Origin of the sequence: Acidihalobacter yilgarnensis (genome assembly GCF_001753245.1) — a bacterium.
Lineage (GTDB): Bacteria > Pseudomonadota > Gammaproteobacteria > DSM-5130 > Acidihalobacteraceae > Acidihalobacter > Acidihalobacter yilgarnensis.
The window spans coordinates 1,000,511-1,058,181 of record NZ_CP017415.1; the positions used below are offsets into that span (position 1 = coordinate 1,000,511).

Genomic DNA, 57,671 nt, shown 5'->3' on the forward strand with positions numbered 1-57,671 from the left:
GCAGTTGCCGTAGCCGCGCGAGAGGATCAGCGTACGGCCCTCACCTAGTTGCGCCTCCAGATACGCCAGGTCCTCCGGCGTGTGCGGCAGCAGGGTGAAGTTGATCACGTGCGGCTCCATGCCCGGGCGGTACGCGGCCTGGTGGCCGGCCAGTTCGGCCAGCAGCGGACGGGCGTTGATCACACCGGGCGGCGGCATCTCTGCGGGCGCGACGAGCTCGCGGCGTGCTCCGGCGAGACCGTGTTCGAGCACCGCAGTGGGAATGCTGCCGATCTCGATGCGGTCCAGCCCCGATGCGGGGTGGCTCACGCGCCACACGCCCGCGAACACGGATTCCTGAATCAGCCATTCGTCCGCGCCGCGCAGCAGGATGCTGACTTCGCCCTCGCCCAGGATCTGGTTGAGCAGTTCGCGTTCCTCGCCGCCGAGACCGGTGACGTCGACGGACTGCGCGGCGGTGTCGGTGCGCGGACGTTCCAGCAGCGCGAGTACCTGCTGCAGCGGATCCAGGGTGCGCGGGGCGCGTGCCAGGGTTTCGGGCTCGGGCAGCGGCGGCGGCAGATAGGTGTCCATTTCCCGGGGCAGATCGGGATAGGACAGGACCTCCTCGTCCTCGCCGGTCTGCGTGCCCGGGCCCAGGGCGACGATGGGGATGTCGATGGGTTTCATGCGCGTGTCTCCTCTGCATAGGGCTGGCCGACCACCGGAATGCCGATGCCTGGCGGGCGGTGGGTGTCGCCGGCGAGGATTTCCTCGATGGCGGCGACGTAGTCCTGCCAGTTCTGCACGCGTGCGATGGCGCCGAGATACTCGCCCTCGCGCAGGAATACCAGGGCCGGCCATTCGCGCACGCCGTAGCGCTTGTCGATCTCGCGTTCATAGCCGCGGGCGACCACGGCGGGCACCAGCCGGCCGGCGAAGCGGCGCGCGATTTCCGGCAAGATGACCGCGACGTCGTTGCTTTCCGGGAAGCTCGCGGGGTCTTCGGTGAAGAACAGCACGCATTGCGGCGCAGCGGCGACGAAGTCCTCGAAATTGTCGGCGTCGAGCAGGGTGTAGCCAAGTGTCTGGGTGAGCCGGTCGATCAATGGCATGTCCATGGTGGTCAATCCTCGTGGTTATGAGTCGCCGCGGTCGCGGGGCGCAGATGCTCCGGCAGTTCCGGTTCGCGGTCGATGAGATCGCTGAAGAAGTGTTCGAAATCCTCGCCGGCGAGCGCCGCGGCGAGGCCGTCCAGGGCCTGTGCGATGTGTCGCGCATGCGCTTCGTCCAGCACCTCGCGGGCCGCGTCGAGGAATACCAGCAGCCAGGTGCCGACGGGTTGTGGGCCGACCAGGCTGACGTCGATGGCGCGGCGTTCGCCGTCGCGTTCGCACCAGGCGGTGCCGTCGGCGTCGACGGCCACGATGCGCATGGGTATGCCGATGCACATGCTCGCGTCCCTCAGTCGGCGGATTTCAGGAAGCGGGGGTCGCCGTGGCGGAAGGCCTGGGCGGCGTCGGGGCGGCGCGATTCGTAGTCGTCGATGTCGAGTTCCGCTCCGGTCAGCCCGGCGCCGGGCGGCAGCGGGACGGGACGCGGGGCATAGTGCACGCCGAAGGCAGCCAGACAGTCGAGGGCATGACCGATCGCGGGGGCGATCTGCGCCTTCACCGCGCGACGCAGGCTGCCGCCGTAGTCCTCTAGTTCCACCGGCTGCACGCCGATGAGCACCAGATGACGCGGCAGACGATTGGTGAGCTCGGCCACCGCCAGCACCTCCTCGAAGCCGGCCTGATGCAGGCTCATCTTCTTCGCGCCCATGAAGCGCGGCACCTCGGCGTCGCGGATCAGCTTCAGCGTGCCGGGCGGCAGGCCGTAGTCGACGGCGTCGAACACGATCAGGATGTCGGCGTCCTGCACGTGTTCGAGCAGGTAAAGCCCCTGGGTGCCGCCGTCGAGCAGGTGCACGTTGCCGGGGAAATGGTAGTCGCGATGAAGGCCCTCGACGGCGCGTACGCCGAAACCCTCATCGGCCCAGAGCACGTTGCCGATGCCGAGGATCAGCACCTGCGGCGGGGCGGCGGTTTCGGTGGGCATGGCGTTCTCCATGACACTCTCCCGGTCGCGGCGGCTCACTCGGAGCCGCGGTCCTTGAACACCCGCCAGCCGTTGATCATGGTGCTGACCATGGTCTGGCGCGAGACGATGTCCTCGCGCACGGCGATGTACACGTGGGCGATGACGAAGCAGATCAGGAACCACATGCCCAGGTGGTGCCAGGTGTGCACCGTCTGCGGGTTGCCGCCGAACAGTGGCACCACCCAGCCGAACAGCGACTCGGCCCAGCTGTGCGGGCCCAGCTCCTCGGCGTAGAGGGCGAAGCCGGTGCAGATCATGAACAGGCTGCCGAGCACGAACATGCAAAACATGGCGATCTGGGCCAGCGGATTGTGGCCGACGAAGTCATGTGGCTTGCGCTCCAGGAAGAGATACCAGCGCAGCTCGAAGAACAGCCCGCGCCACCATTCGCCGCTGAACACCGGCGGCAGGAACAGCTCGCGCGAGTAGCGGTTGCCGACGAAGGCCCAGTACATGCGACCCAGGAGGCCGATGGTGAAAATGTAGGCCGCGGTGAAATGGATGAAGCGGATGTCGCCCATCAGGTAGTGCTGGCTGGCCTGCCCGGACAGCGAGGGCGGCGGGCTGCCGATCAGATAGCCGGTGATCGCCAGCACGGTGATCGCCCCGGCATTGATCCAGTGCCACAGGCGCACCGGGGCTTCGTACACGTAGACCGGCTTGGTGCTTGCGGTTTCGCTCACGGATGTACCCTCCTGCGCTGCCGGGCGTCCGGTTCTGTGGGCGCCCGGTGATCGGTTGTGGACGCGCTCAGCGCACCTTGACCCGGGTCAGCTCCTCGCCGCTCGGCGACATCACGTGCGTCGAGCAGGCCAGGCAGGGGTCGAAGCTGTGCAGGGTGCGCAGGATCTCGACCGGCTGCTCGGGGTTGGCCATCGGGGTGTTCATCAGCGAGGCCTCGAAGGCGCCGATGTTGCCCTCCGGGTCGCGCGGCGAACCGTTCCAGGTGGTCGGGACCACGGCCTGATAGCTGTCGATCTTGGTGTCGCGGATCTTGATCCAGTGACCCAGCGCGCCGCGCGGCGCCTCCGTGAAGCCGACGCCCTTGGCTTCCTTGGGCCAGCTCGAGGGCTCCCACTTGTCGACGTTGGCGGTGGCGCTGTCGCCGGCCTTGAGGTTGGCCATCAGCTTGTCCTGGAAATAGCGCATCTTGTGCGCCGACCAGGAGGCTTCCAGGGCTCGTGCGGCGGTGCGTCCCAGCGTCGAGAACAGCGCCTCGAAGGGCAGTCCGACGTCGCTCAGGAACTTGTCCACCGGCTCCTTGTAGTCCGGCATGCCCTTGACGTAGCCGATGATGTGACGGGCCAGCGGGCCAACTTCCATGGCGTGCCCCTTCCAGCGCGGCGCCTTGATCCAGGAGTATTTCGCGCTCTCGTCGATCTGCTGGATGTCGGTCTTGCTCCCCTTGGTGTTGGGGCCGAGCACGAAGTCGGGGTCGGTGATGCCCACCCAGGGATGCAGGCCCTCGTTGGGTTGCGGGTATTTGTACCAGGAGTGGTCGACGAACTCCTGCACCTGATGTAGGTCGCGCAGGTCGATGTCGTACACGCGCTTGAGATCGCCGTTGATGATGGCACCGCTGGGCATCAGCAGGTTCGAGGGCGAGTAGTCGTTGGCGTGTTCCGGGATGTCGCCGTAGGCGAGCACGCTCTGGCTGGACAGGCCGCCGCCGTAGAGCCAGTCCTTGTAGAACATGGCCACGGCGCGGATGTCCGGCAGGTAGACCTGATCGATGAAGTCGATGGAGCGGTTGATGATCTCCGAGACCAGGTTGAGGCGCACCATGTTGACCGGCGCGCCGGCGGCCATCGACTCGTCCATGTTGATCGCGCAGGGCACGCCGCCGACCAGCCAGTTCGGATGCGGGTTCTTGCCGCCGTACACGGCGTGGATCTTGACGATCTCGCGCTGGAAGTCGAGCGCCTCCAGGTAGTGCGTCACCGCCATCAGGTTGCCTTCGGGCGGCAGCTTGTACGCCGGGCTGCCCCAGTAGCCGTTCTTGAACAGGCCGAGCTGGCCGCTCTCGACGAAGCGCTTGAGGCGGTTCTGCACGTCGCGGAAATAGCCCGGCGACGAATTCGGCCACGGCGAAAGGCTTTGCGCCAGCGTGGAGGTCGCCTTGGGGTCGGCCTTGAGCGCGCTGACCACGTCCACCCAGTCCAGCGCGTGCAGGTGATAGAAGTGCACCAGGTGGTCGTGCACCTGCAGCATCAGCTGCATGATGTTGCGGATGGTGTTCGCGTTCTCGGGGATCTTGATGTCGAGGGCGTCCTCCACCGCGCGCACGGAGGTCAGCGCGTGCGTGCCGGTGCACACGCCGCAGATCCTTTCGGTGAAGGCCCAGGCGTCGCGTGGGTCGCGGCCCTTGAGGATCACTTCCAGCCCGCGCCACATGGTGCCGGTGGAGACGGCGTTGCGGATCACGTTGTGGTCGTCGACGTTGACCTCGCAGCGCATGTGGCCCTCGATCCGGGTGACCGGATCGACCACGACGCGGCGGCCGCCGTCGTTCAGGGTGAAGCCGTTGGGGGTCTTGATGACGCTCATTCGCTCTTGTCTCCGTGGTGTTCATCCTGCTTCGGCTGATGCGGCTTGTGGCGTGCGCGGATTACCGCGGTGACTGCGGCATGCGCCACCGCCGCTGCGCCCACGCCGCCCGCGGCAATGCCGCCGATCTGGTCGGCGTTGGCATCGATGCCGAAGCCGTTGACGCGGGTCAGGCGGTCGTAGAACGAGCCCTTGTCCCAGAACCCGTCCTCGGAGCAGCCCAGGCAGCCGTGCCCGGACTGGATGGGGAACGAGGTGTCGCCGTTCCAGCGCACGGTGGAGCAGGCGTTGTAGGTGGTCGGTCCCTTGCAGCCCATCTTGTACAGGCAATAGCCCTCGCGCGCGGCGCGATCGTCCCAGGACTCGACGAACTCGCCGGCGTCGAAGTGCGCGCGGCGGTAGCACTTGTCGTGGATGCGCTGGCCGTAGAACATCTTCGGCCGCCCTTGGCGGTCGAGCGCTGGCGGGTGGCCGAAGGTGAGCATGTAGGTGATGACGCCGGTCATCACCTCGGCGATCGGCGGGCAGCCCGGCACCTTGATCACCGGCTTGTCGGTGATCACCTTGTGGATCGGCGTGGCGCGTGTCGGGTTGGGTCGCGCGGCCTGCACGCAGCCCCAGGATGCGCAGGCACCCCAGGCGATCACGTGCTTGGCGTGCGCCGCGGCGTAGCGCAGTTTTTCCACGAAGGGCTTGCCGCCGACGATGCAGTACATGCCGTCCTCGTTGAGCGGCGGATTGCCTTCGACCGCGAGGATGTAGTTGCCCTTGTGCTTTTCGATGGTCTCCTGCAGGCAGGCCTCGGCCTGATGCCCGGCGGAGGCCATCAGGGTGTCGTCGTAATCCAGCGAGATCATCGACAGGATGACGTCCTTGGCCAGCGGATGTCCGGAGCGGATGAACGATTCGGAGCAGCAGGTGCATTCCAGGCCGTGCATCCACAGCACCGGCGTGCGCGGCTTGTTCTCCATCGCCCACGCGATCTTCGGCACGAAGGCCGGGCTGAGGCCCAGCGAGGTGGCGGTCAGGCTGCAGAACTTGAGAAAGCTGCGTCGGCTGATGCCCTGGCGACGCATCACGTCGTAGAAGGTTTCTATCGCCATGTACTCCTCCCTCTGCGCCCACCCCACGGCAGAGCGGGCGCTGGCAGTCGCGGATCGATTCGCGGGTTCTTAGGAGAGGACGCCGAGCTTGATGGTCTCGTGTCGTCGGCGTCCCGCCTTGGGAGGGGTCAAAGCACTAAACGGGCCAGTGGCGGGAATCCCATTGACATCAATCAATTAGCCGATCTAATGAATTTTGAGGTGCAGATTGGGGTGGAAAGTTACTTTCCGATTTGCAAGGGTCTGTCTGGTTAGCGGATTGTCAGCGTCGTCGTCAGTGCGCCGTGCACACCATGCAGGGGTCGAAGGAGCGGACCACATGCTGGACGGCGATCTTCCGCGGATGGCGCGGCGAGTCCACTGGCGTCCCGGTCAGCGCCTGCTCCAGCGCGCCGGGTTGGCCGGCGGCGTCGCGCGGCGAGAAATTCCAGGTGGTGGGCGAGACGATCTGGTAGTTGCGGATGCGTCCGCCCTCGATCCGCAACCAGTGCCCGAGACTGCCGCGCGCCGCCTCGGTCAGGCCGATGCCCTCGGCGTCGGCCAGCGGGGCGGCGGGGTTGTGGAACGGTTCGCCCGGAACCAGTGCATCGGTCCAGCGCTGCATCGCCAGCAGGATGCGCGCGCTTTCCAGCAGGCGCGCGACGACACGGGTGAGCACGTTGCCGCCGGTGGCGGCGACGAGGTCGCAAATCAGCGGATGGCCGTCGACGAGCTGGCGCGCGAGCGCGCCGACCTCGACCGCCTTGCCGTGCAGGCGCGGCGCCTTGCACCAAGTGTAGGCGCCTTCGCGCCCCGGGTCGGGCAGGGTGCGCGCCGTGCGCGGCGGTGCCGTGTCGCCCGCCATCCAGCTGTGGCTGACGTCCTCGGCGATGCCGTCGACGTCGAGTGAGTGCAGGCTGCCGTCGCGCCACACGCCGCGCGCGAAGAGCGGTGCCCCGTCAGCTTCGCGGTAGGCGCCGAAGCTCATGAAGCGGTCGGCGGCGCGGCCCAGGGTGTGCAGTCCGAGGGCCTCGCCGAGGGCGAGGAAGCGGGCGAGATCGCCGGGCTGCCCGGCCTGTGCCGCCTGCCAGTGCTGCAGCGCGTCGCGGCTGTCGAGGGCGACGATCTCGTCCAGGGGTGCGGCGAAGACCCGTTGTTCCAGGAATCGGCGGAAGGCGCCGACGACGTTGCCCAGATGCAGGCGCTCGCGCGCGGATACCGCTCGGGTGCAGCCGCCGGGCTGGATGGCGAGGCTGTGCGGCCACTTGCCGGCCAGCAGGCCCATGAGGTGCATGAACGCGGTGCGCGCCTGCAGGAACTCGGGTGCGGCGCTGCCCTCGACGGCGCGAAAGCGCGCGTGGATGTCGGCGTGCCAGGGCTGGGCGGCGTATTCGGGGCGCGCGAAGTCCGGCATGAAGAACAGGTAGAAGTGAGTCAGGTGGTCGATCAGGTTTTCCGCGGCATGGATCAGGTCGAGCGCGAGGATGCCGTTGGGCGGGGTTTCCGCGCGGTAGGCGTCGCCCAGCGCGAACGCCGCAGCCACCGACTGCGAGACCGAACAGATGCCGCAGACCCGCGGCGCATAGACCAGAGCGTCCCCGGGAATCTTGCCCAGCAGGATCTGCTCGAAGCCGCGGTACAGCGGCGAGTTCACCCAGGCTGCGTCGACCTGGCCGTCGCCGACGTCGAGCTGCACTTCGAGGTCGCCCTCGACTCGGTTGAACGGGCCCACGATCTGCCGCGCCACGGGACCTATTTCCTGTCCGGCTTGCGCCCGGGGCGGGCGACGACGTGATCCGCGCGGGCGTTTTCCTTGATGCGCTGCGGTGTGGCCGCTTTGGCCAGCGAGCTGAGCGCGATGAACCAGGCCTTGGGCATGTCGGTGGGTAGGCCGAGCGGGATGCCGGCCACGGTCGGCGTGCGCAGGAAGGCGTGGCCCGGCTCCTCGAACTCGGGCGCGGTGCAGTTGATGCATGCGTAGCCGCCCCGGGTGCACGAACCCTCGCCGTTCCAGGTGCGCACATTGCAGTCCGCCTGCGCCTGGGTGCCCATGCAGCCCAGGTGCTCCATTAGGCAGCCGAGGTCCGAGGGCTCGATGGCGCTGGCCTTGTATTCGTAGAACTCGTTGCGCGGGCAGCCGTGGTGCGCCAGGAGATCGGTATACATGCGCGGGCGTGCCAGGTCGTCCAGATCGTCCGCGCCGAGTTCGCCGCGCGCGAGCAGGTGCAGCGTGTCCAGCACCCAGTCCGGGTGGGTGGGGCAGCCGGCGACGTTGATCGCTGGCAGGCCGGCGCTGGAACGGTAGTCCTTGCCCAGCAGCCCGCCGGGGTAACGCCCGTCGTACTGCAGGCCGCAGGCGTCCGTGGGATTGGAGCCGCCCGCGGTGACCCCGCCGAAGGCGGCGCAGCTGCCGACGGCCACGCAGTAGCGCGCCACCGCGGCGAGCTCGCGCACCCACTCGATCATCGGCCGCCCGGTGCCGGCGAGCATGTGGAAGCGCCCGGTGCCGTGCGGGCCGCGCAGCAGCGAGCCCTCGACGCACAGTGCGTCCAGCCGCTGGCGGCCGGAGCGGATATCCTCGAGCAGCCGCAGGGCCTCGTCCATTCCCGCCTCGCTGAGCGAAGGATGCCAGAGCAGGTCGATGCCCGAGGTGTCCAGCCGGGTGAGCAGGTCGGGCGTGTCGGCGCAGAGCAGCGACATCGTGCAGCCGCCGCAGCCGCCGGATTGCAGCCATAGCAGGTTCATCCGCGCGCCGCCGCTCATGGCGCTTCCGCCTCGCCGCCGTCGGCGGCCTCGCGCGGCAGTTCGATGCGGAATATCGCCCCGCCCAGGTCGCTCGCCCCGGCGCGCAGCGTGCCGCCGTGCTCAGTGACGATGCCGTAGCTGATCGACAGGCCGAGCCCCGTTCCCTGGCCCACCGGCTTGCGGGTGAAGAAGGGTTCGAAGATGTGCTCCAGGTCAGCGGGCGCGACGCCGGGGCCGTTGTCGTGGATTTCTAGCCAGAGCATGTCCGCGGCGACGCCGCCGCGCACGCGCAGTTGCGGGGCGGGATGTTCGGCCACCGCGTCGACCGCGTTCTGCACCAGATTCATGACCACCTGATGCAGCTGCCCGGCATGCCCCACGGCGAGAAAGGGTTCGGGCAGGTCGATGCGCACGTCGATCTCGCGGCGGGCGCCCTTGAGCACCCAGTGCGCCGCGGTCTTGACCACGTGGGACAGGTCGAAGCTCGCGCTGCGCGATTTCTGCCCGCCGGAAAAGCGGCGCAGATCCTCGACCAGATCGCGCACCCGCTCGGCGCCCTCCAGGGTGCCCTCCATCAGCGGCGCCAGATCGGCGAGGATCTTGTCGATGCGCAGGCGCTTGCGCTGCGCCTCCAGCGCCTCGTCCAGGTCGCCGGCGTGGATCGCAGCGAGGTATTCGTCGAGCTTGTGCACATAGCGCTGGAGCACGTGGACGTTGCCGTAGACAAAGCTGATCGGGTTGTTCAGCTCGTGCGCCACGCCCGCCACGAGGCGGCCCAGCGAGGCCATCTTCTCGGCCTGCACCAGATTCTTCTGCGCCTCCTTGAGCTGGTCGTGCGCCTTGTTGAGCGCCTCGTAGGCGCGGCGCAGCTCGCCGACCGGTCGCCCGATGAGCACGGCGCCGACCGGCCGTCGGCGCGGGTCGAAGCGCGTGCTGCAGTTGAGTGACAGGGGGACCGTCTCCTCGGTGCCGATCATGCTGACCTCGCAGTCGTGCACCGGCTGCTTGAGCAGGCGTTCCTTGAAGCTCTCGGCCAGCGCCTTGGAGGAGGGCGCGAACAGCTCGCTCAACGGCTGTCCGACCCAGTCCGCCGCCGCGCGCCCCGTCAGCGCCTCAAGCGACTTGTTGACCTGCTGAATCCGCCCCTCGACGTCGCACACGATCATCACGTCGGTCATCGACGACTGCACGCTGGCGATGAAGGTCTGCACCTCCTCCAGCTCGGTATTCTTCTGCTCCAGCTCGATCTGGTAGCGGACCAGATTCTCGTACGTCTCGTCCATCTTGTGGATGACGTCCATCCACACGATCTCCGAGGCATCCGTCGAGTCTTCGCTGCGTTCGGGTCGTTTCACGGCAGGGAACCGGGTTGATGACGGACCGCCCGGCCGAGCATGGCCGCGGGCGGGACAGGGCCATACTACCGCGAAAGCCTTGCACGCGGTGGCGGTGCTAGCAGGCAAGCGGAGTGGGCGTATGTGTCGCGCCGGCCAGTCGACATATCGATCCAGGCGAGGAAGGGCTTCGCTGTGCAAGCGATGATTGATTTTCCCGGGCAATTATCCGCATAAAGCCGGTTGAGCGCGTTTATTGAATGAAAAATATCCGAGCCCTGCGCTCGGGAACCCTTTTCGTGGAGCTTTTGTTATGAATCCAAAATTTCGTCTGGCCGGGGTCCTGTTGGGCGGATTTGTGACCGCATCGTATGCCCACGCCTCGCCGCAGATTCCCCCGGCACACCCCGCCAAGCCCGATTCGCGTATCGAGGTGATGTTTCCGCCCATGCTGAAGCGCCAAACCCTGTCCACGATGCGCATGCATCTTCAAGGGGTGGCCGAAATTCAGCAGGAGCTGGCCAACGGCAGATTCGAAAAAGCAGCCGAGATCGCCACCGCAGCCCTGGGTATGTCGTCCATGCACGGCCACCAAATGGCGGAAGAGGCGAAATACATGCCGCATGGCATGATGAAGCTGGGTGCGCTCATGCACCAAAGAGCGGCCGAATTTGCCATCTCGGCCCAGGATGCCGCGGCTACCGGCAACCTCAAGCCTCCGTTACGTGTGCTCTCCAGGATGATCGAAACATGCGTTGCGTGTCATTCGGCTTACAGGCTGCAATGAGGATTCTGAAGAGCAATTGAAAAGGGCTTATGTGTAATGGGTGCTTTCGACTGCGGATTCAACCGATCGACGCAACGAATTGGTTAAAACGTTCAGCCGGTGTTTCATAGTTTAGGGTTTTTCTCGGGCGAGAATTTAATTGTTTGGCCACCGAATTGAGCCTGGCCTGTGAATATTCCGATAGATCGGTCCCTTTGGGAAAATATTGCCTGAGCAGCCCGTTGGTATTTTCGTTCGATCCGCGTTGCCAGGGATTGTGTGGATCGCAGAAATAAACCTGTATATCAGTGGCCAGAGGAAATCGCCGATGCTGGGCCATCTCCTTTCCCCGGTCCCAGGTCAGAGACCGATACAGCGCCTGCGGGAGTTGATGCGCCTGTTTGATCAGTGCATTAATCACCGTTTCACTGTCCTTGCTGGGTACTTTGACCAGCATGACGTAACGGGAATGCCGCTCAACCAGTGTGGCGATTTGGCTGTCACGGTCCCCAAAAAGTAGGTCGCCTTCCCAGTGCCCCGGAACAGCCCGATCTGCTGCTTCGGCCGGTCTCTCCCTGATCGAAACCGCTCCCACGATCCGGCCGTGATCGGGCGTTTTCTGGGTATAGTGTCTTGATCGCCGCATCGCCCGCGTGCGCCGCAGATCCGCCTGAAGCTCCTTCTTCAGTGCCCCGCGCGCCTGGATAAAGAGACTGCGATAGATCGTTTCGTGCGACACCTGGTAGTGCTCGTCGTCCGGGTAGGTGCGTTTGAGCCAGCCGGCAATCTGCTGCGGTGGCCACCAGGCGCGGAGCCCCTGGGCTACAAGGCGGCCAGTTCCCGATGCTTCACCAGTTTACAGGCTTTGGGGTGCAGCGCCCGATCCCAGGCCGCCTGATCGGCCGGTGCCGCCCGGTAGCTCCTGCGGCATCCATTGCGACGGATCTCACGGCTGACGATGGACGGTGAACGTTTGAGGGACGCTGCAATCGACCGGACGGACCGTCCTGACACAATCCCTCGGGAGATCTCCTCGCGTTCGGCTAAAGTCAGGGCCAACCTGGAGCGGTGTCGCCGACGAGGCTCGATCCCGCCTGTCCGGCTCAAAACCCCCTCTACAGAAGAATGGTTGCGACCAAAAAGCTGGGCGATCCGCTGAAGTGACTCGCTCTTGCGCCAACGCTCCCACATCAACGCCTTCTGCTGCTCAGTGTAATAAATCCTCGGCCTTTGCTTCATGGCAACACTCCTGATCCCTACTCAGAATCTAGCGTGTTGCATCCACCGGTTGAATCCGCAATTAGTTAGCCGCCATGAAATTAGATGAATGCGAAGTCCGCTTGTGGCCGTTTCCAGACTATCCCAATCTTCGCTGCGCCATCTTCATCCCTTCTTATCCCTTCTTAATAGATAACGCACGAGCACTACACAGGTGTTGATTTTCCCTTTTCGCCACAGACGCCTACATCGTTCCCGATTCGATCCGGTTCCGGCCGTTGTGTTTGGCCTGGTAAAGCAAGCCGTCCACGAAATCGACGAAGCGCCTGGGTTCGTCCTCGGTGAAGGTGTGGGTGGTGCCCACGCCGATGCTGACGGTGACGAGCGGGCCGATGGGCGAGGCTTCGTGGGGTATTTCCCGCGCTGCGATCAGGCGGATGCAGCGTCCGGCGATGGCCTTTGCCGCGTCGGCGTCCGTTTCCGGCAGTAGGAGGGCAAATTCCTCGCCGCCGAAGCGGGCCAGGACGTCGCGCGGACGGGTCGCGGTCTCTTTGTGGTAATCCGCATTCCGTCAGTCATGTGCATGCATGGCAATGGACTCTGGGCGTTAGGCCGGATTGTGCCGGTCGTCAATCCCGGTTGCCGGCACGCGTGTCGACCGTATGCAGGCGTTGGCACCATGTTAGTGCTGCGGTCCCGGCTGCCAACTATTCTTGATGTGGATCAGATTTGCTGACAGTTGGGTTGATTTCGACCGGGCAGGCGCCTTGAATCCAAGGGTCTGTGACGCGCAGGGTGTACGTGCGTCATATGAACGGTGCTGCAGCTGCGAGGAGACGCATGGCGAGTGAACCGGGTTTCCTGCCGCGGGACGGTCTGGACCGGCTGATTGAGGTGCTGCGCCGCGACGGCCGCGAGGTCATCGGACCGCGGGTTCGCGACGGCGCCATCGTCTACGCGCCGATCGCGACCGCCGCCGATCTGCCCACCGGCGTGCGCGATGCCCAATCCCCCGGCGCCTATGCGCTGAACGCGGCTTCATCCGCTGAGCGCCAGTTCGCCTGGGCCAACGGGCCGCAGGCGCTCAAGCCCTTGGTATTCAGCCCGCGCGAACGTCTCTGGACGAGTTGGCACGCACCTGCCAATGGGCTGCATTTCGGCGCCGCGGCGCATACGACACGTCCCACCGCGGTGATCGGTGTGCGTGCCTGCGATCTGGCTGCGCTAGACCTGCAGGATCGCCATTTTCTGCGCGAACCGTATGCCGATCCGGCCTATCGCGCGCGGCGCGAGTCTTTGTTCTTGGTCGCGGTCCACTGCACGCATCCGGCGGATACCTGTTTCTGCGTGTCGACGGGGGACGGCCCCGAGGCCGCGAAGGGCTTCGACCTGGCCTTGCATGAGATCGATGCAGGCTTCGTCGTGACGTCCGGGAGCAATGCGGGCGCCGAGGTGCTGGCATCGTTGCCGCTCGCTGTCCCCGCCGAGGCGCAAAGGGACGAGGCCCGAGCAGGCGTGGCTGCGGCCGCAGCGGCGCAGACCCGTCGGCTGCCTGCACGCGATCTGCGCCCGGCCTTGTTGGCGCGGATTGAGGATCCGCATTGGCAGGTCGTGGCCGAGCGCTGCCTGTCTTGCGGCAACTGCACGGCGGTCTGCCCGACCTGTTTCTGCAACGCTGAGATCGAGGAGCCGGTCAGCGACGGGAGTGTCAGTGAACATTTCCGCCAGTGGGATTCCTGCTTCACCGCTGGGCACAGTCGTTTGCACGGCATTGTCGTGCGCGCCGACACGCTTGCGCGCTACCGCCAATGGCTGATCCACAAGCTGGCCACCTGGCACGACCAGTACGGGCGGTCCGGCTGCGTGGGGTGTGGCCGCTGCATCGCGTGGTGTCCGGTGGGCATTGACCTGACCGCCGAGGTGGCAGTCCTGTGCGACGATGGCGAAGGTGTTGCGCCATGAGCCTATCCCAGTTGCCAGCGGCTGCGGAGATCGTTGAGCGTGTGCAGGAATCGGCCAGCATCTTTACTCTGCGCCTGCGTTTTGCCGATGAGGATTTGCAGTCGACTTACTGCAGTGCACCGGGGCAGTTCAACATGATCGGGCTGCATGGTGTCGGCGAAGTGCCCATTTCGATCATTTCCGACCCGGAGGAGGGCGCGTTTATCGACCATACGATTCGCGCGGTCGGGCGGGTGACACATGCCTTGTCGGCGCTGCGTGTCGGTGATGTCGTGGGATTGCGCGGCCCTTATGGGCGCGGCTGGCCGCTCGACGCGGCTATGGGTGACGACGTCGTGCTGGTGACCGGGGGTCTGGGCTGCGCCCCGGTCGTGTCGGTAATCGATTACGTCATGCGCCGGCGCGAGCGATTCGGGCGGCTGGTCATCATCCAGGGCGTCAAGCATGCCGAGGACCTGATCTGGCGCCAGCGCTACGAGGCCTGGGCCCGCGCGCCGGACACCCAGGTGTGGCTGGCGGCGGACGTCGGCGGGCCGCACTGGGCCTGGGACGTGGGCCCGGTCACGGTGCTGCTCGATCACGCCGAATTCGATCACGCCAAGGCGCACGCGCTGATGTGCGGGCCCGAGCCGATGATGAAGGCGGTGGCCGAGCGACTGTTGGACGACGGCATGCCGGCCGAGCGGTTGTGGCTGAGCATGGAGCGCAACATGCACTGCGCGGTAGGTCACTGCGGCCACTGCCAGCTCGGGCCGCTGTTCGTCTGCCGCGACGGCCCGGTGTTCCCCTATCCGGTGCTGGCGCCCTGGTTGCAGCATCGGAGTTTGTGACGATGAATGACGACCCTGCAAGAACCGACGAACCCGGCCGCAGGCCGCGTATGGCGGTGCACAAATTCAGCTCCTGCGACGGCTGCCAGCTCGCCCTGCTTAATGCGGGCGACGCTTTGCTGCGGTTGGCCGAACGGGTGGAACTGGTGCATTTTGCGGAGGCCGGTCCCGTCGATCCGGAGGCGGCGGTCGACATCGCGCTGATCGAGGGTAGCGTGTCCACAGCGGAGGACCGCGCGCGCATCGTGCGCATCCGCGCCCATAGTCGCTTTTTGGTCACGCTGGGCGCTTGCGCCACCGCAGGTGGCATCCAGGCGCTGCGCAATTTCACCGACGGCGACGAATGGTTGTCTTCGGTGTATGCGCGACCGGAATATATTTCCAGTCTGGCGAATGTCTCGCCGATCCGCGATCACGTGCACGTCGATCTGGAATTATGGGGCTGTCCGGTCAGCGGGCATCAGGTGCTGACGGCCATCGGCAGTCTGCTCGCGGGGGCGCCACCGGCGGTGCCTGACGAGAGCCTGTGCCTTGAATGCAAGCGCCAGCAGGCCGTATGCGTGATGGTGACGCGCGGCGCGCCCTGCCTGGGGCCGGTCACGCGTACCGGCTGCGGTGCCCTATGCCCGCGCTTCGGGCGGGATTGCTACGGCTGCTACGGCCCGGCCGAGCACCCCAACACACAAGCGCTCGGCCGCCGCTTCGCCGGCCTGGGACTGGTCGACGAAGCGATCGCTCGTCGTTTTCACTTCATCAATAGCCAGGCCCCGGTATTTTTGGAGGCCGGTCAACGCCGGAGAGGCAATCACGATGACTGAGCGGCGCGAGATTCGGATCGAGGTGCCGGTGCTCGCGCGGGTGGAGGGCGAGGGTGCCTTGTCGATCGAGGCGCGCGATGGGCGGATCGAACGTCTGGAACTACGCATCTATGAGCCTCCGCGACTGTTCGAGAAGCTGCTGGAGGGGCGTGGCTACGACGAGGTGCCGGACGCGGTCGCGCGTATCTGCGGCATTTGCCCGGTGGCCTATCAGATGAGTGCGGTTGCGGCCCTGGAGCAGGCCATGGGCATCGAGATCGACGACTGGGTATCGCGCATGCGGCGGGTGTTCTACTGCGGCGAGTGGATACAGAGCCATGCCCTACACATTCATCTGCTCGCCGCGCCCGATTTTCTCGGCTACGGCAACGTGGTCGAACTGGCCCAGGCGTACCCGGAGCTGGTGCGCCGGGGCTTGCGCCTGCAGGCATTGGGCAACGACCTGATCCGGCTTTTCGGCGGCCGTTCGGTGCATCCCGTTGGTGCCCGTGTGGGGGGGTTCCACCGGGCGCCGTCACCGGCGGCGGTGGCCGAACTGCGATTGCGACTTGATGCGGCGTGCGCAGACACTGACGCCCTACTCGATTGGGCGCTGGCGCTGCCAGTGCCAGACGCCGACCAGGACTTCGTCAGCGTGGCCCTGCGCCACCCGCACGGCTATCCGATGGCGGGCGGGCGCATCGTCAGCGACCGCAGGCTGGATATCGGCGCCGAGGCCTTCGAGGCCCATTTCCACGAGCTTCAGGTGCCGCATTCCACCGCGCTGCACGCGCTGCACCACGGGGAGCCCTACATGGTCGGCCCGCTCGCGCGTCTGAATCTGAACCACGACCGCCTGCCCGCGGCGCTGCGCGACCGCTTGCACGCGGCGGGGTTGCGCCTACCCAGCCGCAATCCCTTCCATAGCCTGATTGCCCGCGCGGCGGAGATCACCTTCGCCATCGGCGAAGCCGCGCGCCTGCTTGCCGATTATGTCGAGCCAGCGTCGGCGGGAACTGTGGTCGCGCCGCGTGCCGGGTTGGGCTTCGGAGCCACTGAGGCGCCGCGCGGTCTCCTTTGGCACCGCTACGAGCTGGACGATATGGGACATGTGCGCAGTGCACGCATCGTGCCGCCGACTAGCCAGAACCAGGCGCGCATCGAGGCCGATCTACGCCAGTCGCTGGAACGTCTGGGGCTGGAGCAGCCCGACGAGGTTCTACGCCTGCGCGGCGAGCAGGTCATCCGTAGCTACGATCCCTGTATCTCCTGCGCCACGCACTTCCTGCGCCTGGATATGCGCCGCGCGTGAGGCGTCTCGCGGTCATTGGCATCGGTTCACCCTTCGGCGGCGACCGTATCGCCTGGACGGTGATCGAACGACTCCGCTCTCGACCGCTCGACGCGGGGTATTCCTCCGGTGGGATGATACTTGAAGCCTGCGACCGGCCAGGGCCGAACCTGATTGAACAGCTCCGCGGCCTGGAACACGCGATTCTCATTGATGCGGTGATGGGCGCGACAGTGCCGGCAGCCTGGTATGACGAGGCCTCATTCGTGCGCATGGCCGCGCCTTTGTCCGGCCATGCCATCGGCCTTGCCGAGACGCTTGCACTGGGTCGTGCCCTCGGCGATTTGCCAACGATCGATCTACTGGGTCTGTGTCTGACGAGTGATACGCAGGTTGAGGCACAGATCTGTACATCGGCGCTGCGTTTGTTGCGTCCGCATCTGCGCGCGCTGTCCACAGCTAAGAGGCCGTGCGGATTTCCCGACGTCGTCCCCAGATTGGTTTAAGTCTCACGAACGCCCGAAAAGAGGGCGCGTTGCCCCGATGGGGGTCGCGCAAGACTCGCCGCGGCCAGATGGCCACGACAAATCCGGCCGTTGGTAGGCCGGATTTTGCGATTCCATTGGTATTTCTAATCAAAACAATTGCTTGCGAATCGTTTGGATGCGCGGGTTGCGCGTCCCGGCATGTCGCGTGGCCTATGATCTGGCCGCCAGTGACCCATGAAACGGTATGGGTATTGCAGATGTCTATGCCAGATAGACGGCAATAGGGGGGATGTCGGTCGCCACCGCTCGCGTGGCGACCTGAACCTTTATTGTGGAGGAACGAGATATGGCCGTGACACACGATGCAATACGCGTGAGCGCCAGTGCCGGCAAGCTACGCCGTGAGGCGGGCATGCTGAGTTTGTTGTTCGCCAGTCTGGGCGGCATGATCGGTTCGGGCTGGTTGTTCGGCCCGCTCAACGCGGCCAAGGCTGCCGGTCCTGCAAGCCTGCTGTCCTGGGTGATCGGTGGGTTCGCGATCCTGCTGCTGGCCTTTGTCTACGCCGAGTTGGCGACCGCTTTTCCGCGCGCCGGCGCGGTGGTGGCCTTTCCCAAGCTCAGCCACGGCAATCTCATGGCCATGGTCATGAGTTGGGTGGTGTTTCTGGGCTATGTCTCGGTACCGCCGGTCGAGGTGATGGCGGTGCTCAGTTACGCCAATAACTATCTGCACGGTCTGGTGGCGCCGCACACCGGTGTGCTCACGACCATGGGCTTCTTCGTGGCGGCGGCGATGCTGGGCGGTTTCGTGTTGCTCAATAGCTTCGGCATCCGCTGGCTGCTGCGCATCAATACCACGCTGGTGTGGTGGAAGCTGGCGGTGCCGGCGATCACGATCCTCGCATTGCTGTTGTTTTCCTTCCATACCGGTAACGGCTCGGTGCAGGGTTTCGCGCCCTATGGCTCGCAGGGGGTGCTCTCGGCGGTGGCCACCTCCGGCATCGTGTTCAGCTATCTCGGTTTTCGCCAGGCGGTGGAGCTGGCCGGCGAGTCGCGCGATCCGAAACGGACCATCCCGGTGGCGGTGATCGGCTCCGTAGTGCTCGCACTTGGCCTCTACTTGCTGTTGCAACTGGCGATGATTTACGGCGTCGCGCCCGGCAGCATCAGCCACGGCTGGGCCAATCTGCACTTCGCGGGCATCGCCGGTCCGTTCGCCGGTATGGCGGCACTGGCAGGCCTCGGCTGGCTGGCCCTGCTGCTCTATATCGACGCGGTGATCTCGCCCGGCGGCACTGGCATCATCTACAGCACCACGGCCTCGCGCGTGGTCTATGCCACCGGCAACGAGGGGCTGATGACTTCGCTGTTCAGCCGCGTCACCGCCGGCGGTGTCCCCTGGGTGGGGCTGCTGGTGACCTATGCCTTCGGCGTGTTCTTTTTCTTTCCCTTCCCGTCCTGGCAGAAGCTGGTCGGTTACATCTCTTCGGTGACGGTGTTGTCTTACGGCATCGGTCCGGTGGTGTTGCTCAGCCTGCGCAAGACCCTGCCGGTGGGCGATCATGGCCGACCCTTCCTGCTGCGCTGGCCCTGGCTGGTGGCGCCGGTCGCCTTCATTGTCTCCAACTACATCATTTACTGGAGCGGTGCGGGTACCGATGACTTCCTGTTCGGCATGCTGGCGGTGTTCTTCGCCATCTTCCTGGTCTACGAGCTGGCGATGCGGCGTAGCCTGTCGCATCTGGAGTGGCGCGGCGCCTGGTGGCTGTTGCCGTATTTCGTCGGCATGTGGCTAATCACCTACCTGGGGCCCAAATCGCTGACCGGAGGGCTGGGTGACATCGTCTATCCCTGGGGTATGGTGATCATCGCGATCTTCAGTTTGGCCATCATCTTCCTGGCACGCGCCAGTGCGATGCTCGATCCCGAGGAAGCCCGCGCTACATTACTTGGCAGCGAGCCGGAGCTGATGGATCACAGGGCTGGGTGAGCCGCGCCCGTGAGGTGCAGAAACTGGGCGATGCCGCTCATCAGCATCTGCACGGCGATCACCGTCAGGATCAGCCCCATCAGGCGCTCCAGGGCGGCCAGCCCTCGCGCGCCGAGGTGCCGCGACAGACGGGTGGCGGTCAGCAGAATCAGGCCGCTGGCGGCCCAGGCAATGAGCAGTGCGCCGGTCCACAGCGGCCAGTCGCCGGGCTGGCGGCTGGCGATCAGCATGGTCGCCGAGATAGCCGAGGGGCCGGCGATCAGCGGGACGGCCAGGGGCACCACCAGCGGCTCCCCGTCGATCTGCTCATGCAGGCTGCCGGACTCGGGAAACACCATCTTCAGCGCGATCAGGAACAAGACCACGCCGCCGGCCACGCCCAGAGCCGAGGGCGAGACCTGCAAGAGGTGCATCAGCTGTTGGCCAAAGAACATGAAGGTCAGCAGGATGGCCAGTGCGATCAACATTTCGCGCACGATTACGCGCGGCTGGCGCGCGCGCGGTGTCTGCTTGAGGGCGCTCAGGAACAACGGAATGTTGCCGAACGGGTCCATCACCAGGAAGAACAGCAGCGCGGCGGAGAATAGGGTCATTTGGGGTCCGTGGGTCTAGGGTTCCGTAATGATACGGCCCCGCGGTGCGGGGCCGTAGGTCATTCGCCGCCCGGCGGTACCGCCGGGCCGGGCGTCACTTGTGCACGGGCATCTGAAATTCGCTGCCGGTCGCTTGCGAAGGCCAGCGTGCGGTCACGGTCTTGAGCCGGGTATAGAAGCGTACCCCGTCCGGCCCATGCATATGCAGGTCGCCGAACAGCGATTGTTTCCAGCCGCCGAAGCTGTGAAAGGCCATCGGGACCGGGATCGGCACATTGATACCGACCATGCCGGCCTGTACGGCGTGCGAGAAGCGTCGCGCCGTGCCGCCGTCGCGAGTGAAGATGGCGGTGCCGTTGCCGAAGGCGTGTTCGTTGACCAGGCGAATGCCGGTATCGAAGTCCGGTACACGCACTACTATCAGTACCGGCCCGAATATCTCTTCTTGGTAGATGCGCATCTCGGAGGTGACGTGGTCGAACAGGCAACCGCCGAGGAAGAAGCCGTCCTCGTGACCAGGTACCGAGCAGCTGCGGCCGTCTACTACCAGTGTGGCGCCTTCCTTGATGCCGAGATCGACGTAGGACTTCACGCGTTCGAGGTGTTCGCGGGTGACCAGGGGCCCCATCTCCACGCCCTCGGCATCGCCGGGGCCGATCTTGAGCGCGCGGGCGCGCTCGGTCAGTCGCCCGACCAAGGCATCGGCGATACCGCCCACCGCGACCGCCACCGAAATCGCCATGCAGCGCTCGCCGGCAGAGCCGTAGGCTGATCCGATCAGGGCGTCGACGGTCTGGTCGAGGTCGGCGTCCGGCATTACCAGCATATGATTCTTGGCGCCGCCAAGGGCTTGCACGCGCTTGCCGTGGGCGCTGCCGGTTTCGTAGATATAGCGCGCGATCGGGGTGGAACCGACGAAGCTGACGGCACCGATGCGCGGGTCGGTGAGCAGGGTGTCTACCGCGACCTTGTCGCCGTTGACCACCGAGAAAACGCCGTCGGGTAGACCGGCTTCGGTGAGCAGTTCTGCCAGCCGCAGCGGGCAACTGGGGTCTTTTTCCGAGGGCTTGAGGATGAAGGCATTGCCGGCTGCCAGCGCCACCGGAAACATCCACATTGGCACCATTGCCGGGAAATTGAAGGGCGTGATGCCGGCGACGACGCCGAGCGGTTGGCGCAGCGACCAACTGTCGACGCCGGTGCCCACGTCTTCGCTCATCTCGCCCTTGAGCAGCTGCGGGATGCCGCAGGCGAACTCGACAACCTCGATGCCACGGGTCAGCTCGCCGAGGGCGTCGGGCACGGTCTTGCCATGTTCGCGCGAGATCAGCCGGGCGATTTCGTCGGCATGCTGTTCCAGCAAGGCCTTGAAGCGGAACATCACGCGTGCGCGGCGTAGCGGTGTGGTGGCGGCCCAGCCCGGTGCGGCGTCGGCGGCGCGCGCGATGGCGCGCTCGGTCTCGGCGGCGTCGGCGAGGGCAACGCGGGCCTGCACGTGGCCGGTCGCCGGGTTGCAGACATCGGCGTGTCGCCCGCTGGTGCCGACTGTGCGACGGCCGTCGAGATAATGGCCGAGCAGCGCGACTTCGGCGCTCGTGGCGGGTGTTTCGTTCATGTCAGCCTCTTCGATCGGTGAATGGTCCGGTCTGTGCCGGATCCGTTGTCTGTGTACTAGGCCGCGAGGGCGTCCGACGCGGGGCGGTAAGCATAGCCCAGGTCGCGCGCCACGGCGGGGTGGGTGACAGCGCCTCGATGCACGTTCAGTCCGGCACGCAGGTGCGGGTCGTCGTGCAAGGCCTGGCGGTAGCCCTTGTCGGCGAGCGCCAGCACATAGGGCAGGGTGGCGTTGGTCAGCGCGAAGGTCGCGGTGCGCGCCACGCCGCCAGGCATGTTGGCGACGCAGTAGTGGACCACGCCGTCGACCACGTAGATTGGTTCCTGATGGGTGGTCGGCCGGCTGGTCTCGAAGCAGCCGCCCTGATCGATGGCGACGTCGACCACCACGGCACCGGGGCGCATGCGCGAAAGCATCGCTCGGGTGACCAGCTTGGGTGCGGCAGCGCCGGGAATCAGCACCGCGCCGATGACGAGATCGGCCGCGAACACCGTGGCTTCGAGCGTGTCGGTAGTGGAGTAGAGCGTCTTCAGGTGCGGGCCGTATTGCGCATCCAGGGCCTTGAGGCGGTCGAGGTCGCGGTCGAGCACGGTGACGTCGGCACCGAGGCCGAGGGCCATGCGTGCGGCATTCACGCCGACCACGCCGCCGCCAATGATGGCGACGTTCGCCGGCGTCACGCCGGGCACGCCGCCGAGCAGCACACCGCGCCCGCCTTGAGCCTTCTCCAGGGCATGCGCGCCGGCCTGCACGGCCATGCGCCCGGCCACTTCGCTCATGGGTGCGAGCAGCGGCAGCCCGCCGTGGGCGTCGGTGACGGTTTCGTAGGCGATGGCGATGGCATCCGAGTCCACCAGCAAGCGCGTCTGTTCAGGGTCGGGGGCGAGGTGCAGGTAGGTGAATAGGATTTGTCCTGGGCGCAGCAAGGCGCATTCGTTCGGCTGCGGTTCCTTGACCTTGACCACCATCTCGGCCTTGCCGAACACGGTTTCGGCGCTTTCGACGAGCTGCGCGCCGGCCGCTTCGTAGGCAGTGTCGTCCAGGCCCACACCGGCACCGGCGCCGCGTTCAACGAGTACCCGGTGTCCGCGCGTGGTGAGCTCGCGCACCCCAGTGGGCGTCAGGCCGACGCGGTATTCGTGATTTTTGATCTCTTTGGGCAGTCCGATGATCATTTTGCTTCTCCTCTTGCTGTGCCGCCGTTCAGGCGGTTTCGCGTATGGCTTCGGCAACGATGTCGATCAGTTCCCCGATCTGCGTTGGATTGATGATCAGCGGTGGCGACAGGGCGATGATGTCGCCGGTGTAACGAACCAGGGCGCCTTGTTCGAAGCAGCGGCGGTGTATCTCGAAGCCGCGCTTGCCCGGCTCACCGGGGCGTGGCGCCAGCTCGATGCCGGCCACCAGGCCGATGTTGCGTACATCGATGACGTTGGGTAAATCACGGAGTCCATGCACGGCTTCCTCCAGGTGCGGAGCGAGTGCGGCGCCGCGCGTGAGCAGGCCTTCCTCGGCGTAGATGTCCAGAGTGGCCAGCGCTGCCGCGGCGGCAACGGGGTGTCCCGAGTAAGTGTAGCCGTGGGCCAGCTCGATGAACTGTTCGGGGCCCTGCATGAAGGCTTCGTAGATATGTGGGCGGACGAACACTGCACCCATCGGGATGTTGCCGTTGGTCAGCCCCTTGGCGGTGGTCATGATGTCCGGCAGCACGTCGAAGTAGTCGGCGGCGAAAGGTGTGCCGAGGCGGCCGAAGCCGGTGATGACCTCATCGAAGATCAGCAGGATGCCGTGACGGTCGCAGATCTCGCGTAGACGCTTGAGATACCCCTTGGGCGGCAGCACCACGCCGGCTGAACCGGCGACCGGTTCGACGATGACGGCAGCGATGGTCGAAGCGTCGTGCAGGCCGACCAGGCGCTCCAGTGCTTCGGCAAGCTCCGCACCGCCCTCGGCGGGCAGGCCGCGCGTGAAGGCGTTGGCCGTGATGTTCAGGGTGTGCGGCAGATGATCCACGCCGGGGAGCAAGGTGCCGAACTGTTTGCGGTTGCCGACGATGCCGCCGACCGAGGCGCCGCCGAAGTTGACGCCGTGGTAGCCCTTCTCGCGTCCGATCAAGCGTTGCCGGCTGCCCTCACCGCGCGCGCGGTGGTAACCGATGGCGATCTTGAGCGCGGTATCCACCGATTCGGAACCCGAGTTGGTGAAGAAGGCGTAGTTCAGATCGCCCGGCGTGATCTCGACGAGACGGTTGGCCAGCTCGAAGGGCAGGGGATGTCCCATGTTGAAGGTCGGCGCGAAATCCAGCTCGGAGAGCTGGCGTTGCACGGCCTCGACGATACGGCGGCGGCCGTGACCGGCATTCACGCACCACAGTCCGGCCTGGCCGTCGAGTATCTGGCGGCCGTCGGCAGTGGTGTAATGCACGCCTTCGGCGGCGACCAGGAGGCGTGGGTCGTCCTTGAATTGGCGGTTGGCGGTGAAGGGCATCCAGAACGCCTCGCGCTGCTGACGATCCTGGGCGATGGACTGATGGCGATCAGACGGGCTCATGCCGCAATTCCTCGGGTGGGGTCGGTGTTCGTGAATTCTAAGGCATGTTAAATAAAATAAACAACGCTGCCGCTATTGGCTCAAAAATGCCATTCTCTGTTAGCATTGCGTTTATTATTTTGTTTGTTTGGACGAGGAGTGTCGGCATGGAGGTAGGTGCCCGCCTGCGCGCACTGCGCGAGCTTTACGGCCTTTCCCAACGCGAGCTGGCCAAGCGAGCGGGCGTGACCAACGGCATGATCTCGCAGATCGAGCAGGACCGCGTGAGTCCATCCATCGGCTCCCTCAAGAAGATTCTCGACGGCCTGGCCATCTCGATCGCGGATTTCTTCACCCAGGACTTCGGCGGGCCGGTGCAGGTATTTTTCGAACGCGCCGCGATGCCGGACCTAGGTAATGGACCGGTGAACCTGTTTCTGGTGGCCGCCGCCCGCAAGAACCGACAGATGTCGATGTTGCGCGAGGTCTACGCACCGGGTGCGGATACCGGAGAAGATATGCTCCAGCACGAAGGCGAAGAGGCCGGCGTGGTGGTGCGTGGCCGCATGGAGATCACCGTGGGCAGTGAGACGCGGGTGCTTGAGCCTGGCGACGCCTATTATTTTGAGAGTCGCATTCCGCATCGATTCCGAAATCCCGGCATCGAGGAGGCCGAGATCGTCAGCGCCAATAGCCCGCCGACCTTTTGAACCGGCGCCGACCGCCGTCCGGCGGGGCGTCATTGCGTATCTTCGAAGGAGTACATCATGAGCAGCAAGCACACGCATGCCGAGTGGCGCGCCAAGGCGGCGGCGCTGACAATCGAGGGTAGGGCCTTCGTTGATGGGCGCTACGTTGACGCCGCGTCGGGCAAAACCTTCGACTGCATCGACCCGGCCACCGGCGCGGTGCTTGCGCGTATCGCCGAGTGCGACGCCGAGGACGCAGAGCGTGCGGTTGTCGCCGCACGTCGCGCCTTCGAGTCCGGCGCCTGGTCACGGATGGCGCCGCGCGAGCGCAAGACGGTGCTGATTCGCTTCGCGCAGCTGATCGAGGATCATGCCGAGGAACTGGCGCTGCTCGAATCCCTAGACGCCGGGAAACCCATTGGCGACACCACTGTCATCGACATCCCCGCAGCGGCGCGCTGCGTGCGCTTCAATGGCGAGGCCGTGGACAAGCTTTACGACGAGGTCGCACCGACCCCGGACGACGCCCTCGGCCTGATCACGCGCGAGCCGGTCGGCGTGGTCGCCGCCATTGTGCCCTGGAACTTTCCCATCTTGATGGCCTCATGGAAGTTCGGTCCCGCGCTCGCCGCCGGCAACTCGGTGATCCTCAAGCCCTCGGAGAAGGCGCCGCTGACCGCCATTCGGGTTGCCGTGCTGGCGCAGGAGGCGGGCATCCCGGACGGCGTGTTCAACGTGTTGCCCGGTTTCGGTGGCACGGTGGGCAAGGCGCTCGCCCTGCACATGGACGTGGACTGCGTGGCCTTCACCGGCTCGACTGCCGTCGGCAAGCAGATCATGCAGTACGCCGGCCAGTCGAATCTCAAGCGTGCGTGGATGGAGTGCGGCGGCAAGACCCCGCACATCGTCTTTGCCGACTGCCCGGACATCGATGCCGCCGCGCGCGCCGCCGCCTTCGGTATCTTCTATAACCAGGGCGAGATGTGCACCGCCGGCTCGCGCCTGCTGGTCGAAGCTTCTATTAAGGACGCCTTCCTGGAGAAGGTGATCGCCGCCGGTGAGGCCATGCAGCCAGGCGACCCGCTCGATCCGGCCACGCGCATGGGCGCCATCGTCGACGACATCCAGCTTGACCGCGTGATGGGCTACATCGAGGCTGGGCGTGCGGGTGGCGCGACCCTGCGCCTGGGCGGCGAGCGCGTGCTCACCGAGAGCGGTGGCTATTTCATCGCGCCGACCATCTTCGACAACGTCACCAACGACATGAAGATCGCCCGCGAGGAAATCTTCGGTCCGGTGCTCTCGACCATTACCTTCGAGAACGAGGATGAGGCCCTGCACATCGCCAATGACTCACCCTACGGACTGGCCGCCGCAGTATGGACCTCCAACCTCAGCCGCGGCCACCGCGTGGCCCGCCGTCTGCGTGCCGGCAGCGTGTGGGTCAACTGCTTCGACGAAGGTGACATGACCGTGCCCTTCGGCGGCTACAAACAGTCCGGCAACGGCCGCGACAAGTCGCTGCACGCGATCGACAAATATGTCGAGCTCAAGGCGACCTGGATCGATCTGACCCGCTGAGTTCGCACGCCGCCCCCACCCCTTGGGCGCTGGGGGCGGCTGACGGATAATGCCGTACATCGCACCTCTTTTAAGGAACCGACATGCGAACCGTAACCGTGGCGGCCACTCAGATGGCCTGCAGCGAAGACCGTGAGGCCAACATCGATCGTGCCGAAGGCCTGATCCGCGAGGCCGCAGGCAGGGGCGCGCAGATCGTGCTCATCCAGGAGTTGTTCGAGGGGCCTTATTTCTGTAAGGAGCAGCTGCCAGCGCATTTCTTACTGGCACAGCCGTTCGCGGACAACCCCATGATCGCGCGCATGAGCGCGCTTGCCGCCGAACTGGGCGTGGTGTTGCCGCTGTCCTTCTTCGAACGCGCCGGCAATGCCTTCTTCAACTCGCTGGCCATGGTCGACGCGGATGGAAGCGTGCTCGGCTTCTACCGCAAGTCGCATATCCCTGACGGCCCCGGCTACCAGGAGAAGTTCTATTTTTCGCCGGGAGACACTGGCTTCAAAGTCTGGCAGACGCACCACGGCGCGCTCGGCGTCGGTATCTGCTGGGATCAATGGTTCCCCGAGGCCGCGCGTAGCATGGCCCTGATGGGCGCTGAAATCCTACTCTATCCCACCGCCATCGGTTCGGAACCCGAAGAACCCGAACTCGACTCGCGCGACCATTGGCAGCGCGTGATGCAGGGCCATGCCGGCGCGAACATCCTGCCGCTGGTTGCCTCCAACCGCATCGGCGTCGAGCACGGCCGAAGCTGTGAACTGACTTTCTACGGTTCCTCATTCATCACCGATCACCTCGGCGCGAAGGTCGCCGAGGCCGGTCGCTCCGACCAAACCATTCTTACCGCCAGCTTCGACCTCGACGCCATCGGCGAGGCCCGACGCGCCTGGGGCGTGTTCCGCGATCGGCGGCCGGAGCTGTATGGGGCGCTGAGCGGCTACGACGGGAGCGGAGAGACTCGCTAATCATCCGCAAGGAGGTATCTCCTTTTTGCGCGAGCATGGGGCCCGCGTGTGATCCTGTTTTTCGTGCCGGCAGGTTGTTGTCGAACGCGTGTCGCTTATCGTCTTACAGATGAAATGGGAATCGCGGCGAGCGCCACGGTGGAGTTGATAAATAACGTGTTCCACCTTCGTTATTCATGGTTGCTCGACAGTGGCGGCCGATGTCACACACGGATAGCTCCGCGCATCGTTTGAGAGTGGGGCGGGAAATTAGCAAGGAACATTTTTTTGCATCAGCTCGGAAGATATGAGGCAGAGGGATGTTCCTCACAAGCCAGTTCTGGCGCGCGGAATAATCGATTCGGGAGATCCGGATCAGATTCTCACCTGAAATCGTGGGTAATCTCTGTTATGGCCGTTGCCTGAAGTGAGGTATAGATACCATCTTGGCCTGTCGTTGTAGTTCACTATTCGATTCCGGCGGGTGATGTGTTTTTTCTGTTGCGGATTGCCGAGCTTAATGATGCAGAAAATGGGGCGAGTGGCATCCGCCATGATGTCGTTGAGATGATGAATCGCACGGGGGATGTCCAAAAATCAATGTATGTCTGTCACTCATTGAGATGTTTAGTCGGGATTCTTTACACGAGAATGTCATAAAAGCTCGTATTCGCTCGTCTGTGTTTGATATCGTCATCTGCGGCGCAATATTAAAATTATTGTTATTAGCCAATAAAAATCAATGTGATAAGGTTATCGCAGATGTTGTGGGGCGGTCTGGGTGATGTGTCTAGTCATTTGCTAGCACGATTATTGCTTTCTTGATAAAAAGACTAAAATTTAACGAGAGCGATATGATGTCCAGACAGGCTATGACTTGCGCGATTGACGCTACGAAACTACCTGACTGGCCTTGTGTTGAGGGTGAGCAGGCCGATGATGCGTGCTGTGAGCATGAGGTCTCGCTTTTCTGTGCGCAGTCCGCCCATGTTCGATGTGCATCCTTTTCCGTGAGGTTTTCGAATTTTTTTAAAGGACTCTTCAATTTTCTCGGGCCGCGCCGGCGCAAGCCATTTAATCCACAACCTCGATCCGAACGTAGATTCTCGATGCCTAAATTTTGCACATTTGCGATTTCCGCAAGTGCAATACGTTGGATGTGATAGGGCTACGCTAAAATTCTCACGTCCCGATTCTCGGGATTCTGGTTTTTGAGAGAATTCGGTTGTTAGGAGCAGACGGAGAATTATTTGACGGAAGTGTGTGGGCATGGTTTTTTGCTGGAGTACCAGGCGGGGTACCCGCAGGAGAAAAAACAAGATGTCTGGTTTTATGCCGGGGTGCATTGCCCATGCATTGAGAATGCTGCTGGGCCCCATGATTTCCGGCAAACATCTTTAGAAAACCGTCAAAATAACCTATCGACATGATGGTACGTCACATCACAATTGTATTGTGACCACGTCCACCATCTGTCTATCGATTTATTCTCTCCTTGTTCTCTTCATGACGCCGAGTAAACGCGTGAGCGGCTATGGCTATGGATGATTAGGGCAGCGCATCCCTGATGCGTGCCCAGGTCATGGCTGCGACCAGGGCCGGGGTGCGGAACCATTCTCCGCCGGGGAAGGGCATGTGTGGGATGCGGGTGAAGATGTCGAAGCGTTCCTCGCGGCCGGCGATGGCCTCGGCCATGAGTTTGCCGGCGAGGCCGGTCAGCGCGATGCCGTGGCCGGAAAAGCCTTGCGCGAAATACACGTTGTCGGCCAGTCGCCCAAAGTGCGGCGCGCGGTTGTGGGTGATGGCGACGTAGCCGCCCCAAGCGTAGTCGATGCCAACGTCGGCGAGTTCGGGGAATACCTTGATCATGCGCGCGCGGATGGAGCGGCGGATGCTCAGCGGTTCGATGCGTGAATAGGAGACGCGCCCGCCGAACAGCAGGCGATGGTCGGCTGAGAGACGGAAGTAGTCGAGCACGAAATTCATGTCGGCGACCGCGGCATTGGTGGGCAGCAGTCGGCGGGCGCGTTCTTCGCCGAGCGGTTCAGTGGCGACGATATAGGTGCCCACCGGCATGATGCGCCGCCGCAACACGGGCGCGAGGCCGTCGATATAGGCGTTGGCACCGAGGATTACGTGGCGCGCACGGATGCGGCCGCCGGGCGTGTATACGGTCGCGGTGGTGCCGTGTTCTATGCGCGTGGCGGGAGTGGATTCGAATAGCTGTGCGCCGGCCTCATGCGCGGCCTCGGCGAGGCCCAGGGTGTAATTGAGTGGGTGGATGTGGCCGCTGTGCGGGTCGTATAGGCCGCTGGTGTAGAGCGGGCTGCCGACCTGGGCCTGGAGGGCTTCGCCGCGGAGGATTTCGAGGCCGGTGTAGCCGTACACGCCTTCGAGTTCCTCGTGCCATTGTTCGAGTTCGCGTTCGTGGCGCGGCTTGAGGCCGACGTGCAGGTGCCCGGCTACGGGGTCGCAGGGGATGGCATGACGCTCGACCCGCTCGTCGAGCAGCTGGACGGCTTCGACGGACATGTCCCACAGGCGCCTGGCATCATCGGCGCCGACGATACGCCGTAATTTGCTCATGTCGCAGCCGAAGCCGGCGATCTTCTGGCCGCCGCTGCGCCCGGATGCGCCCCAGCCGACGCGCTGGGCCTCGATCATGGCCACGCGGTAGCCGCGCTCGGCAAGATGCAGGGCGGCCGAACTGCCGGTGATGCCGGCGCCGATTACACAGACGTCGACGTCGATGTCCTCCGCCAGTGCGGGATGGTGAACGTCGTAACGTTGGGTCGCGGCGTAATAGGAATCGGCGTGTGACACCTGACTCATGCGGAACTCCGTAGATGGCGTGCCTAGACGGTGTGCAGATACCAGGCGTGTTCCAGCGAGGAAATGTGGTGGCGGAATTTTGCCCGCTCGGTGTGCTTATTGGCGAGGTAGACCTTGATGAAGTCCGCGCCGAGATAGGTGGGCAGGATACGCGCCTGTTCAAGGGCGCGCAGCGCATCCAACCAGGTGATCGGGAGGCTCGGTTCGAGCTGGGCGTAGGCGTTGCCGGTAATCGGTTCACCCGGCTCGCACTGTTGCGTCAGGCCGTGATGGATGCCGGCAAGGACCAGCGTCGTCAATAAATAGGGGTTGGCGTCGGCACCGGCCACGCGGTGTTCCAGGCGGCGGGCGTGATCGGGGCCCGCGGGAATGCGCAATGCGGTGGTGCGGTTGTTGTAGGCCCAGGCCGGCGTCAGCGGGACGAAGGTTTCCTCGCGGAAGCGGCGATAGGAATTGGCGTTCGGCGCACACAAAGCCATGGATTCTGGCATGGTTTCGATCAATCCACCCAGGGCATGTCGCAGCAGAGGGCTGCCGAGCGTGCCGCCATTGCTGAAGACATTATGGCCATCGGCGTCGAGCAAGCTGACATGGATGTGGGTGCCGCTGCCGGGCAGATCAGCGTAGGGCTTGGCCATGAAGGTGGCGTACATGCCGTGACGCTGAGCGACGCTGCGCACGACGCGCTTGAGCAGTATGGCGTGGTCGCAGGCCGCGAGCGGATCGGACTGGTGCTTGAGATTGATTTCGTACTGTCCGGGGGCATATTCGGCCACGGCGGTATCGGCCGGGATGCCTTGCGCGCGGCAGGTAATGTCCACCTCGTCGAGGAAGGCGCCGTAGTCGTCCAGTTCGGTGATGCCGTAGACCTGGGTCTTGTGTTCGCGCTCGCCGCTGACTGGCGAAATTGGCGGCTGCGGCGCGCCGTCGGCACCCCGTTCACGATCGATCAGGTAGAACTCAAGCTCGACTGCGACCACTGGCGTTAGCCCCAGTTCGTCTCGAAAACGCGCCAGAACAGCTGCCAGTCGGTGACGCGGATCGGCGAAGTAGGGCTGGCCCTGTTCATCGTACATGCCAAGCAACAGCTGGCCCATTGGGCGTCGATGCCAGGGGGCGCGACATAGGCTGCCGACTACCGGGAAACAAATCTGGTCTGCGTCGCCGATCTCGAAACCCAAGCCGGTTTCCTCGGCGGTGTCGCCGGTGATGTCGGCCGCGAACACCGAGCCTGGCAAATTGACGCCGTCGGTGTAGATTTTGTTCAGCGCAGACAGCTCAATGCGCTTGCCCCGTAGAATACCGTTGACGTCTGGAACGATGAGATCGAGCGCTTCGATATCCGGGTGGGCCTGCAGAAACGCAGCGACCTCCGGGTGGGGGTGTTTCGGATCGTTCGCGGACATCGTGGGGAGCCCTGATTGTTTAATATCCTTATAGTCTTGGTCTCCTTATGGCTTGTCAAGCGAGTTGCCTCGCTGTTTGTATGGATTGCTACTGGATCGGCCGAAATCTCGCCTGACAGAACGAATAGTGGTACTGATGAGACGGATTGTGGGTGTCTTGAGAGGTGCTGGATTGTGCGCGCCATGCTTGATTGTGATCGGCTTGTTTCGTTTTGATGGCGATGATATGTTTAAAAAACTTAACAATGGTGGTTCGAATGTCTGATCGTAAACCTCTGATCGCCATCCCCGCCGATGCCCGCCTGTTGGGCCCACATGTGTTTCATGCCGCTGCGGAAAAATACCTGCGCGCCGTGACCGATGTGGTGGGCGGTTTGCCCTTTATTCTGCCGGTGATGGCGGAGCAGCTTAGCTTCGATGACGTGCTGGGACGGGTGGATGGCATTCTGCTGCCGGGTAGTCCATCGAACGTCGAGCCACATCACTATGACGGTCCGCCTAGCGCCCCGGATACGGCGCATGATCCCGCCCGCGATGCATTCACGTTGCCGCTGATTCAGGCCGCACTCGCGCGAGGCGTGCCGATCTTCGCCATTTGCCGCGGTTTGCAGGAAATGAACGTCGCCTTGGGCGGCAGTTTGCATCAACGCGTACAAGAATTGCCCGGCATGCAGGATCATCGCGAGGATACGACGCAGTCGCTGGAGGTGCAGTACGGCCCGTCGCACGAGGTGAGCATCCTCCCCGGTGGCTTGCTGGCGGATTTGCTCGGGCAACCGCGGATACTGGTCAATTCCTTGCATTGGCAGGGCGTGGATCGACTCGCGCCCGGCCTGCGCGCCGAGGCCGTCGCCGACGACGGGCTGGTTGAGGCCTTCACGGTCCCTTCGGCCCCGGGTTTCAACTTGGCGGTGCAGTGGCACCCTGAGTGGCATGCGACCGAAAATCCGGTTTCGATGGCCATGTTCATCGCGTTCGGCGATGCTTGTCGACTTCGCAGGCAGACAGGAGGGTGATGAGCATGGATCAGCAAGACATGGATTACATCAACGGCTGGTTCGCGGAACGGCGTATCACCGAGGTCGAATGTCTGGTGCCGGATATGACCGGCAACGCACGCGGCAAGATTATCCCCGCCGGCAAATTCTGCAAGGAGCTGGGCTTGCGTCTGCCGGAGCAGCTGTTCATCCAGACCGTGACGGGCGATTGGCCGGACGACGAAAACATCGTCGATCCGCGCGAAATCGACATGATCTTGAAGCCCGACACGAATACATTACGCATGGTGCCTTGGGCGGCAGATCCCACTGCGCAGGTGATTCACGACTGCTTCCTGCGCGACGGCACACCGGTCGATATTGCTCCGCGCGAGGTTCTCAAGCGCGTGCTCGCGCAATACGAGAGTCGGGGCTGGCGTCCCGTGGTCGCGCCCGAACTGGAATTCTTCCTGGTCAAGCGCAATATCGATCCCGATTACCCATTGGAGCCGCCGATCGGCCGCTCCGGGCGGCCAGAGCGAGCCCGGCAGTCTTACGGCATCGACGCGGTCAACGAATTCGATCCGCTGTTCGAAGATATTTACGATTATTGCGAGGCGCAGGAACTCGACATCGACACGCTGATTCACGAGTCGGGCGCGGCGCAGATGGAGATCAATTTCCTGCACGGCGAAGCGCTGTCGCTGGCCGATCAGGTGTTCCTGTTCAAGCGTACCGTGCGTGAAGCGGCGATGCGCCACGACATGTACGCGACCTTCATGGCCAAGCCGCTGGAGAACGAACCCGGCAGCGCCATGCACATCCATCAGAGCGTGGTCGACAGCGTCACCGGCAAAAATCTCTTCGCCGATGAAAACGGTGGCATGAGCGAATTTTTCCGCCATTACATCGGTGGCCTGCAGCGCTATTTGCCTGACGCGATGTCGTTTTTTGCCCCCAACGTCAATTCCTACCGCCGTATCGCGCGCCATGAATCCGCGCCGATCAATGCCGACTGGGGCATGGACAACCGTACCGTCGGCCTGCGTGTGCCCTTCGCGCCGGCGCACGCGATGCGTGTGGAGAACCGCGTCGCCGGTGCCGACGCCAACCCCTATTTGGCGCTGGCGGCGACGCTGGCCTGCGGTCTGCTCGGCTGCATTGAGCGCCTGGAACCGCGTGCGGAGCAGAAGGGCAGCGCGTACGAATTGCCCTTCGGTTTGCCGCGCAGCCTGGAGGAGTCGCTGCACAATCTGGATGAATGCGCCCCCTTGCAGGCATTGCTGGGCGAGCGTTTCGTGCGCGTATACGGTGCGATCAAACGCAAGGAATACGAAACCTTCTTCCGGGTGATCAGCTCCTGGGAGCGGGAGTTCCTGCTGCTCGCGGTCTGACCGGCAAGCGGGCAGGTGCGACCGATTCAATATTGACGGAGAGTCTCATGTCACACGACGCAACCGCAGCCGCGGGCACTACCGACAGTTGGCAGCAGCAGGATCGCGCGCACCACTTGCACCCCTTCACCGACTACAAGGCGCTCAACGCCAAGGGCTCGCGCATCATCACCCGTGCCGAGGGCTGCTACATCTGGGATTCGGAGGGCCACAAGCTGCTCGATGGCATGGCCGGGCTTTGGTGCGTGAACATCGGTTATGGCCGCAAGGAGCTGGCCGAGGCCGCTTATGCGCAGATGCAGGAACTGCCTTACTACAACAATTTTTTCCAGTGCTCGACGCCCCCGGCGGTGGAATTGTCCGCATTGCTCGCCGAACTGACGCCGCCGCACCTCAATCATGTTTTCTTTACCGGTTCCGGCTCGGAATCCAACGATACCGTGCTGCGCATGGTGCGTTACTACTGGAAGCTCAAGGGCAAACCCTACAAGAAAATCATCATCGCCCGCGATAATGCCTATCACGGCAGCACGGTTGCCGGTGCCAGTCTGAGCGGCATGAAGGCCATGCACGCGCAGGGCGATCTGCCGATCCCCGGTATCGTGCACATCGAGCAGCCGTATCACTTTGGCGTCGCGCCCGAGATGGACCCGGCCGAGTTCGGCCTGCGCGCGGCGCGAGCCCTGGAACGCAAGATCGACGAATTGGGCGAGTGCAACGTCGCCGCCTTCATCGCCGAGCCGATTCAGGGCGCCGGTGGCGTCATTATCCCGCCAGACAGTTACTGGCCGGAGATCAAGCGCATCTGTGCCGAGCGGGACATTCTGTTCGTGGCCGACGAGGTCATTACCGGCTTCGGTCGATTGGGTACCTGGTTCGGTTCCCAGTATTACGGCATCGAGCCCGATCTGATGTCCATTGCCAAGGGTTTATCCTCGGGCTATCAGCCCATCGGTGGCGTGATGGTGAGCGACAAGGTGGCCGAGGTCGTCATCGATCAGGGGGGCGAGTTCTTCCACGGCTACACTTATTCTGGACACCCGGTCGCCGCTGCAGTGGCCGCCGCCAATCTGCGAATCCTGCGTGACGAACGCATCATCGAGCGCGCTGGTGCGGAGGTGGGACCCTACCTGCAGAAGCGTTGGGCCGAGTTGGCAGATCACCCGCTGGTCGGCGAGACGCGTGGCGTCGGTATGCTTGCCGCGCTGGAGCTGGTGCGCGCCAAGTCGCCACGTCAGGATTTCGCGCCCGCGGGCAAAGTCGGCACTCTGTGTCGTGATATCTGTGTGGATAACGGGCTGGTGATGCGTGCGGTGCGCGATACCATGATCATCTCACCCCCATTGGTCCTGACCCTGGAACAGGTCGACGAATTGATTGAAAAGGCAGCACGTTGTCTTGATCTGACGGCTGCGCGTCTGCATGAAGTTATTTGATGCGCGATGAACGCCCTGTTTTGGTGCGCACGAGCATTTAGGCGCGCCAGTCGGGTGCTGTGTTTAGTATTAAGGACAAAGTGATCGGGGGCTGAGCAGGGGCGCGTGTATCCGTGCCTCGGAGATAAACCTGCGACAGGACGCACTGTCACCGTAACCCTGATTTTAAATAGAGGTCGTTTGGACCCGGTTTATGGGTTATGAGATCCGCTTGATGTTCGTGAACCGTGTATTTAGCTATGGAGTGTGTAATATTTTAATCAATCAATGAGGGCTGATTGGTGCAAGCTGCCATCATCTGGCACGTATCTTGGTTAGCTAAATACGGCGCTCCATCGGTCGCCCGCGTTGCGGACACGGGTGGCGGGGCGTTGATCGGCGAGCAAAGGGAGAGATAAGTGGCCACAGAGGTGAATCGGCAGACGGCCGTGGCAACGCATGTCGGTGCCGCAGCCGGCGTGGGCTTGGAGGTGGTCAGCCTCAGCAAGCGATACGATGGCCATCAGGCGCTGGCGGGCGTGGACCTCAAGATCCATCCGGGGGAATTTTTCACGCTGCTCGGCCCTTCAGGTTGCGGTAAGACCACGCTGCTGCGCTTGATCGCCGGATTGGAACGTCCGGACGGCGGTGACGTACTGATCGACGGTCAGCAGGTGACCGGCCAGGCCGCGCATGCTCGCAAGGTGAACACGGTGTTCCAATCCTATGCCTTGTTTCCGCATCTCAACGTGGCGGATAACGTCGCCTTTGGGCTGCGCATGCAGGGGATGGAAAAGGCCACACGCCAGCGCAAGGTGGCGGAAATGTTGGCCTTCATGCATATCGAGGCGTTGGCGGAACGCCGGCCGGAGCAGCTTTCGGGTGGTCAGCAGCAGCGCGTCGCGCTAGCGAGGGCGTTGGTCAACGAACCTCAGATATTGCTGCTCGATGAACCACTCTCGGCGCTGGATGCCAAGCTGCGTGCCGAGCTGCAGCTCGAACTCAAGCGTACCCAACGCCGTCTCGGCATGACCTTCATACTGGTAACGCACGATCAGGCCGAGGCCTTGACCTTGTCTGATCGCATCGCGGTGATGCGCGAGGGCCGGGTAGAACAGGTCGGCGGCGTGACCGAGCTTTACGAGCGTCCGCGCACGGCCTATGTCGCTGAATTTCTGGGACAAGCCAACAGCCTGCGCGTCAGTGCTGCTTCCGGCCATGAGGTGGATACACCCATCGGTCGCCTGCGCTTGCACGAAGCGGCGCCGGCCGGTTTGAGTCAGGTGATGGTGCGCCCGGAACGCCTGAGTCTGGACGGCATCAGTGACGAGAATTGCAATCGCTTCGAGGCGCGCGTGATCGAGCGGATTTATCTGGGGGCGGGTAGTCGCTATACGCTGGATATCAATGGCACCGCACTGATCGCGATGATTGCTCACCAGTCCTACGCGACCCATTTGCCGGAGGAGGGCGATCGTGTCCAGGTGCAGGTGCACCCGCGCGACGTGATTCCTCTGGCCGAGCGCTGACCCGCATGGCCGAGCTCCGGAGCTGTCATCGATGAATACCTCACTGCGCCGTGGCTTGCACTTGATGCTTAGCGTCGGTCCCGGCGTCACCTGGATCACGTTGTTTCTGTTCCTGCCGAGCCTTCTCATGGGGCTGCTGGCCTTCATGACCAATGGACAGTACGGCCAGCCCACGTTGCCGCTGACCGACAAGGCCTTCGTTCAGGTTGCCGGCTACAGCTTCCTCGGCTGGAGCCCAGGCAACCTGCAGGTGGTTGGGCGTTCGTTGATGCAGGCCGCTTACACCACGGTGGCGACCGTGCTCCTCGCCTATCCGCTGGCCTTTTTCATTGCCCGAGCCCAATCGCGCTACCGGCCAGTGTTGTTGCTCCTGGTGATCGTGCCTTCATGGACCAACCAGGTCGTGCGTACCTATGCCTGGATGCAGATTCTTGCGCCGGGCACCTGGCTGTCGAACCTGGCCACCACGCTGGGCCTGCTACCACAGCACATGGGGCTTTACCCCAGCAGTTTCGCGGTGTCTATGGGCTTGGTCTACAACTACCTGCCTTATATGGTCCTGCCGATCTATGCCTCGGTAGAGAAACTCGACTGGCGCCTGGTGGATGCCGTGCGCGACCTCTACGCAAGCGGCTGGCGTGTGTTTCGCCACGGTATCTTCCCGCAAACCGTGCCCGGTCTGCTCGCCGGCATCATCCTGGTCGCCATCCCCGCCTTCGGTGCCTATATCGTGCCGCAGCTGCTGGGTGGAGATCGCTCGATGCTGCTCGGCAATCTCATCGCGCAGCAGTTCAGTTCTCTGCCCAACTGGCCCTTCGGCGCAGCGCTTACCCTGGTGATGCTGGCCTTTACCTTCGGCGGCTTGTTGGTTTTCCGGCGCATGGCTCGGCGCCTTAACGCCGGCGAGGCGAATCTGTTATGAGCCGCGTCTCGTCCGTGACGCGCCTGACGCAAGGAGTGGCCATCGCGACGCTGGCATTCCTCTGGCTGCCGCTGTTCATTGTGGTGGCATTTTCCTTCGAGCCAGAGGCGGCGGCAGTCAACCTCACGGGCTTCACTCTCGACTGGTACGCGCGCGTCTGGGAGCAGGGCGGTATGCTTCATGCCCTGCTTCGCTCGCTCGCTCGAACTCGGACTCGGCTCCGCCGCGCTGGGCACAGTGTTGGGTGCGCTGCTTGCCGTCGGGCTGCATCGTTATCGCGGGCGTGGGTTCGCCATCCTGGCGCTCATCGTGTACTTGCCCATCGTGATGCCCGACGTTATTTATGGCATCTCGCAGATGGTGTTCTTCAACTACATGCACGAGTTCCTCGGCTGGCCGCAAGCTGGCCTCGTGACCATGGGCATCGCCCACGTTAGCTTCGAAATACCCTATGTTGCGCTGGTGGTCTACGCGCGTCTGGTCGGCCTCGACCGCAATCTGGTCCATGCCGCTTCCGACCTGTACGCCTCGCCCCTCAAAAGCATCTACGCCTTCTGGTTGCCGGTGCTCAAGCCATCCTTGATCGCCGGTTTTCTGCTGGCCTTCACGTTGTCGCTGGACGATTTCGTGATCAGCTTTTTCACCAGCGGCCCTGGCAGCGTCACGCTGCCGATCTATATTTGGGGGAGTATCGCCCGCCATGGCGTCACCCCGGAAACCAATGCCATTGCCAGCCTGATGATCGGTGCCGTACTGCTGATAGCGCTGGCGCAAACCCTTTTCCAAGCCCGTCGACACGGGCATCTGTCGTCCAACCCGTAACCGCCCAGCTGACTGCCTCTGAAGGGGGATATCGAAGATGCAATTCCTGAAAAAAAGCCTGTTGTTCCTGTCGATCGCGGCGCTGCCCGCTCTGGCCTCGGCCGAACAGACGTTGTATCTGTTCAATTGGACCGAGTACATGAACCCGAAGATCATCAAACAATTCGAGGCCAAATATCACGTCAAGGTCGTGCAGACTTATTACTCATCGAATTCGGAGCTGCTGGCCAAACTGACGGCAGGTGGCACCTCACAGTACGACGTAGTCGTGCCCTCCAGCTATATGATCGAGCGCATGGCCGCAGCCGGCCTGCTCAGCAAGCTCGACAAATCCAAATTGCCCAATTTCAAAAACCTGATGCCCGAGTTCCAGAACACCGCCTACGATCCACACGATGCGTATGCGATCCCCTATCAGTGGGGCACCACCGCGCTTGCCTACGACACGCGCAAATTCAAGAACCCGCCGCAGACCTGGGGGATACTGTTCGATCCCAAGGTCAATCCTAGTTATCCCTTCGCACTCATGGGCGGCACAGGCCAGGATACCCTGCACGCCGCCTGCGCCTATCTTGGTTACACCTTCGGCTGTGACACGGTCGACGAGTGGAAGGCCGCGGCAAAACTCGTGATCGAGACCAAAAAGCGTCACAATTTTGTCGGCTTCGTCGACGGCACCCCCGCATTACATCAGTTGGAAAAGGGTGTGATTGCTGCCGGTATTGTCTATAACGGCGATCTTGCCAACGAAAAGGAAAGCAGCCCCAAGGCAACCAAGTACATCAAGTACATCATCCCGAAGGGCGGCGCCGAAGTCTGGGTGGACAACATGGCGATCCCTGCGCACGCACCTAATCCCGAGCTGGCCTACAAATTCATTAACTTCATTCTCGACGCCAAGGTCGGTGCCGAATTGTCGAATTATAATGTTTACGCCAGCCCCAATGCGGCCTCGCACCCGTATCTCGACAAGGTGCTCAAGTCGCCGCTGGTGCAGCCTACCGCCGAGCAGTGGAAGCGTTTGTATTACATGCCGGGTCTGAAGGGCGAGAAAATGACCGCCTATCAAGCTATCTGGCGTGCCGTTCGCGAGCAGTGATCGGGGTTTAAACCGAGCCCCTCCCGTCCATGGCGGGAGGGGTTTTTTTATGGGTGTCTTGAAACCGGTAATCCCCCGAAAAGTAGCGGTGCTCAAAAGTAGAATTTTCTCGCCACCTAGCACGCAGGAAATTCTGCATAAAGAAATCGCGATTTTCGGACAGCCAGATACTGGCGATCCTCAAGCAAGCGTAAAACGGGGTGCCCGTTCCCGAGCTGTACCGCGAACATGGCATGAGCAGCGCCAGTTTTTACAAATGGCGGTCCAAGTACGGCGGCATGGATGCTTCCCTGATGGCCCGCCTGAAGGAGTTGGAGGACGAGAACCGCCGGCTCAAGAAGACGTACGCCAAAGAGCGTCTGGTTTCGGAGATTCGCAAGGAAGCCCTTAAGGGAAAATGGTAAGGTCCTCGTCGCGGCCCCAGCAGTGGCGTGAGGTAAACTATATGGAAATCCCAATCCTGCTATTTCGTCAACGCCATAAACAGTTCGGGGAGTTTTTCGGGTAGGCGCTGGATATTGTCGATGACGGTGTAACGGTGGCCGAAGATGTCGGTGACGTAGTCGTTGGCTCGAGTGTCGATACTAATGCAGTAGGTGAAGATGCCCTCGCGGTCGAGTTCCTTGACCGCCTGGCGGGCGTCTTCGATGAGCAGGCGGTTGTCCTGCACGTCGACGTCGGCGGGTTCGCCGTCGGTGAGTATCAGGAGCAGTTTTTTGTCGGCCTGGCGCGCGCCCAGATAGTGCGCGGCGTGGCGCATCGCCGCGCCCATGCGCGTGGAGTAACCCGCTCGCAGCGCTGCGAGGCGCGCCTTGACGGTGTCGTCCCAGTGTTCGCCGAAGCCCTTGATGTGCTGGTAGCGCACGTCGTGGCGGGTGTTGGAATGGAAACCTGCGATGGCCAGCGGGTCGCCTAGACGTTCGATGGCCCAGGCGAGCAGCGACACGGCTTCCTGCGAGAGTTCGAGAATGGTTTGCTCGCTGCCTGCGACCTTTTCGTTGAGGGATTCCGACAGGTCGAGCAGCAGGGTGACGGCGATGTCGCGGCCCGCGGTGCGGTGGCTCATGTTGATGCGCGGATCGGGAACGGCGCCGGCGCGAAAGTCGATCAGCGAGCGGATGGCGATGTCGAGATCCAGTTCGCTGCCTTCTTCCTGGTAGCGGATGCGTACCTTGTCCTGCGGCTTGAGCAGATCCAGTACCCGCTTCAGGTGCCGAGCGAGCAGGGCGTGTTTTTGCAGCAGGCGTTCGATGACGGCGGCATCGCCGGATGGGTGCAGCGCCTCGTACACGCACACCCAGTCCGGGCGGTAGGTGCGGCTGACGTAGTCCCATTCCGGATAGTGCCGCGGCGGCAGGCCACGGATTTCCTCAACTTCCGCCTGTTTGCGTTCTTCGCTAAAGGTTTCCTCCTCGTCACCTTCTTCGATGAAACGCCACAGGTGGCGGTTGTCGTCGCGGTATTCGATCACGGTGTCGTCGAAATGCACCCTGGCGTACTGGTCGCTCTGCCGCCGGGTCTTGGTGACGTAGGCAAGGGCCAGCGAGACGATCCCGGCGGTCGAGGACTCGCCCGTGGCAAGCAGTGCGTGGAAGCGCGCGACATAGTCGTTGAGGTCGGCGTCGCGGTAGCCGTGATCCGGGTCGAGCAGCGCGCGCGACAGCATCGCGAGGCGATGGCGCAGGCAGGAGGTGGTTTCCGGGTCGCAGGCGCCCTCGACAGGGTGGGGGTGCAGAGCGAGGAATAAACGCCGCAGCCCGGGATACTCGCGGATCAGTAGCGTCTCGATGCGGCAGTCCTCGAAGAACTCCACCGCCATGCGCTGGAACGGGCTCCAGTTGTCGGCGATCTGTGGCGACGACCAGCGCCGATGGCCGGCGATGTGGGCGAGCATGGCGCGGTAGCGGTCGATCCCCCGGATGCCGCCGGCGTCGTGCTGCACGTCGGGCAGACGGATACCGAGATGGTCGTAGTAGGGCACCGGCTTACGCAGTTCGTCGAAAGCGGTGGAATAGGGGATCAGCAGATCGTTGTCATGCCACAGGCCGCGCAGGTAGAGGTCTAGCCGCCGCTCCACGTCGACTAGCAGGGTGCCGTCGCGTTCGCGCTGCAGCACGGCGCGCGCGTCGGCCGACTGCAGGCTGAAATAATCCTGCTGGCGATCCGGGTGCGTGGCGTAGTTGAGGACACCGTAGTCGACCCAGCGCGCGAGTCCGGCCGGACTGAGCTGGGCCAGCAAGGCGGGCGTCTGGGCGAGAAAGTTCGGCAGTCCTGGGCTGGAATAGGTGGTGTGATGGCCGTGGATGGAGCCGGTGGTGCGCTCCATGAGGTCCAGCACGATGTCGAGGTAGTGCTGCAGCGCCTCGGCGGACTGCAGTCGACGCGCAATCGCCGCCAGCGTTTGCAGGAAGGGGGCGATGGCCTGGCCGTTGGGCGACTTCTGTATGTGCCGGACCAGCGTCATCACCGCCGGCAGGGTTTCCTCGCCGACGTTTTGCGCGGTTGCGGGCCAGGCCTCCAGAAAGGCCAGAAGGGGCTCGACGCCACGTCCCAGCTTGCCGATGCTGCGCCCGGCTTCGAGGTAGGCGTCGACGCCTGCGGGCGAAAGCACCGCGAGCGCCTCCTGCAGGCAGCCCTCGAACACTTCGTTTACTTGAGGGAAGCGCGTGTCGAGGCGTGCTCGGTAGGCCTGCGTCGCTGACTGCAGTTGTGCACTGTCGCGGTCCACGGCCGGGCCTTACGCGAAGATTGCGTCGATGGCGTTGTCCAGGGTATCGCGGATGTCTGCGTCATCGGTGATCGGCCGCACCAGTGCCATGCGGCAGGCGTCGCCCGCATCGACGCCGTCGTTGATCAATTTTGCGGCGTATACCAGCAGGCGTGTGGAAATGCCCTCGTCAAGGCCATGTCCCTTGAGGTTGCGCGCAGCCAGGCCGACCTTCACCAGCCTGCCGGCCAGTTCCGCGGCGATGCCGGCCTCGCGGGCCAGAATGGCGGTTTCCAACTCGGCATCGGGGTAGTCGAAATCGAACGCGGCGAAGCGCTGCTTGGTGGACTGCTTGAGATCCTTCATTAGCGACTGGTAGCCGGGGTTGTAGGAGATCACCAGCTGAAAGTCGGGGTGCGCCACGATCAGCTCGCCCTTCTTGTCGAGCGGCAGGGTGCGGCGATGGTCGGTGAGCGGGTGGATCACCACGGTGGTGTCCTGACGGGCCTCGACGACCTCGTCCAGATAGCAGATTGCACCGATGCGCGCGGCGGTGGTGAGCGGGCCGTCGATCCAGCGGGTGCCGTCCGCCTCCAGCAGATAGCGGCCGACGAGGTCGGACGCGGTCATGTCCTCGTTGCAGGCGACGGTGATCAGCGGCCGGTCGAGCTTCCACGCCATGTATTCGATGAAGCGCGATTTGCCGCAGCCGGTGGGACCCTTGACCATGACCGGCAATCGGTTGCGGTAGGCCGCCTCGTAAAGCTGCACTTCCCGGCCCTGGGGCTGGTAATAGGGCTCCTGCCGGATCAGATACTGTTGCACGTCGATCGTCATGACCGCCCTCCATCGAGAAACCGGTCGCCCCGCCTGCGGGGCTTCCGGGGGAAACGCCCTCGGCGAACCGGGGGCGTGCCGCGTTTGGTGCGCGACTTATTTGTGCGCGCTGAGCTTGTCGCGCCAACCGGGGTACAGCTGGTCGGCGTCGCCCGGGAAGGATTCGAAGGCGCGGGCGAACTCGTTGTGCTCTTTGGCCCACTCAATCGGGTCGGCGCCGGCCTTCCAACACTCGTAGGCCTGGCGTAGCGACTTGGCGCCGGCTGCCGGGGAATCGATGTGGCCATAGGCGCCACCGCCGGCGGTGTTGATCACGTTGCCGTGGCCTAGGTTCTCGAAGAAGCCGGGCAGGCGCAGCGCGTTCATGCCGCCGGAGATGATCGGTGTAGTGGGCTTCATGCCGTACCACTTCTGGTAGTAGACCGGGCCCTGGCTCTCGTCGCGCTCGATCATGTAGGCGATGATTTTGTCGTCCGCCTCGCCTTCCATCTTGCCGTAGCCCATGGTGCCGACGTGGATGCCGGAGGCACCCTGCAGGCGGGACATCTTGGCTAGCACAAAGGCGGAATAGCCGCGGTTCGAGCTGGGCGAGGTCACCGCACCGTGACCGGCACGGTGGTAGTGCAGGTACTGGTTGGGATACTGGCGACGGGCGGTGGTCACCATGCCGGGGCCACCCACGTAGCCGTCCACCAGGAAGGCCAGCTTGTCGGCGTCGGGACCGAAGACCTCCAGCGCGAAATCGGCGCGGGCCATCATTTCGTAGTGATCGTCGGCGGTGATGTTCATGGAGAACAGCTTGGCTTCGCCGGTTTCGTCCTGCGCGCGCTTCATCGCGTCGTAGACCAGGGGAATGGTCTTCTTGACCGGGGCGAATACTTGGTTGCCCTGCGGTTCGTCGTTCTTGATGAAATCGCCGCCGAGCCAGAACTGGTACGCCGCCTGGGCGAAAGGCTCGGGGCGCAGGCCCAGCTTGGGCTTGATGATGGTGCCGGCAATGTAGCCGCCATCCTTCATCGGGCGGCCGAGGATGCGCCACAGGTTGGTAATGTCAGTGGACGGGCCGTCGAACATTTGAATGGCGCGTTCGGGCACGTGAAAGTCGATCATCTTGCCGTATTCGACGTCGCCCATGCCCTGGTTGTTGCCGATCGCCAGGGTCAGAAAGGAGACGATCATGAAGCGGCCGTCGGTGACGTTGCGATCAAAGAGCTCGATCGGATACGCGATGCGCATTTCCTCGTCGGACTCGTCGATGTAGTAGACCAGCGCGTCTACGCCCTTGGTGAACTCGTCGGTGGTGGACACCTCGACGTTGGTGCCGGTGGAAGATTCCGCTGCAAAGTGGGCGGCGGTGGCCAGGTAGCCATAGCCCGCTTTGGGTTTCATCTTGTAGGCTACCAGGATGTGTTGCCCGCTGGCGATGAGGTCCTCTTCCTTGAGATCCAGATTGGCGTAGCGGTTGGATTGATCATTAGCCATGTCTTTCCTCCAAAATTTATCGTAGCGACGTCAATGTCTTAGGGTGATGCGACAGGAAAGCACTATAATGAATAAGGTCTATAAGGTATATTCAGAGTTATTTGTATTACCTCAAAGTATCTCTGATGATTAAAATTACCCTCCGCCAACTCGATATTCTCCAGGCCGTGGCCCGCTGCGGAAGCTTCTCGCGCGCTAGTAAAGAGGTTCATCTCACACAGCCGGCCGTTTCGATGCAGATCAAGCAGATGGAGGGGGTTCTCGGTACCGCCCTGTTCGAGTACGACGGTAAAAAGATCCAGCTCACCGAGGCCGGCTACGAAACCTTGCGCAGCGCCGAGGCAGTGATGCGCGAACTGGCCAATCTCGAACAATCGTTAGCCGACCTAAAGGGCCTGAAGGGCGGCACACTCACGGTTTCCGCGGCCAGCACGGCGAGCGTCTTCGCTGCGCGGCTGATGGCCATGTTCCGCGACCTGCACCCGGACGTGCAGCTGAGCCTGAACGTGGTCAACCGCGAGGCCCTACTGCGGCACCTAAGCGAGAACACCAGCGATCTCGCGCTCATGGGAACGCCGCCGGAGGGGCTGGCGTTGAGCGCCCGGGCGTTCATGGAAAACCCGCTGGTCATCGTGGCCGCACCCAATCACCCGTTGTCGCAGGTAGCCGACATTCCCGTGGCCCGTCTGATCAAGGAGCCACTGGTGGTGCGCGAGCAGGGTTCTGGCACGCGCAGCGCCCTGGAAAATTTCTTAATCCAGCAGCGACTACCGTTCAGGCCGGCGATGGAGATGAACAAGAACGAGGCCATCAAACAGGCCGTGGAGGCAGGGCTGGGGGTAGGTTTGGTGTCGTTGCATACCGTGCAGGCGGAACTGGCCTCTGGCTTGCTGTGCGTGCTGGACGTCGTGAATTTCCCGCTCAAGCGGCAGTGGTATCTCGTGCAGAGGGAAGGCAAGCGGCTGAGTGCTGCGGCGCAGGCGTTTTCGGAACTGGTGTTGGAGCAGGCGGAACGGGCGTGGCTCGCGCCGCTGCGCAAGGCAAATGCGACACAGCCCACCTGAGAGGTGACAAGCGATACGCCCTGTCGCCGTTCGCTTGTGACGCGCAACGGTAAAGTGGAGCAGAATGGTTGCGTGCATTACCAGAGTTACTGATTCGGCAAACCGGTGCCGATCAAAGTGCTCGAGACGCGTTTAAAGAGCTCATAGGAACGGCCTCCGGAGCATGCGCCGGCAGTTGTAGCAATCGTCTCGAACGACTGCTTATCAAACAAATAGCTGCCGTTGATTCTATGGGGGCTAGCAACAACGCCGCTCAGTTACCGTGTACCATCGGTCGTCTGGCCCCGGACTTCAAGACGATTGCCGACTTCCGACAGGACAATGGCGAAGCGATTCGTCGGGTCTGTCGCGAGTTCGTGATGCTATGCCGCAAGCTGGCGCTGTTCATGGAGCCCTTCGTGGCGATAGACGGCAGCAAGTTCAAGGCGGTGAACAACCACGACAAGAATTTCACCAGGGCCAAGTTGAAGCGCCGGCTTGAACAGATCGACGAGAGCATCGAGCTTTATCTCGGCCAGATCGCCAGCGCGGATCGCCAGGAAGCGTCGGTGGCCAACACCGAGGCCGAACGATGATTTTAAGCTAGAGCCCGAGTAAGGACGCGCCGTTCAGTCGACGCGTATCCTGACTTTCAGTTCGCAATAGCCATAGCCGGTGGTTGCGAGTTACCCATTAGTGGACTCGCTTAAGCCTCTTGCAATAGTATTTGCCTGTTTTTTGAATAATTCGGATTAGCTGTATATCTCGCTTAATTATTGTTCGAGTGGCTTTGCGATGGACGCAGGTACTCTTCTGCACATGTGATCGACAGCCTAACCTGTCTTGACTGACCGGTGTGATAATATGACTGAAAAGTGTATTGAAGAGATCGCTATGAGCTCAAAGGAAAAGGCCGGGAATGTCACCTGGTAAAAGTCCGAGAGGCCTGTTGTCGTCTATGAGATGCATCGAAGATGAAAAATCTCCAGCCCACATCGCTCCTGCGGCACGTCACCTTCCGTCAGTTGCAAATATTCGCTGCGGCCATTCGCAACGGGAGTTTCACCAAGGCAGCGGACGAGCTTTTCCTGGCGCAACCCACGATTTCCATTCAGATGAAGAAATTGGGAGAGGTCGTTGGCCTTCCTCTCTTTGAGCAGATTGGTCGGAATATCCGACCTACCGATGTCGGCCAGGATCTTTTCGTGGCGTGTCAGGAGTTATTCCGCACCTTCGAGAATCTCGACACGCAAATTGCCGATCGCAAAGGGCTGCGCCGAGGTAAATTGCGTCTTGGGGTCGTTACCACCGCAAAATACATCGCACCGGAAATATTGGCCGCCTTTGGTGAGCGTTATCCGGGTCTTCAGTTCGCCATGAAGGTCAGCAATCGTGACGAGATCATCACGCGCATACAGAACAATGAAGACGATCTCTACATCATGGGGCAAGTGCCAGATGATGAAGTGGATGTGGAAGCCATTCCCTTTGCCCACAATCCAATCACGGTCATGGCGCATCGTGCTCATCCTCTTACCCTTGAACCCACGCCACTGCCTCTGGCGGCCATAGCTGAGGTGCCTTTTCTCGCTCGCGAGCCCGGTTCCGGTACCCGTCATGCCTATCTTAGGCTTTTTGCGGAAAAGGGTCTAAAACCTGATATCGTCATGGAATTGGGCAGTAATGAGGCCATCAAGCACGCTGTTGCAAGCGGCTTGGGCATTTCCATCCTTTCCATCCATTCTCTAGCTCTGGAGGGGACGAGCGGACCCATCCAGATTTTGGATGTGGAAGGCTTTCCAATTCTCCGCAAATGGTATTTGGTCTATCCCAGCGGCAAGCGCCTGTCCCTGACCGCCCAGAAGTTCCTGGAATTCTCCACCTCCCAGGGTGACTTCATCACCCGTCGCCTGGTGGATTTGTGGCCGGATTTGTCCCGATATCTGTGACGGAATATCGCGTATCTCCCAGTAGACGGCCCTGCTTTGGACCAAAACATGGAACATGTAGGCGACATTTATTTATAATAATAAAACTATTGTGTTGTTTATCGCAATTAGAATAAATACAACCCTGTCGCTATAGTCTCCCTCGGTTACTTCATCTGAGGGGCGCATATGAATGGAACATATCCAATGGATTGGCTCACCGGCGCTTTGCTGGCGGTGATGCCTGCGGGGCTGCTCTTGGCGGCCCTGCCACGGGCACAAGCCACCCGTCACGCGGCTTTGAACACCCGCAATCGGGTTCGTTGGGCGGCGCTCATCGCGCTCGTGGCAGCCCTGGCTGCTGATCTGAGCTTCTTCCTGGGTGCGCGGGCCAGTCTTGATCTAGCTGGTCTGCCCATTCCAAGCATGGGCTTTAACTTGCCCTTTTCCATTGCCGTCAACACCCTGACCCTAGCCCTAGCCACCTTGGTGTCCTTCGTCATTGTCATGATTGCCCAATACAGCGTGCAATATTTGGACGGAGATCCCCAACAGGCACGCTTTGCCCGTTTGATGGCCTTCACGGCCGGATTTTTTCTGCTGGTGGTGATTGCCGGCAATATCGGCCTCTTCACTTTGGGGATCATCGCCACGGGCTTTAGCCTGCACCGCTTGCTCAAGTTCTATGGTGATCGTCCCAAGGCCGTCATGGCTGCGCACAAGAAGTCGATCTTCAGTCGGACGGCAGATATCTGTCTGGTGCTGGCCACCATCTTAATTGGTCACAGCGTCGGGAGTTTGCAGTTCGATGTCATCAGTCAGTTCGCGAAACGGACGGGGAGCCTACCCGTTTCCCTGCAGGTGGCAGCTTGGTTAATCGTTGGGGCGATGATTCTGAAGAGTGCGCACTTTCCCTTCCAGGGTTGGCTGATTCAGGTCATGGAGGCACCCACGCCCGTCTCTGCTCTCATGCATGCCGGCGTGGTCTACAGCGGTGCCATTATCGCCCTACGTACAAGCCCGCTTCTTGTCCGAGAGCCCGATGCGTTGCTCTTTCTAGGTGCGGTTGGACTCCTGACGGTGGTCATCGCTTCTTTGGTCATGACTACCCAGACGACTATCAAGTCCATGCTGGCCTGGTCCACCACGGCGCAGTTGGGCTTTATGTCTCTGGAATTGGGGCTTGGACTCTTCCCCTTGGCGCTCCTGCACCTGATCGGACACTCCCTGTACAAAGCTCACGCCTTCCTGTCCTCGGGCAGTGTCACGGATCAGCTGCGGCAGGTGCCGCCAGGGGGGAAAAAGATCCCCAGTATGGGCTTCTGGATGGTGGCGGTAGCCCTCGGGGTGATCATCTCCGGCGGCAGTGCCTGGATTTTTGGGGAGAACCCGGTCCGTGATCCTGTCTGGATTGCTCTGGTCGTCATCGTGGCGGTGGCGGTTTCCCAAATTCTGGTCAAGAGCTTCCAGTTCGATGCCCTAGCCGATCGCATCATGGCCTTGGGAGTCGCAGCGAGCATGGGTTTGCTCTACCTCATTCTGCACACCCTCTTCGTCTGGGGCTTTGCCGGGGATATGGCGATCCCAGCGGAATCTGGCACTGATGCTTACCTGGGGCTCGTGGTGCTATCAGCTGTCAGTTTCCTGCTCCTCAGTTGGCTGCAGGGCCCAGGCCGCGCCCAATTGTCCCAAGGTCTGCAGATGGCTCTCTTTACCCACCTTTATAACGGTCTGTATGTGGATTACTGGGTAGATCAATTCTCTCATGGCTTCTGGTCGGAGAAGGTGGGCATTGAGCTCCCCCGCAAAAATCTGGCACTGGAATCCATGCAGTCCATAGCGCGGAATCAGGAAGACCCCACCAATTCAGGAGGTGCCTAATGAATGCAGCAGACAAAGGATCCACAGAGCAACTTTTCGATCGGGTCATGCGCCGGATCGCGCCAGTCTGGCCCTTGGACAGTTTCGTCGCAGTCAACCCGTACTGGGGCTTCGCGGACCAGCTCTTTTCCGAGGCGGCTGCCCAGCTGCAGGGGACGGTAGGCGAGCGGGTGATTATGGATCGGCGCTGGTATGCCGATCGAGTCCAAAACGGCAAACTTCCCCTGCCGGACATTCTGCAGGCTGCGGAGAGCCTCGGTCTCAGTACGGACGAGGAGGAGTGGAGGGACTATCTCTGGGGGACCTCCGAGCCGTCCATGCGCCTGCCGACCTTGCCTGAACTCCTGGACCGGCGCGGGCACGCCTCTATCTCCCAGTATGTAGTGGAGCAGATCAGTCGATTTCTCGCCGCCTACTACGATCGCGGGCAATCCTTGTGGCAGTTCCCCAAGGACGCGGGCATGGGGCTCTTTGGCGCTTGGCGACAGTATACGCTGATGGATCGCAGTCTCTCGCCGCTGGGGCTAAAGGCCATCCGGCCGCTCTTACTGCACCTTTCTCCTGATGGCGCTGCGGCGCGGCACTGGGCGGTGCGGACGCTTGGGATACCCAAGGTTGCGGAAGAGGCCTATCTCCTGGTGCTGCTGAAATCCGTCAATGGCTGGGCCAGCTGGTGCCGGTATCTCCTCTGGCAGGCCGAAATGCAGGGAGAAAGTCACGCGGATCTGGCGGATTTGCTGGCTATTCGTATGGTATGGGAAGCACTCTTGCACCAGACGGCGCGCCCCAAGGCGCTGGAGCGCTGGCATCAGCAACTCCAGGGCTGGATTCTGGCTGACAAAAGCGCCGATGCGGAAGATGCTCTGCGCGGAGAGGCTTTGCTCCAGGCCTCGGAAATCGCCTACCGGCGTGTGGTGGCGGCCAGCATTCGCAGGCGTCCGGCAGGTAAGAAAATCGCTACGACACGTCCCTTAGTGCAGGCGGCCTTCTGCATCGATGTGCGCTCGGAGGTCTATCGTCGTCACCTGGAAAGTGCCATGCCCAGCCTAGAGACCATCGGCTTTGCGGGCTTCTTCGGGGTGATGCTGGACTATCGCCGACAGGGAGATTACGCGCCCAGAACCCAAACGCCGGTGCTGCTAAACCCGCAGGTCCATGTGGAAGAGCAGGGGTTGGAACCGATCTTTCAGCGTCGCTTCCGCCGCTTGCGTCGGAGTGCGGAGTGGAAGCATTTCAAGCTTTCAGCGGCTTCGTGCTTTTCCTTCGTCGAGACGGCAGGGTTGTCCTACGTTGGACGTCTACTCGCGGATACATTGGGTTGGCACCGCCCATCCCAGCCACCCGATGAGGCCGGACTCACGGCAGCGGAGCGAGCCAGTTTGCAGTGCGCCCTGCCCGCGTCTATGAGTCTTGACGAGCGCGTGGCAATGGCCGAGTTCATTCTCACGGGACTGGGCCTGAATCAGGGTGTGGCGCCCATCGTGCTCCTCGTCGGGCACGGCAGCTCCACTACCAACAATCCGCATCGGGCGGGCCTGGATTGCGGGGCTTGCGCAGGTCAGACGGGGGAAGTGAACGCCAAAGCGGCAGCTAGCCTCCTCAACGATCCACAGGTGCGGCAGGTTCTGGTGGCCAAGGGTTGGGATCTGGACGAACGATGCTGCTTTCTTCCGGCACTCCACGATACGACAACCGATCGTGTGGAAATCCTAGGAGGGTTGAACGATCCGCGGTTAGACGCCCAGACGCTCGCCGAATTTCGCGCGGCCCAGGAGCAGGCCGCCAATCTCACGCGTCTGGAGAGAATGTCGCGTCTGGAGCCAGACTTACGGGATTCTCAGGCCGTGACGCAAAATATGATTTTTCGCGGTCGAGATTGGTCTCAGGTTCGCCCGGAATGGGCCTTGGCGGGCAATGCCGCTTTCATAGCTGCACCCCGCTGGCGAACTCGCGAAATGAATCTCGCAGGGCGAGCATTTCTCCACGATTACGACGCCGTAAAAGATCCAGGCTTCGCTGTCCTTACCTTGATCATGACGGCTCCGCTGGTCGTGGCCAACTGGATCAACCTGCAGTACTACGGTTCGACGGTAGACAACCAACGTCAGGGCTGTGGCAACAAGGTATTGCATAACGTCGTGGGCGGTACACTCGGTGTTCTTGAAGGCAATGGCGGCGACCTGCGCATCGGTCTGTCGGAGCAGTCCCTGCGCGATAGTAACAGCGGTCTGCAGCATGAACCCCTGCGTCTATCGGCTTTTATTGAAGCGCCGAGAGAGGAAATGGACAAAATTATTGAGGGTAATGAAATATTGCGACAACTCGTAGGTAACCGTTGGCTCAGTATCCAGCAGATTTCTCCAGAAGGGGCGATCTACCACCGGAAAGCCACCGGGCAGTGGATCGCGATTTAGGTCGAAAACCCTTCGGCTGTTCGCTTTGGCGGAGGTGACACCGATCACCCCGACATATTGGAAAATTCGAGAATACGGTAATCGGAGGCATTGAGCCATGGCAGTATTTCCTAACGAACACAGCAATGGCAGCTCCGGCTCAACTGAAGCCGGGATGTCCGGCTATGCTACCCAAAAAGAACATCTCTCCAGCGTCGTAACGCGGCAGAGAGAGCTGCTGATGAATCTTCTTTATGAGCCGCTGCGCCAAGTTAGCATGCGATGTGGTCAGGAGTTGACTGAGAGTATCAAGCCTCGGGATACAAGAACAGCATTGGATACTTTTTTGACGGAGGCTTTCCCCTCGGTTCCATATTGCAAATATCTCTATGCAATGGACAGAGATGGGATGCAAATCAGTTCCAGCATGAGTCGAGAAGGCTTGATCACGAAGCATTTCGGCCGCGATCGTTCGGACCGGCCTTACATGCGTGAAGCATTGTCGGTGCCGTGTTTTTTAGATAAACAACGTGAGACGCACTATCAGCAGTGGCCCTATACAGAAGAAGGTGTGCTGGCAGCGGATTTTTTGTTGTGCGGTGCTTACATTAGTGAGCACGCATTAAGGCCATCGATGACAGTAGTTTATTTTGTGCGAGATGCGCAAGGCAAGCATATCGGCTTTATGGGTGCTGACTTTGCTTTGCGCGATTTACCACAGAGTCACCAGATATATGAAGAACCTCGACGGACCAGGCATTTTGTTGGCGACTCAAGCGATACTATTGCCTTGGCCGGTAATGCAAGACGGAACAGTAAGCTGGATGAAAATATAGACGTCGTGTCTAGTGTTATAGATGAACTTATGTTGTTTCATGGGGTGCACCATGTGAAGTTACATTTTTCGAGCGGCCAAACTATTCTCTGGCAGATCGATGATCCCTACCGATATCGCCTCATGACGGTGGAAAATCTCGTTGATCCAGATAGTTGTCTTGCTTACCCAAAGCGCTCGTATCCTGAAAATGCATTGATTGCCCCGGATGATATTCGCCGTATTCTTAACCGAATGAAAAGGTTACGTAACAGCAATGATTTGCTCTATTTGCTAACGGGTTCGGTGAATATTTATAACGGCATGGTAGGGGTTGGTTTTTCCTCGGGCAGTTCACACTATGTTCCCCATGAGGATTTCTTGAAAACTGATCTATCTCTCTGGACAGCAAATAGCCCGCATCAGTCGCCGTAGACTGTGAGGATATTCGAGGTGGCTGATGTGACTATGTCCAGAAACGGATCTGATTGTCGCTTGGGGCGTCTTGCATGGGTCATTTTAGCAGCCGGCCCCCCCCCCCCCCCCCCCCCCCCCCCCCCGACTCTGTGGGCTCCCAATAGATCCGGCTCTATGCAACCGGAAGAATAATTGAATGCGGATTTCAAACAGATAGCGGGTTCACAAGCACCCGCGCGCACAAAAGTGCAATTGACGGTGGCCATGGTTCAGCTCATGCGGATGCTGTAAAAATTACCTGAACATGACATGAAATATATTCAAGACCCAAACGTTTAATATGCCGCATGAAACTTGCTAATGGCTTAGTAAAATGCGTTGGTTTTTTTGAGTGACACTGGTCTCCGGGCATGAGGATGGTTCGAAGATATGCGTTACTACTACACAGCATATGGTCTGCGAGGTGATTCCAATGAGTTCGTCTGAAATCAGCCTCACCTCTTATGCGGGGCAGCAGGTCGCGCTACTCACTCAGCACGGTAAAGAGCAGGTAGTTTCCTCAGTAATGAATGACGCATTGGGTTGCAAGGTGGAGCATGTGAGTGATTATGATACCGATCTCCTTGGCACCTTCGCGCGCGATATTCCGCGTGCGGGCACACAGATTGAGGCGGCGCGAAGGAAGGCTCGGATTGGTATGGAGATCGCTGGTTTGTCGCTGGGATTGGCGAGCGAGGGTTCTTTTGGGCCTGACCCATTCGCGGGAATATTTCCTTGGAATGTGGAATTCTTGATTTTTATTGATGACTTACGCGGAATCGAAGTAGTTGGTGTGACACAGGGCAAAGCGAATAACGCTCATCACCTAGCGGAAAACTGGGCAGCCGCTGAGATGTTCGCCCGCGAGGCTGGTTTCCCCACGCATCATCTGATACTGAGGCCAGAAGGTGAGGGCGATCCACGTATTCGCAAGGGGATAACCAATTGGCCAGAACTTGAAATCGCCTACGTTTGGGCGGCCAGGCAGTCGGCAAGCGGTCGTGTATTTCTTGAGGTTGATTTGCGTGCCCACGCCAATCCCACGCGTATGGACAACATCCGACTTGCAGCTGAGGATTTGGTGAAGAAGCTTCGCTCCCAATGTCCTGCCTGCGGTACACCTGGATTCTGGGTTGTCGAACGAGTCGAAGGACTACCTTGTGGTGACTGCGGGGCGCCAACTCGGGAGGTACGCGCAGAGATCCATGGCTGTCTCAAGTGCGAACATCGGATCATACGCGAGCGTCCCTTGAATCACTACGCGGACCCGGGTCGCTGCGACTACTGTAACCCCTGATGGGCGCTGTATTATTCATTGAACAAGAAGGTAAATCTTCGATGATCGATCGACAAGGGTTCGAGATGGCCTGCAGTTCACCCAGAGTCGACGTCTGGCTCGCTTATCCACGAAGGGAGTTTTTCCTGACGAACGAGGACCCTCGATTTCTCCCAAAGGCGCATCGGGCAGCAGCCCTTCAGCGGACGGGTTCCGCACCTGTGTCTAGCCAATCAATAGCGGTGATGTCGACGGTCGTCGGCATCGGCCAAACGCTTCGTGACCGGCTGAGCCACGCGGTCGACTTGGGGGGCGCGCGGGTGCGTACGATCGGCCGCAGCCGCGGACCCTGGAGGCGAGGCGAATGCAGAACCCTGGAATAGGCCGGGAGCCTGCCGGAAGCCGACTTGTGCTAACCCGGCCTGACGACTGGCACGTGCACCTGCGAGACGGAGAGGTGTTGGCCTCGGTGCTCCCCGACACGGCGCGGCGGTTTGCTTGTGCCATGGTCATGCCCAATCTCGGTCCGCCCGTGCGCACAGTCGACACTGCCCGCGCCTACCGTAACCGCATTCTGGCGACGCAACAGGCCGCAGGCCTATCTTTCGAGCCACTGATGACGCTGTATCTCACCAACCACACCACGCCTCAAGAAATCAGGCGAGCCAAAACGAGCGGAATCGTGCATCGTGAGATGAATCATGTTTAAAAATTACAGGAGCAAAATCGTTACGCACGGCCTACAGCGCTCTCCCAATCGGGCGTTGCTGCGCGCGGTTGGATTCGACGATCTTGATTTCGAAAAACCTATTGTGGGCGTGGCGAACGCACATAGCACCATCACGCCCTGCAACATTGGTATAGAGTCACTCGTGTCACGCGCCGAGGCCGCCTTGCGGGAGGCCGGTGCAATGCCGCAAACCTTTGGCACCATCACCATATCCGATGGCATCGCCATGGGTACAGAGGGCATGAAGTACTCGCTGGTGTCGCGCGAGGTGATCGCGAACGCGATCGAAACGGTCTGCCAGGGCCAAAGCCTTGACGGTGTGCTCGCCACCGGCGGGTGCGATAAGAATATGCCGGGCGCGATGATCGCCATCGCGCGCATGAACATTCCGGCGATCTTCGTCTACGGCGGCACCATCAAACCGGGCCGCTATCAAGGTCGCGACCTCACCATCGTGAGTGTCTTCGAGGCTGTCGGCGAGCGCATCGCGGGCAAGATCAGCGAGACGGCGTTACTGGAGATTGAACGATGAGCCTGCCCAAGCGCGGGCTCCTGTGGTGGTATGTAAACCGCCAATACCATGGCCGCGCTTTTCGAAGCGATGGGCATGAGCCTGCCGTATTCTTCGACCATGGCGGCGACTGACGCGGAAAAGGCCGAGAACGCCGCGCAGTCCGCGAGGGTTCTGGTCAGCGCGATCGAACAACAGATACTGCCACGCGACCTCCTCAGCCGTGCTGCCTTCGAGAACGCCCTGGCCGTGCTGATGGCGCTCGGCGGCTCGACCAACGCCGTGCTGTACCTGCCAGCGATCACGCATGCCGCCGGAGTGAGGCTCACGCTTGACGATTTCGATGAATTTAGCCGACGCGTACCGGTGCTTTGCGATCTGAAACCGTCCGGGCGGTATGTCACTACCGACCTACACCGCGCGGGAGGCCTCCCGCAGGCGATGAAGGTGCTGCTCGCCCACGGACTGTTACACGGCGACGCGTTAACCGTGACCGGGCGGACCCTAACCGAAGTGCTGCGCGACGTGCCAGAGGAACCTGCCGTCTCACAGGATGTTATCCGGCCCTGGAGCCGCCCGATGTACCCACATGGCCATCTGACTATCCTCCGGGGGAATCTCGCGGTCGAGGGGGCGCTCGCCAAAACCAGCGGCGTACAGGTCCCGAAGATCACCGGTCCGGCGCGCGTGTTCGACTCGGAAGAGGCGTGCATGGAGGCAATTCTCGAACGCAAGATCCATCTTGGTGAAGTGGTGGTGATCCGCTACGAAGGCCCCAAGAGGGGGCCTGGCATGCGCGAGATGCTGTCGCCCACCGCTGCCCTCGTCGGCCAAGGTCTGGGCGACAGCGTCGGGCTCGTTACCGACGGACGATTTTCCGGCGGCACCTACGGCATGGTGGTCGGTCACGTCGCGCCGGAAGCGGCGGTGAGGGGCACCATCGCCCTAGTCAATGAGGGCGACTCGATTACCCTGGACGGGGAACGACGTTTGCTTCAGCTCAATGTTCCCGACGAAGAAATCGCGCGCCGACGCAAAGCCTGGTGGCCGCCCCCGCCGCGTTACACACCCGGTGTGCTGGCGAAATACGCGCGGCTGGTGTCGTCCGCGGCCAAGGGCGCGGTGACGGATTGAAGCTCATGGCAGGAGGGACTCAAAAGCCAGGAACTTCGGAAACTCGGCCGCGCGGTGACGTCGAGGCTACTGGTTCGCAGTCGACGGAGTCTTGGTGGGCCGACGCGCTGGCCTTCGAGCGCGATCATCTTTGGCACCCCTACGCCACGATGATCAATCCGGCGCCGCCTTGGCCCGTGGCTTCCGCCGAGGGGGTCCGCTTGAAACTGGCCGATGGGCGTGAACTGATCGACGGTATGGCTTCGTGGTGGGCTGTGATCCACGGCTATAATCATCCCCGGCTCAACCGCGCGCTGGAAGAGCAGCTCAAGCGTATGGCGCATGTCATGTTCGGGGGCCTGACCCACCCGACGGCCATCGATTTGGCGCGCCGGCTGGTGGCGTTGACACCCGATCCGCTCGAGAAAGTCTTCCTGTGCGATTCAGGCTCGGTATCAGTGGAAGTGGCCATCAAAATGGCGATCCAGTACTGGCAGGCGCGGGGGCGGTCAAGCAAGCACCGGTTGCTAGCGCTCGCTGGGGGCTATCACGGCGACACCTTCGCCGCCATGTCGGTGTGCGATCCGAGCGTCGGCATGCACCATTTGTTCAAAGGAGTGCTCCCGCAGCAGTTCTTTGCACCGCGGCCCCGCTGCCGGTTCGGCGAGCCATGGGATCCAGACGACATCACCGAATTCGCGCATTTGATCGAAGAGCATGCGGATGCGCTCGCGGCGGTAATTCTGGAGCCCATCATCCAAGGAGCGGGCGGCATGTGGTTCTACCATCCTGAATACCTGCGGCAGGTGCGTGCCCTGTGTGACGTGCATGACGTGTTGTTGATCACAGACGAGATCGCTACTGGCTTCGGCCGCACCGGCAAGCTATTTGCCTGTGAACACGCGGACATCGTTCCGGACATTCTCTGCTTAGGTAAGGCACTGACCGGTGGCTACTTGACTCTGGCCGCCACTCTGACCACCAC

At 62.2% G+C, this 57,671-nt stretch carries 44 protein-coding genes and 5 pseudogenes (2 of these 49 running past the window's edge); 28 read left to right on the forward strand and 21 right to left on the reverse strand.

Annotated elements, in window-relative coordinates:
* The 10 genes from BI364_RS04765 to BI364_RS04810 all read right to left on the reverse strand — a co-directional run.
* Positions 1–669: the 5' portion of a hydrogenase expression/formation protein gene (locus BI364_RS04765; RefSeq protein WP_070077777.1), read on the reverse strand. 177 nt of this gene lie to the left of the window's left edge; the window shows 669 of its 846 coding nt (coding positions 1–669); it begins with the start codon at positions 667–669; the stop codon falls past the left edge of the window.
* The gene (locus BI364_RS04770; protein ID WP_070077778.1) at positions 666–1,100 is read right to left on the reverse strand and encodes a thioredoxin domain-containing protein; all 435 of its coding nucleotides are present in this window, start codon (positions 1,098–1,100) and stop codon (positions 666–668) included. The genes BI364_RS04765 and BI364_RS04770 overlap by 4 nt, the downstream gene beginning before the upstream one ends.
* Before the next feature lie 5 nt (positions 1,101–1,105).
* Positions 1,106–1,432 (reverse strand): HypC/HybG/HupF family hydrogenase formation chaperone, encoded by a 327-nt coding sequence (locus BI364_RS04775; RefSeq protein WP_070077779.1) that lies wholly within the window; start codon positions 1,430–1,432, stop codon positions 1,106–1,108.
* An 11-nt stretch (positions 1,433–1,443) separates the two neighbouring features.
* Entirely contained in the window at positions 1,444–2,091 is a 648-nt protein-coding gene (locus tag BI364_RS04780; RefSeq protein WP_233279576.1) for a HyaD/HybD family hydrogenase maturation endopeptidase, read from the reverse strand.
* A 23-nt stretch (positions 2,092–2,114) separates the two neighbouring features.
* Positions 2,115–2,804 carry a Ni/Fe-hydrogenase, b-type cytochrome subunit gene (gene cybH / locus BI364_RS04785; protein ID WP_070077780.1) on the reverse strand — a complete coding sequence of 230 codons (690 nt, stop codon included), beginning with the start codon at positions 2,802–2,804 and terminating at the stop codon, positions 2,115–2,117.
* Between the two features lie 67 nt (positions 2,805–2,871).
* A complete protein-coding gene (locus BI364_RS04790; protein ID WP_070077781.1) occupies positions 2,872–4,668 on the reverse strand; it encodes a nickel-dependent hydrogenase large subunit in 1,797 nt (598 codons plus the stop codon).
* Positions 4,665–5,771 carry a hydrogenase small subunit gene (locus BI364_RS04795; protein ID WP_070079895.1) on the reverse strand — a complete coding sequence of 369 codons (1,107 nt, stop codon included), beginning with the start codon at positions 5,769–5,771 and terminating at the stop codon, positions 4,665–4,667. Before BI364_RS04795 ends, BI364_RS04790 begins: the two co-directional genes overlap by 4 nt.
* A gap of 274 nt (positions 5,772–6,045) precedes the next feature.
* Positions 6,046–7,497 carry a nickel-dependent hydrogenase large subunit gene (locus BI364_RS04800; protein WP_070077782.1) on the reverse strand — a complete coding sequence of 484 codons (1,452 nt, stop codon included), beginning with the start codon at positions 7,495–7,497 and terminating at the stop codon, positions 6,046–6,048.
* Positions 7,498–7,502: 5 nt separating this feature from the next.
* The gene (locus tag BI364_RS04805; RefSeq protein WP_233279577.1) at positions 7,503–8,513 is read right to left on the reverse strand and encodes an NADH-quinone oxidoreductase subunit B family protein; all 1,011 of its coding nucleotides are present in this window, start codon (positions 8,511–8,513) and stop codon (positions 7,503–7,505) included.
* Positions 8,510–9,796: a PAS domain-containing sensor histidine kinase gene (locus tag BI364_RS04810; protein ID WP_070079897.1), complete on the reverse strand. Its 1,287-nt coding sequence runs from the start codon at positions 9,794–9,796 to the stop codon at positions 8,510–8,512. Before BI364_RS04810 ends, BI364_RS04805 begins: the two co-directional genes overlap by 4 nt.
* 346 nt (positions 9,797–10,142) lie before the next feature.
* Here BI364_RS04810 and BI364_RS04815 point away from each other — a divergent pair, with 346 nt between their 5' ends.
* On the forward strand, positions 10,143–10,616 hold the full coding sequence (locus BI364_RS04815) for a hypothetical protein (protein WP_083251164.1): 474 nt from the start codon (positions 10,143–10,145) through the stop codon (positions 10,614–10,616).
* 58 nt (positions 10,617–10,674) lie between these two features.
* Here BI364_RS04815 and BI364_RS04820 read toward each other — a convergent pair.
* Together BI364_RS04820 and BI364_RS17255 are read right to left on the reverse strand one after the other, a co-directional pair.
* Positions 10,675–11,834: pseudogene (locus BI364_RS04820) on the reverse strand (IS30 family transposase).
* A 223-nt stretch (positions 11,835–12,057) separates the two neighbouring features.
* The gene (locus BI364_RS17255) at positions 12,058–12,336 is read right to left on the reverse strand and encodes a diguanylate cyclase domain-containing protein (protein ID WP_083251165.1); all 279 of its coding nucleotides are present in this window, start codon (positions 12,334–12,336) and stop codon (positions 12,058–12,060) included.
* Between the two features lie 317 nt (positions 12,337–12,653).
* Between BI364_RS17255 and BI364_RS04830 the strand changes: the two genes are divergently transcribed.
* The 6 genes from BI364_RS04830 to BI364_RS04855 all read left to right on the forward strand — a co-directional run bounded on the left by BI364_RS04830 (position 12,654) and on the right by BI364_RS04855 (position 19,171).
* Complete coding sequence (locus BI364_RS04830; protein ID WP_070077784.1) at positions 12,654–13,775, forward strand: 4Fe-4S dicluster domain-containing protein; 1,122 nt, start codon at positions 12,654–12,656, stop codon at positions 13,773–13,775.
* A complete protein-coding gene (locus BI364_RS04835; RefSeq protein ID WP_070077785.1) occupies positions 13,772–14,605 on the forward strand; it encodes an FAD/NAD(P)-binding protein in 834 nt (277 codons plus the stop codon). The genes BI364_RS04830 and BI364_RS04835 overlap by 4 nt, the downstream gene beginning before the upstream one ends.
* A gap of 2 nt (positions 14,606–14,607) precedes the next feature.
* Positions 14,608–15,423, forward strand: coding sequence for an NADH-quinone oxidoreductase subunit B family protein (locus BI364_RS04840; RefSeq protein WP_070077786.1), 816 nt, complete (start codon positions 14,608–14,610; stop codon positions 15,421–15,423).
* Positions 15,416–16,714 carry a Ni/Fe hydrogenase subunit alpha gene (locus tag BI364_RS04845; RefSeq protein WP_070077787.1) on the forward strand — a complete coding sequence of 433 codons (1,299 nt, stop codon included), beginning with the start codon at positions 15,416–15,418 and terminating at the stop codon, positions 16,712–16,714. The genes BI364_RS04840 and BI364_RS04845 overlap by 8 nt, the downstream gene beginning before the upstream one ends.
* On the forward strand, positions 16,711–17,199 hold the full coding sequence (locus BI364_RS04850) for a hypothetical protein (protein ID WP_070077788.1): 489 nt from the start codon (positions 16,711–16,713) through the stop codon (positions 17,197–17,199). The genes BI364_RS04845 and BI364_RS04850 overlap by 4 nt, the downstream gene beginning before the upstream one ends.
* A 328-nt stretch (positions 17,200–17,527) precedes the next feature.
* Positions 17,528–19,171: an APC family permease gene (locus BI364_RS04855; RefSeq protein ID WP_070077789.1), complete on the forward strand. Its 1,644-nt coding sequence runs from the start codon at positions 17,528–17,530 to the stop codon at positions 19,169–19,171.
* Here BI364_RS04855 and BI364_RS04860 read toward each other — a convergent pair.
* The 4 genes from BI364_RS04860 to BI364_RS04875 all read right to left on the reverse strand — a co-directional run bounded on the left by BI364_RS04860 (position 19,156) and on the right by BI364_RS04875 (position 23,929).
* Positions 19,156–19,764, reverse strand: a complete 609-nt coding sequence (locus BI364_RS04860) for a MarC family protein (RefSeq protein ID WP_070077790.1) — start codon at positions 19,762–19,764, stop codon at positions 19,156–19,158. The genes BI364_RS04855 and BI364_RS04860 overlap by 16 nt on opposite strands.
* 94 nt (positions 19,765–19,858) lie before the next feature.
* Entirely contained in the window at positions 19,859–21,379 is a 1,521-nt protein-coding gene (locus BI364_RS04865) for a CoA-acylating methylmalonate-semialdehyde dehydrogenase (protein ID WP_070077791.1), read from the reverse strand.
* A gap of 56 nt (positions 21,380–21,435) precedes the next feature.
* Positions 21,436–22,554: an alanine dehydrogenase gene (gene ald / locus BI364_RS04870; RefSeq protein ID WP_070077792.1), complete on the reverse strand. Its 1,119-nt coding sequence runs from the start codon at positions 22,552–22,554 to the stop codon at positions 21,436–21,438.
* 28 nt (positions 22,555–22,582) lie between these two features.
* Positions 22,583–23,929, reverse strand: coding sequence for an aspartate aminotransferase family protein (locus BI364_RS04875; RefSeq protein ID WP_070077793.1), 1,347 nt, complete (start codon positions 23,927–23,929; stop codon positions 22,583–22,585).
* A 146-nt stretch (positions 23,930–24,075) separates the two neighbouring features.
* Here BI364_RS04875 and BI364_RS04880 point away from each other — a divergent pair, with 146 nt between their 5' ends.
* From BI364_RS04880 to aguB, 3 genes are all read left to right on the forward strand, one after another.
* Entirely contained in the window at positions 24,076–24,618 is a 543-nt protein-coding gene (locus tag BI364_RS04880) for a cupin domain-containing protein (protein WP_070077794.1), read from the forward strand.
* Between the two features lie 57 nt (positions 24,619–24,675).
* Positions 24,676–26,178, forward strand: a complete 1,503-nt coding sequence (locus BI364_RS04885) for an aldehyde dehydrogenase (protein ID WP_070077795.1) — start codon at positions 24,676–24,678, stop codon at positions 26,176–26,178.
* A gap of 83 nt (positions 26,179–26,261) precedes the next feature.
* Positions 26,262–27,140, forward strand: a complete 879-nt coding sequence (gene aguB, locus BI364_RS04890; protein WP_070077796.1) for an N-carbamoylputrescine amidase — start codon at positions 26,262–26,264, stop codon at positions 27,138–27,140.
* 1,527 nt (positions 27,141–28,667) lie between these two features.
* Here aguB and BI364_RS04895 read toward each other — a convergent pair.
* Both BI364_RS04895 and BI364_RS04900 read right to left on the reverse strand, forming a co-directional pair.
* Positions 28,668–29,951 (reverse strand): NAD(P)/FAD-dependent oxidoreductase, encoded by a 1,284-nt coding sequence (locus BI364_RS04895; protein ID WP_070077797.1) that lies wholly within the window; start codon positions 29,949–29,951, stop codon positions 28,668–28,670.
* 23 nt (positions 29,952–29,974) lie between these two features.
* A complete protein-coding gene (locus BI364_RS04900) occupies positions 29,975–31,357 on the reverse strand; it encodes a glutamine synthetase family protein (protein ID WP_070077798.1) in 1,383 nt (460 codons plus the stop codon).
* A 257-nt stretch (positions 31,358–31,614) separates the two neighbouring features.
* On the opposite strand from BI364_RS04900, the gene BI364_RS04905 reads away from it, so the two are divergent.
* The 8 genes and pseudogenes from BI364_RS04905 to BI364_RS17790 form a co-directional block, all read left to right on the forward strand.
* Positions 31,615–32,373, forward strand: coding sequence for a gamma-glutamyl-gamma-aminobutyrate hydrolase family protein (locus tag BI364_RS04905; protein ID WP_156782627.1), 759 nt, complete (start codon positions 31,615–31,617; stop codon positions 32,371–32,373).
* Between the two features lie 5 nt (positions 32,374–32,378).
* The gene (locus BI364_RS04910; protein ID WP_233279578.1) at positions 32,379–33,728 is read left to right on the forward strand and encodes a glutamine synthetase family protein; all 1,350 of its coding nucleotides are present in this window, start codon (positions 32,379–32,381) and stop codon (positions 33,726–33,728) included.
* A gap of 47 nt (positions 33,729–33,775) precedes the next feature.
* Positions 33,776–35,164: an aspartate aminotransferase family protein gene (locus BI364_RS04915; RefSeq protein ID WP_070077800.1), complete on the forward strand. Its 1,389-nt coding sequence runs from the start codon at positions 33,776–33,778 to the stop codon at positions 35,162–35,164.
* Positions 35,165–35,562: 398 nt separating this feature from the next.
* Positions 35,563–36,672 (forward strand): ABC transporter ATP-binding protein, encoded by a 1,110-nt coding sequence (locus BI364_RS04920; protein ID WP_197495874.1) that lies wholly within the window; start codon positions 35,563–35,565, stop codon positions 36,670–36,672.
* Positions 36,673–36,703: 31 nt separating this feature from the next.
* On the forward strand, positions 36,704–37,594 hold the full coding sequence (locus BI364_RS04925) for an ABC transporter permease (protein WP_070077801.1): 891 nt from the start codon (positions 36,704–36,706) through the stop codon (positions 37,592–37,594).
* Positions 37,595–37,774: 180 nt separating this feature from the next.
* Positions 37,775–38,416 (forward strand): ABC transporter permease, encoded by a 642-nt coding sequence (locus BI364_RS04930; protein WP_197495877.1) that lies wholly within the window; start codon positions 37,775–37,777, stop codon positions 38,414–38,416.
* Between the two features lie 37 nt (positions 38,417–38,453).
* Positions 38,454–39,515 carry an ABC transporter substrate-binding protein gene (locus BI364_RS04935; RefSeq protein WP_070077802.1) on the forward strand — a complete coding sequence of 354 codons (1,062 nt, stop codon included), beginning with the start codon at positions 38,454–38,456 and terminating at the stop codon, positions 39,513–39,515.
* Between the two features lie 137 nt (positions 39,516–39,652).
* Positions 39,653–39,913: pseudogene (locus BI364_RS17790) on the forward strand (transposase); the annotation flags it as partial.
* Between the two features lie 65 nt (positions 39,914–39,978).
* Here the strand turns inward: BI364_RS17790 and BI364_RS04945 are convergent.
* The 3 genes from BI364_RS04945 to BI364_RS04955 all read right to left on the reverse strand — a co-directional run bounded on the left by BI364_RS04945 (position 39,979) and on the right by BI364_RS04955 (position 44,541).
* Positions 39,979–42,243 (reverse strand): nitric oxide reductase activation protein NorD, encoded by a 2,265-nt coding sequence (locus BI364_RS04945; protein ID WP_070077803.1) that lies wholly within the window; start codon positions 42,241–42,243, stop codon positions 39,979–39,981.
* 9 nt (positions 42,244–42,252) lie between these two features.
* Entirely contained in the window at positions 42,253–43,059 is an 807-nt protein-coding gene (locus BI364_RS04950; RefSeq protein WP_070077804.1) for a CbbQ/NirQ/NorQ/GpvN family protein, read from the reverse strand.
* A 96-nt stretch (positions 43,060–43,155) separates the two neighbouring features.
* On the reverse strand, positions 43,156–44,541 hold the full coding sequence (locus BI364_RS04955) for a ribulose-bisphosphate carboxylase (RefSeq protein ID WP_070077805.1): 1,386 nt from the start codon (positions 44,539–44,541) through the stop codon (positions 43,156–43,158).
* A 125-nt stretch (positions 44,542–44,666) separates the two neighbouring features.
* On the opposite strand from BI364_RS04955, the gene BI364_RS04960 reads away from it, so the two are divergent.
* The 10 genes and pseudogenes from BI364_RS04960 to bioA all read left to right on the forward strand — a co-directional run.
* A complete protein-coding gene (locus BI364_RS04960; RefSeq protein WP_070077806.1) occupies positions 44,667–45,605 on the forward strand; it encodes a LysR family transcriptional regulator in 939 nt (312 codons plus the stop codon).
* A gap of 272 nt (positions 45,606–45,877) precedes the next feature.
* Positions 45,878–46,177, forward strand: a pseudogene (locus tag BI364_RS04965) (IS5/IS1182 family transposase); the annotation flags it as partial.
* Between the two features lie 381 nt (positions 46,178–46,558).
* Complete coding sequence (locus tag BI364_RS04970) at positions 46,559–47,533, forward strand: LysR family transcriptional regulator (protein WP_070077808.1); 975 nt, start codon at positions 46,559–46,561, stop codon at positions 47,531–47,533.
* A gap of 186 nt (positions 47,534–47,719) precedes the next feature.
* Positions 47,720–49,393 carry a proton-conducting transporter transmembrane domain-containing protein gene (locus tag BI364_RS04975; protein WP_197495879.1) on the forward strand — a complete coding sequence of 558 codons (1,674 nt, stop codon included), beginning with the start codon at positions 47,720–47,722 and terminating at the stop codon, positions 49,391–49,393.
* Positions 49,393–51,807: a YbcC family protein gene (locus BI364_RS04980; protein ID WP_070077810.1), complete on the forward strand. Its 2,415-nt coding sequence runs from the start codon at positions 49,393–49,395 to the stop codon at positions 51,805–51,807. The genes BI364_RS04975 and BI364_RS04980 overlap by 1 nt, the downstream gene beginning before the upstream one ends.
* Before the next feature lie 97 nt (positions 51,808–51,904).
* A complete protein-coding gene (locus tag BI364_RS04985; protein WP_197495881.1) occupies positions 51,905–53,035 on the forward strand; it encodes a PDC sensor domain-containing protein in 1,131 nt (376 codons plus the stop codon).
* 373 nt (positions 53,036–53,408) lie between these two features.
* Positions 53,409–54,353 carry a DUF6671 family protein gene (locus BI364_RS04990; RefSeq protein ID WP_197495882.1) on the forward strand — a complete coding sequence of 315 codons (945 nt, stop codon included), beginning with the start codon at positions 53,409–53,411 and terminating at the stop codon, positions 54,351–54,353.
* Positions 54,354–54,696: 343 nt separating this feature from the next.
* A pseudogene (locus BI364_RS05000) lies at positions 54,697–55,020 on the forward strand (hypothetical protein); the annotation flags it as partial.
* Between the two features lie 13 nt (positions 55,021–55,033).
* Positions 55,034–56,707 (forward strand): annotated as a pseudogene (gene ilvD / locus BI364_RS05005) (dihydroxy-acid dehydratase).
* 5 nt (positions 56,708–56,712) lie between these two features.
* Positions 56,713–57,671, forward strand: the 5' portion of a protein-coding gene (gene bioA, locus BI364_RS05010) for an adenosylmethionine--8-amino-7-oxononanoate transaminase (protein ID WP_083251167.1). The gene runs 412 nt beyond the window's last position; only the first 959 of its 1,371 coding nucleotides appear in the window; the start codon lies at positions 56,713–56,715; the stop codon falls past the right edge of the window.

Bases quoted from the DNA above. Each gene is read 5' to 3' on its own strand.
- BI364_RS04770 (WP_070077778.1), bottom strand. From the start codon at position 1,100: ATGGACATGCCATTGATCGACCGGCTCACCCAGACACTTGGCTACACC.
- BI364_RS04775 (WP_070077779.1), bottom strand. From the start codon at position 1,432: ATGTGCATCGGCATACCCATGCGCATCGTGGCCGTCGACGCCGACGGC.
- BI364_RS04780 (WP_233279576.1), bottom strand. From the start codon at position 2,091: ATGGAGAACGCCATGCCCACCGAAACCGCCGCCCCGCCGCAGGTGCTG.
- BI364_RS04790 (WP_070077781.1), bottom strand. From the start codon at position 4,668: ATGAGCGTCATCAAGACCCCCAACGGCTTCACCCTGAACGACGGCGGC.
- BI364_RS04795 (WP_070079895.1), bottom strand. From the start codon at position 5,771: ATGGCGATAGAAACCTTCTACGACGTGATGCGTCGCCAGGGCATCAGC.
- BI364_RS04805 (WP_233279577.1), bottom strand. From the start codon at position 8,513: ATGAGCGGCGGCGCGCGGATGAACCTGCTATGGCTGCAATCCGGCGGC.
- BI364_RS04810 (WP_070079897.1), bottom strand. From the start codon at position 9,796: ATGGACGTCATCCACAAGATGGACGAGACGTACGAGAATCTGGTCCGC.
- BI364_RS04815 (WP_083251164.1), top strand. From the start codon at position 10,143: ATGAATCCAAAATTTCGTCTGGCCGGGGTCCTGTTGGGCGGATTTGTG.
- BI364_RS04830 (WP_070077784.1), top strand. From the start codon at position 12,654: ATGGCGAGTGAACCGGGTTTCCTGCCGCGGGACGGTCTGGACCGGCTG.
- BI364_RS04835 (WP_070077785.1), top strand. From the start codon at position 13,772: ATGAGCCTATCCCAGTTGCCAGCGGCTGCGGAGATCGTTGAGCGTGTG.
- BI364_RS04840 (WP_070077786.1), top strand. From the start codon at position 14,608: ATGAATGACGACCCTGCAAGAACCGACGAACCCGGCCGCAGGCCGCGT.
- BI364_RS04845 (WP_070077787.1), top strand. From the start codon at position 15,416: ATGACTGAGCGGCGCGAGATTCGGATCGAGGTGCCGGTGCTCGCGCGG.
- BI364_RS04855 (WP_070077789.1), top strand. From the start codon at position 17,528: ATGGCCGTGACACACGATGCAATACGCGTGAGCGCCAGTGCCGGCAAG.
- BI364_RS04860 (WP_070077790.1), bottom strand. From the start codon at position 19,764: ATGACCCTATTCTCCGCCGCGCTGCTGTTCTTCCTGGTGATGGACCCG.
- BI364_RS04865 (WP_070077791.1), bottom strand. From the start codon at position 21,379: ATGAACGAAACACCCGCCACGAGCGCCGAAGTCGCGCTGCTCGGCCAT.
- ald (WP_070077792.1), bottom strand. From the start codon at position 22,554: ATGATCATCGGACTGCCCAAAGAGATCAAAAATCACGAATACCGCGTC.
- BI364_RS04875 (WP_070077793.1), bottom strand. From the start codon at position 23,929: ATGAGCCCGTCTGATCGCCATCAGTCCATCGCCCAGGATCGTCAGCAG.
- BI364_RS04880 (WP_070077794.1), top strand. From the start codon at position 24,076: ATGGAGGTAGGTGCCCGCCTGCGCGCACTGCGCGAGCTTTACGGCCTT.
- BI364_RS04885 (WP_070077795.1), top strand. From the start codon at position 24,676: ATGAGCAGCAAGCACACGCATGCCGAGTGGCGCGCCAAGGCGGCGGCG.
- aguB (WP_070077796.1), top strand. From the start codon at position 26,262: ATGCGAACCGTAACCGTGGCGGCCACTCAGATGGCCTGCAGCGAAGAC.
- BI364_RS04895 (WP_070077797.1), bottom strand. From the start codon at position 29,951: ATGAGTCAGGTGTCACACGCCGATTCCTATTACGCCGCGACCCAACGT.
- BI364_RS04900 (WP_070077798.1), bottom strand. From the start codon at position 31,357: ATGTCCGCGAACGATCCGAAACACCCCCACCCGGAGGTCGCTGCGTTT.
- BI364_RS04905 (WP_156782627.1), top strand. From the start codon at position 31,615: ATGTCTGATCGTAAACCTCTGATCGCCATCCCCGCCGATGCCCGCCTG.
- BI364_RS04910 (WP_233279578.1), top strand. From the start codon at position 32,379: ATGGATCAGCAAGACATGGATTACATCAACGGCTGGTTCGCGGAACGG.
- BI364_RS04915 (WP_070077800.1), top strand. From the start codon at position 33,776: ATGTCACACGACGCAACCGCAGCCGCGGGCACTACCGACAGTTGGCAG.
- BI364_RS04925 (WP_070077801.1), top strand. From the start codon at position 36,704: ATGAATACCTCACTGCGCCGTGGCTTGCACTTGATGCTTAGCGTCGGT.
- BI364_RS04930 (WP_197495877.1), top strand. From the start codon at position 37,775: ATGCCCTGCTTCGCTCGCTCGCTCGAACTCGGACTCGGCTCCGCCGCG.
- BI364_RS04935 (WP_070077802.1), top strand. From the start codon at position 38,454: ATGCAATTCCTGAAAAAAAGCCTGTTGTTCCTGTCGATCGCGGCGCTG.
- BI364_RS04950 (WP_070077804.1), bottom strand. From the start codon at position 43,059: ATGACGATCGACGTGCAACAGTATCTGATCCGGCAGGAGCCCTATTAC.
- BI364_RS04955 (WP_070077805.1), bottom strand. From the start codon at position 44,541: ATGGCTAATGATCAATCCAACCGCTACGCCAATCTGGATCTCAAGGAA.
- BI364_RS04960 (WP_070077806.1), top strand. From the start codon at position 44,667: ATGATTAAAATTACCCTCCGCCAACTCGATATTCTCCAGGCCGTGGCC.
- BI364_RS04970 (WP_070077808.1), top strand. From the start codon at position 46,559: ATGAAAAATCTCCAGCCCACATCGCTCCTGCGGCACGTCACCTTCCGT.
- BI364_RS04975 (WP_197495879.1), top strand. From the start codon at position 47,720: ATGGATTGGCTCACCGGCGCTTTGCTGGCGGTGATGCCTGCGGGGCTG.
- BI364_RS04980 (WP_070077810.1), top strand. From the start codon at position 49,393: ATGAATGCAGCAGACAAAGGATCCACAGAGCAACTTTTCGATCGGGTC.
- BI364_RS04985 (WP_197495881.1), top strand. From the start codon at position 51,905: ATGGCAGTATTTCCTAACGAACACAGCAATGGCAGCTCCGGCTCAACT.